The following is a 57,671-nucleotide window of genomic DNA, read 5'->3' as shown; positions in this document are numbered from 1 at the left end:
ATCAATCGCTTCAAATGCTTTTCCAGCCGTCATAAATGATTGACCTAATAGATTAAAATTGGGGTTATGTAAATATGGGTGAATGTTATTAGGGTTATGACTCAACAGATTCAGAATGTTCTCTTCGATATCTTCTTTTAGAGGAAACACCATCTCTTTTTCACGTTCAGGATGATAAAAATAATGCTGAAAATATAAAGATATCGCTTCCGGTGACAACAGCTCTTCGACACCTTCATCTAAAAGCATCTGTGCCTTATCACGACCCACTTTAATATCATGCAAAAAATCTATTTTCTCTTCATTTGGATTAACAACATATACATTCGAAACTTCTCGCTTACCGTGGCGATTACAACGCCCTGCCGCTTGTGCAACAGAATCCAACCCCGCTAAAAAACGAATAACAGTGGCAAAATCAACATCCACTCCCGCCTCAATTAACTGTGTGCTGACGCACATAACAGGCAACCCTTTGTTCAGACGTATTTTCATTTCAGAAAAAATCTTTTTTCTATGCGCTGAGCAAAGATCAGTACTCAACATAAAAATAGATTTTGTATCAACCTTATTTTGTATTGCCTCAAAGAGTTTCTGTGCCCAATCTTTGGTATTTACAATAATCAAACAACTTCCGGTTTCCGTTAATTGTTCGATAGCCAAATCCTTAATCTCTTGCTCTGACCACCCCATAGGCTTACATAGATTTTTAACCTCAACGCGCTTTAAATCTTGGAATAATTGCGAGACATCACTAATCAATTCATTTTCAAGAGGAATATACAACTGCCCCTTTTCAGGACTTTTTAGCTTGTTAAGCAAGGGCTGAGTCGCCGTGCAAAGCAAAGCCGTTGTATTACAATAATCGGTTAAAAAATTCAGTGCATTGCAAAATAAATGGGTCGTTTTGACCGGTAAAGTTTGAATTTCATCAAAAATCAAAACCGAGTTTGCCAACTGGTGAAGCCTTCTAACTTTACTCGTCCCGCCTGAAAATAAAACCTCCAAAAACTGAACCATAGTTGTGAGCACAATTGGCGCATCCCAATTCTCACTTGCAAGCTTGTTATGCCAAGTCTCTTCGTCGGGTTCTAAATTTGAATGATGCTCCAATACCCAAGAGAACTGATCGACTTCATCTTCCAATACTTCTCTGATCGCATCAGCATTTTGTTCAATAATTGAGGTGTAGGGAATAATGTAAATAATTCTATCTAGGTTATGTTTTTTCGCATGATGCAAAGCATAACGCAGGCTTGCATAAGTTTTTCCTCCCCCGGTTGGAACTGTAAGTGTATAAAGCCCCTGTTCATCCTCTGCGCGATTTAAGCAATCATCGGATATACGTTCCCGAATTATTGAAATCGGAGGCTTATCCTTATTTGATTTAAACTCACCCAACTTCTGCTCTAATCGTGAAATCGCTGTTTGCCAATCTGCTTTATTAAAACGATGCTCTGGATTTTCTTGCACTTCAAAATCTGCACTGTTGATTCTGTCGGCATCGATTAGGCAACTAAAAAGCATACGAGTTAAAAAACCAGCATTAAAAGCTTGAATTCTTTTGACACCAGAATTGCTCTGTACATGACTTTTCTTAGCTGAAAACTCATCAATCAAGCAACTATCAATGCTTAATTCAAGTTTCTTCTTATAAGCTTCAGAAGCATTCACAATGCACTCTTTTAAATGCGTTTTATCATCCTCTTTTTCCATTCTTTCTAAGAAAGTAAAAGAACCATCAGGTTTAAAGCAATCAATCATGCCACTGTGATGCGAAGCAATACAAAGAGACAAGGCTTGCCCAACAATTTGTCCTTCTGTTCCTAACTTACTGAGTTCTTGCCAAATATGTTGGGCTCCAGCTGTTGAATGGTCTATATGACCTTTATGAGAAATAGGGTCGATATAATCCTCTGAGTCTGGATTTATTCTTCCAACGGCGGAATATAAATAGTTTTGAAACGACAGGCTGTATTTACCAAAATCATGAAGCAAACCGATAATAAATCCTGATCTTTTTAGGCCTATCTTTGAAGCTAAAAATGCCGTCAACTCCGCGACTTCAAAAGTGTGGCAATCTAGAAGCTGGTCTGAGCCGTTCTGCGATGGGTGTGCAATAAACTTAGGTATCTCTTTTAACATTATTCAAACCTTGTTTTGCTATATTTAACTTTGTAAGTAAACGGCAACTTCAATTCTCTTCCAAAAATCATCACTATTATTAAGTTGTGAAACTTCTGCCAGTAAAGGCCTTTGTGTTTGCAAAATCTGGCTGACTGCATAATTTTGTTTGCGAGGTAAATAGCCGAGTTTGTAGTTTTGTCCATCCCCTGCCTGCCAATAGATTTCAACGGCGTCTTTGTCGTATTTATTGCTCGGTTCGGCTTTAAGTTGTAAGACCGCATCTTGTTGTAATTGTGACCAAACTTTATCGCCATCGTAATATTGAAAACCGGCAACAGGTGAGGTTTGCAACACAACAAAACCACCAGGCCTGGTAATTTCTTGTGTTTTGACAGTATTGGCTTTAATTTGATTACTCACCAAACCTAACGATGCAAACCCGACCAACGACTTCAATAAATTCCGCCTTTTCATTTTTTATAACCTCTTTTAAAGACGCATTTGTACCGGTAATTTATCAAGATTTAATCCAATATCGGGTCAATCAAACAAAGCACGAACAAAATAACCAAAAACATAGCTCCCATGATGGAGACATTCAATAAAAAGCCATTCCAAATACTGCCCTTCAAAACGCCTTCGATCAACATAAATCCTGGGATAAAACCACTGACCAAAATGGCAACCCGGCATGGAATCACTCCAAAACAATGACAAATCACTCATCCCCTCCGCAGTCCATTCCCAATAACAATAAGATGACTGTCAGCACTGGAAACTGCGTAATAAACCAAGCAACGCCTAAATAAACACCGATAATACTTAGAACTGGCCAAAACGCTTCCATATACCCTCCAGATATCCTCTGTACTGAAAAGCGTATCACTCATCAGGGACAAAACCTGACCCTGAGTAAACCTTCATCGCTTTTTTTAATGTTTGCTGAATTTTGTCTCTGAGTTCCGGCGGTTCCAAAACCTCAGCGTGTTGGCCGTATTTCAGAATGTCTTGTATGAGTTCTTCGTCTTTGTTGTAGGGAATTTGCAGTTGGTAACTTTGGTCGATGCTCCAGTGGCCAATTTGTTCCGGGTGCCAGTTTTCGTATTGCAACCAGCGGGAAATATAAGGTGAAAATTTAATGAGTGCTTGTTGATTGGCTTTTCCGGCGTAGATGCCGTAACTGCTTTGGAAGTGAGCTTGCATATCGTTTTCTGGAATATTTTTGGCGGCGTGATTGAGTAATTCCAAACTTTCAATCGCTTCCAGTGAAAAGCTGCGTATCGCTTTCCGATGATGACAGTAGGCGTCGATGATCCAGTTGTCTTTGTAACGAATAAGCCGTTGGGGTGAAATTGTTCTAAGGAGTGTTTCGTCTTTATAACGGTTCCAGAAGGCGATTTGCATTTGTCTGTTTTCAGCTAGGGCTTGGATCACGCCTTGAAAAATGTTTGGTTCCACCTGCCGGTCGGCTATTTCCAGCAGTTTAATTTTGGATCCTAAGTTTTGGCCGCTTTCCTCGCTGACAAGCAACCCTTGAATGCGCTGTTTAAAGGGTTCCAATTGGCTTTTTAGCGCACCCGGCGAGAGTTGTTCGATAATATGATTCAGCGCAAAGAGTGATTCCACTTCTTGGCGACTGAACCAGTGATCTTGTAACTCAATCAAGTCTTGACGAGCTTTATCCAAATAGATTTTATTATCGCTAATAAACCAAGGGGCATTGTAGTCATTGACGAAGGTTTCAAGGTCGCGTCGAATGGTTTTTTCGGACACCTGAAATTGCTGTGCAAGCGTGGAAAGCAGCACTGGAAAGTGTGCATCGGACAGACATTTTCGCAACCGATGCTGACGGAGAGCTTTATTCATCGTTCAGGGCAAGGTAATCAATATTACTTATTTTTACCCACGACTATATCATAATGCGGCTTTCCACCAAACCGGAATACAAAAAAACCGCCAGGCCTGGCGGTTTTTGGTTATGTCTTGGATGTTCTGGAATGTTTTGATTATGATGCCATCAAGGCAATGCTATCGTGATTTAATGCGCATAGGCTTTGTGTGACAGATACAGCGCTAGGGCGACAAGCATAATGGCCAGCGAGTAATAGAGTAATTCCAACGGGGCTGTTGGTTTTAGGAACAGGGCTTGTTCGAAGAACATAACAATCAGAATCAGCAAGATGACTTTAGCCAACTTGTCTTTTAGGTCGTCCAGTGACTTAATCATCAATATTTTGCTGGAGCCTGTTGCACCCTCGGCTTCGTCGATTTTGGAAATGAACAACTCATACAAGCCCAATGAGAAAATCAGCATAATCGCTCCCAGCAAGAAGCCGTCCACCGAACCGACCACATGGGCGACGGTTTGTGATTTCAGCTCGGCACGTTCCAAATCGGTCAATTCGTGATAATGCGTTAAATGCGCCAAGGTGTAATAGACGTCAATCGAGGTCATGTAAAAAATACCAAAGGCCATCAACAAACTGGCAATGACCGCAAACAACACCACAAACCGGCTGTTCCATAAAAAACGTTCAAAGTATTTTTCGCCTTGCCCCTGTTTCCCCGGCGGGCAGGCCTGGGCGTTTTCCGATGTTTCAGGCGTAACACTCATGGTTCAATCCTCTTTTTCCAAGGTTTCAATCGTGAGATTGTGGTTGGTATAAATGCATAAATCGGCGGCGATATTGAGGGATTTTTCCACCACATCACGCGCTGACAATTCGGTGTTCTGCATCAAGGCCTGCGCGGCGGAATGCGCGTAGTTACCGCCGGAGCCGATGGCGATGAAGTCGTGCGCCGGTTCAATGACGTCGCCGGTACCGGAAATCAACAGCATGTTATCGGCATCTGCCACCAGCATCATGGCTTCCAGTTTGCGCAAGGCGCGGTCGGTGCGCCAGTCTTTGGCCATTTCCACTGCGGCGCGCATCAGTTGCCCGTTATGGGTCTGCAACTTGCCTTCAAAACGTTCGAACAAGGTGAACGCATCGGCGGTGGCACCGGCAAAACCGGAGAGGATTTTACCATTGTACAGGCGGCGCACCTTGCGGGCATTGCCCTTCATCACAACGTGCCCCAACGTCACTTGGCCGTCGCCGCCGATGACCATCTGACCATCGCGTTTGGCGCATAAAATCGTGGTTCCGTGAAAAGTCTGTTCACTCATCGTCTTCTTTCCATTTGCTTGGCTGGATTGGCTTTTATCCGCATTCAAAGTGCGTTTACGATTTCTTTTTCGCTCTCGGATGCGCTTGGTCGTAAACCGTGGCGAGATGCTGCAAATCCAGTTTGGTGTAAATCTGCGTGGTGGATAAATTGGCGTGACCGAGCATTTCTTGCACCGCCCGTAAATCCCCGCTAGATTCTAACACATGCGTTGCGCAGGCGTGCCGCAATCTATGCGGCGACATCTTGGTCGGCAAGCCCGCTTTTAAGGTGCGTTCATCCAGTTGTTTTTGGATGGAACGCACCCCTAACCGTTTGCCGAAACGGTTCACGAAAACCGCTTTTTCGTCGGGCTTGGCGTAATCGGCGCGAATCGATAGCCAGTGTTGAATAGCTTTTTGAGCCTGCGCGCCCACCGGGGCATCCCGTTCTTTTTGGCCTTTGCCAAGCACGCGCACCCATCCATCCTGCAAATTGTCTAGACCTGGCGACAAATTCATATCCACCAGTTCGGATACCCGTAACCCGCCGGAATACAACAGTTCAAAAATGGCTTGATCCCGCACATCCTGCCAGGTTTCCAGCGGCTGCTCCAATAACTGGCGGGTCAGGTCTACATCCAGGCTTTTCGGCAATGGTTTGGGTTGTTTCGGCGCCTTGACGCCCTTGGCCGGATTATGACCGACACGCCCTTCTTCCAGCAAGAAATCGTAAAACGAACGCACCGCCGATAACTGACGCGCCAGCGTTCGGGCGGCAATGCCTTGCTCCATGCGAAACGCCACAAACGCCTGAATCGCTTCGGTCGAAATATCGCGCCAATCGTTAAAGGCTTCCAAAAACGCCCAGGCCTGGCCATTTGTGAAGGTGTGTTCATCCAACGGTTCTTGCAAAAAATCGCCGCGATAAAACACCAGCAACCCCAATAGGTCGCGCTGATAATTGCTCACGGTATGAGCCGATTTATTCAACCGCTGCAGTTGCTTGATAAACTGACTGAAATCACTCAAAATAATGCCCTTCAACAAACTTAAAGCTCAATTTTAAATAAAATTCAGCACCATCATACGAGAAAATAATGACATCATCAGTATCCAACGCCATAAAAACCCGGCATGCCGCCCGTGCCTTTCTAGACAAACCCGTTGATGACGGGCAAATTTATCAAATTTTGGACTTAGCGCGTTACGCACCGTCTGGTGTTAACACACAGCCTTGGCAGGTTTCAGTCGTTTCCGGTGAAACCAAACAACGCTTGGAAAGCCGCATGCTCAAAGAATTTGAAGCCGGTATCCGCGGTGAAATGCAATACCAATATTACCCAAAAACCTGGACAATTCCATACAAGCAGCGCCGAGTCGCGACAGGAAAACAGCTCTACGGCGCCCTTAACATTGCCCGTGAAGACAAGGAAAAACAACGCCAACAGTGGGCGGCCAATTATCGTGCCTTTGACGCGCCCGTTGCACTCTTTTTCTGGATGGACGATGTCCTGGAAACCGGTTCCTATCTGGACTACGGGATGTTTTTACAAAACATTATGCTGCTGGCAACAGAACAAGGCTTAGCGACCTGCCCGCAAGGTGCCTTGGGCGAATATCCCGACATTGTTCGGCAAACACTCAATATGCCGGATGATAAAATTTTAATCGGCGGCATGGCCATCGGCTATGAAGACACGAACCACCCGGTCAATCAGTATCGAACGGAAAGAGAACCGGTTGCAAACTTTACTCAATTCTACGACTAAAATTCAGTAGAATACAGAAAAGCATTCACCTGAGGAACGGCGTTAATGGAACACTTAATCACCTTTGCCATCACCATGCTCACCGTGACGAACCCGGCCGGCAACCTGGCCATTTTCGCCGGACTGACCGCCAACCGCACCGAAGCTGAAAAACAAGCTTTAGCACGGCAAACCGCGATTGCCATCACCGTCATTATGCTGGTTGTCACCTGGGTCGGCAGTTTGCTGTTAAAGGCCTTCGGCGTCACTCCGCCGGGGCTGGAAGTGGCGGGTGGTGTTATTATCGCTCTGCTGGGGTTGTCGATGCTGCGCAGCAAAACCGACGCCATGACCCACTCGCCGGAAGAGCATGAAGAAGCGCAAACAAAAGATTCCATTGCCGTGGTGCCAATGGCCATTCCCATTATCGCCGGCCCCGGGGCCATTACCACCCTGATTCTGGCGACGCAAAAATTTCCGTCCTTCGAAGACCGCTTCATCATTTCCTTGGTTGCCGTGGGCATCGGCTTGCTGTTCTGGCTAGTGCTTTATTTTGCGGGCCCTATCAGCCGGAAGTTAGGCGTAACGGGGATGAACATCGTGTCCAAAATCATGGGGATGGTGTTAACGGCGATTGCATTTCAAATGCTTGCGAATGGGTTGAAGGAATTACTGCCAGGCCTGGCATAAAATAAAAAAGTGACGTTTAAATCGGGGGATTGTCCCATTCAGCTTCATACACCACTGTGCGATTGCGCCCGGTGTTTTTGGCATGATACAAAGCTTTGTCGGCGCGACACAAAGCTTGTTTATAGGGCACACACTCGCCATCCACTTGGCTGATGCCGAATGAGCAGGTCTGGCGACAATTCCCGAAATCCAACCTTTGAACCCCTTCCCGAATGCGCTCAATTTTATCTTGGGCGCAATCCGGCGCCATGGACGGGAAATAAAAAATAAACTCCTCGCCACCATAACGCGCAATGACCTCACCCGGCTTCAATTCATTCAGAAAAAACCGACTGACCTGCCCCAGAACCTGGTCCCCCATGTCATGGCCGTGCTGGTCGTTGACACGTTTGAAGTGGTCCACATCCGCCATCACCAGGGCACCTTTCATCTTTTCTTTTTCCACCATCAAGTCGAACAACTTACGGCTTGGCAAATGCGTCAGATAGTCGTACATATTGAATACCATATGGAAATTCTGACAAAATTCGGTGAGCAGCTCGAAAAAATGCTGGTGAAGCAAAAAGAAACGTTGGCGCCACTGCCCGTCCTGAGTGGTGCTTTCCAGTTCGGCATGCTGCCGCAACATACGTTGGCGCAATTCACCCAGTTTGCGATACTCTTGCGTTCCCGCCAACCCCAGCTCGGCTAACGATTCGTACCATTCGTCAAACGGCACGTGCGTCGAATAGGTTCGTAGTTCATCGACATTCAAACACACCGAGCGAGACGCCAACCAATTAACATGCGACGCCACAATATGGCGTGCTGCTTCCACTTGTCCGGCCAAGTTATCGTAGTGCAACCGGCTGATATGGTGAATCATAGCTTGCCCTTTTTTGAGACACGCACACACCTCCAGAAAACTGGTTCAAAAACAAAAACCTACGTTCATTAGGGTTAAGAAGCTTTATTTACTAAAGCTTCATGGTAAAATTCCTATACGGTGTTGTGTTATTTTAAAGCCTTGTTCGTAATTATTCTTATTCCAAAATGTATATTACGCGTAAAAAAACGGATATGCAACTCAAAAAAACGCATTTGTTCTTTAAAACTGTACGCGGCGCCGAAAAACTCTTTTCGATTCGATAGGTTACGCGACTAATGGATGGCCACGTGCAAACCAAAGGCCATTATTCAGGCCTGAAAAACATAGCTCAGGATTTTGCTTTGCGTTTAAAAGAGTTGATAGCCTTCCAAAGTGTGCGTTCATTTGCGCGCAGTTGCCAATTATCCGAAACCGCCTTGCGAAAATACCTCAATGGCGAATCCACTCCGAACCTAGAGCGATTGATTGCCATCGCCAATCAATCCGGCGTAACGGTCGAATGGCTCGCCACCGGCAAAGGCGAAAAATACCCGCCGCCAAATGTCGCTGAACCGGAGGGGCGCTATAAAACCTCCCTACAGCTGCACGAAATCGAACGTATTGTCCTAAACAAACTCATTTCCAACACTGAAAAGCGCCTCAATAATATTCAAGAACTCGCTTCCCACAGCCAAAGCCCGGCCATTTGGGAAGCCAGCATCGAAATGGAACAAAACACCCTATCCGATCTCAAGGCCGAACTCGGGCAATTGTAGGTCTTTTCAACAAACACCTTGCGAAGTACGCTTTCCACCGCATCATTGAAACCTTTGCATACTAAGCTCTCAATATAAAAACTGTATTTTTTTCAAAAACACTTGCAAACGCTATACATAACAACAATAATTATCATTTGCAATATAAATACTTAAATCATTTATAAACATAAATGGAAAATTAAGCAGTTTAATGAGTCCTTAAAAAAACAGAAAGGAGTTCACGACAAATGAAATTATCTAACCTCACCCAAACAGGCCCTGCCTCCATGCCGTTAAAAGCATTGCAAAGCGCACTGTTCCTGTCAGCCACGTTAACACTAACGGCTTGTGGTGGTAGCAGCAGTAGTAGTGATGACTCACCATCACCAATTACAGCCGAAACTAACCAGTTTTATATACAATCCGACACATCAACGACTTATGGCCTAAACGTTTCAAATCCAGACAATGCCGCGCTGACTTACAAAATCACAACCCCACCAAAACATGGAACGGCCACCATTGACGGAAGTGGCACCATTACCTACACCGCAGGAGATTACATTGGAGCGGATTCCATGGTGGTTAATATTAGCAATGGAACCGATTCCATTTCCGCAACCGTCGATATTACCGTGCAAACCGATGCCGTTTTCGATTATCAATTCTACAAAGTCACCAACCCTGAAACGGCCAACGACCAAATCGTCCGCTATGATCCAAACAACGACAACCCTGAGAGCAATCAGGACGTTATCAAAGAAAATGTTATTCTGGACAGCAAAGTTTTTGTTATGAGTGGCACCAAAGAAAACACTCAAATAACATACAAACGCCGCGAATTTGCTGTATTTTTGGATCCAAATGCATCCAGTGAAACCCGCAACTATGATGATGGTTCCGGTTCCATTTCCGAATACACTTTTTTTACCGACAACATTTTGAAGCGGTTTGATGCCCGAAACACCAATAATGAATCCGTGATTTATCAAAGCTCAATGATGCCAGCCTTCTTTACAGACCAAGGCGTCAGCGTCATTGGCTCGAACTATCAGTTGCACACAGTCGAAACGGATATTGACAACTCTTACGTTCAATTAAAAGCTTTCAATGATCTGCCTGATCCGTTAAAAAGCGAAACAGAATCCGATAAAAAACAACTCCCGCTGGTCGTCAGAATCGGCGACAGCGCAGCCGTGACAGGGCGCATTATTTCACCAATCACCAATGAATACGGGCGTGTCACCAATGTACTCATCAGTGATTCAGCCGCTTATACTGGCGATACGTTTGATTCCGTTGAAAAAAGCCTAAAAGTCTGCGATGCGGCACTGACCTCCTGTAATAACCTCTCCAATACCAACGGTTCTTATTATTTTCTAACCCATAATGACGGCACCGTCTACATGGCGAAAGCGGGCGACGATTCCATTTATGCTTATACACCAGGCACGTCGACGGTTGCTGAAGTTTCCGGTGTCACCTACCCCGCCAACTATGACCCAGAACACCACCAAATTGCTTTCAATGGCGGTCATGGCGGTTCCGGTATCTTCTCTAACTTCTATAACTTGGGCGGTGTGGTCAACCAACTAGCGGATGGCGATACCAGCTATTTACTAATCAACTACAACCTAGACACTCAAGACCCTATCGGAACAGGAGCCTACAGCAATTATGGAATGGACCCTTATGTTGCCAAAAATGCAATGATTTTAAAATTGACAGGCACAACAGGAACCAAAGTCTATGACAACGGAAACGGTGTCGACTTAATGAACGATTCCGATGAAGTTGCAATCTCTTACAACCTTTCTCTTACGGCCGTAAAAGACGGGAACCTGTTTGTCGAAGCCGCTAAGTTTAACGGCCCAGAAGAAACCACCTTCAACTATCGAGAAGGCTGGATTGACACTAATACAGGTACCAATAAAACCAAACTGGATAACGCCATTGTGAATCAAGACCTGCCTTACTTCACTTCGGTTCGCGTTCCGCCTGTTGCCGTTGGTGACTATATTTACGTGAACGAAACAAACCCAGTCGCCAGTAGCGAGCGTGTTTACAACATTTACAAAATGCCGATTGATAACACCGCCCTTTCAAAAGACGATGCGTCGATTGAAAAGGTTTACGGGCGTATGTATTTCGAACGAAGTGCTTACCGCTTATCCGGTGTTTATGAAGGAAATGTTCTGCTCTGGGATAAAAACAATAACGGCACCATCACCAATGTCACAACAGGCAACATTATGGGCGTGGCTACGGACATTGATGAAGGCATTACCAATGTTACCGCTTCCAGTACCGGCAACGGTACTTTATCTGGCATCGGTGGCCTGTTTGGTCTCCACATGACCACCGGTCATGGTAGCACGCCATACCTAACCAGTGGTGAATCATCAAACACCAACTCTTTAAAAGCCGTCAATCAAATCGATGGTGAATGGATCATTGACTAACACTCGCTGCATTCAACCACTCCGGCACCAGCCCGGAGTGGGTTTTAAAACATCATTGCAGATAGGCAATCTTCCCTCTCTTATGCGCAATGCTGTTTTTATATTTAGAAAGAGAGCACACAGCTTATATGAAATTACAACTATCAACCACTATCACCTTTATCGGTTTTAGCATTTTATCTCATACGGTTTTTGCAGAAACCACCAATGAAGGCGAACCAACAGAACGTCTCGGAACAGTACAGGTAACCGTACCCAAAGAACCCACTGACCAAGACCGAACCACTCGGGAAGAGCAGTTTTACAAACCCTATAGCCGTGAAACCGTTGGCGAGGAAAAAATACAACAAGACGGCGCAAGTGATATTACCGATGCCATCTCGGACATTCCTGGTGTCACCATCAATTCCCAAGGGGCTTTTAACAAAACCATTACCATTCGTGGCCTAGACGGCCCCAGAGTCACAACTCGAGTAGACGGAATTAAAATTGGCAACCAAGGCATGAGCCACAGTGGCGCCGGAGAAATCAATATGACCGACCTTGACGCCGTCACCTCCATTGATGTCATTAAAGGCAGCCCTTCCGTTGTGTATGACCCAGGTGCCTCCGGCGGAATTGTCGAAGTACAGACTGTTCGCGCACCGACCGAAAAAGGCATCGGCTTTAAACAGAAGCTAGGGTATGACGAAGGTTACAACCAACAACAATCCACCACCATGGTAAAAGGCGGAACCGGCCGTTTTGGCGCGCTGTTTATGTACAGCATCGATAATGCCAAAGACTATAAAATCGGGGGGCAGGATGAAGACACTGAGTTAATTCTAAACAAATACGATTTGGAACAACAATTTCAGTCCAATCCGCAAACCATCAAAAACCTAGGATACGACTCCGAAGCCATTACCGCACGCGGCAGTGCATTACTGGGAGACGATGGCCGACTGGATATTGACTGGGATCGCTGGATGGGAAAAAACATGACCATGATTCATGGCGACACCGTCGATAGCAGTGCAGGTATTATCCAATACAAACGCATGGATCGCGACCGAACATCCGCCAGTTTAACCAAGGAAAAATTGGGGATTCTGGAAGATTTGGAATTCAAGGCTGCAAAACAGTCGCTCTATCAACTCGGGTCCAGCGCCACCAAGCTTGACAGTACCAGTTTCACCGGGAGCTTCAATATCCCGATACAACGCTTGGATTTAACATTCGGTGCCGAAGCCATTCTGGATGAAGCCGAAACACTGGTGTACTCCGAACAGGATTACTACGCCGCCTATGCCAGCTTTGAATACAACCTCTCTAAATGGATTTTTAGCGGCGGCCTTCGGGCTAATCAATGGACAACCCGACAAAAGCTATTGAACGGTACAAATAAAGCCGTCGCAGAACAGTTATTGGGCATATCAGGCATCACACCCGAAAAAACCGTTTCCAATCCAACCTGGGCTCTAGGGGCCGTCTATCAGCTCACGCCAAGTCAAAACGTCAGTTTGAATATTAACACGACGTATCGCAACCCAGACTTATACGAACGCTACGCTTTCGGCAGTGGCTTCATCGGTGGTGGCCTCGATATGAAACCTGAATCCGGGCAACATGCCGAACTGGCCTGGAAATACCTCGACAACCATTTATCCAGCAGCTTAGCGGTTTTCTATAGTGAATACGAAAATTTCATCAATACGAAAACCATACGACAAATCACGGATTACCAAGGCCTACAGGAATGCATTCAAATCGGGAAATGCGATCCGGAAAACGGTGAATACAATGGCCGAGAAAATGATTTCTTTAGCCAATACGTAAAATATTATAATTCAGATCACGTCACGAATTGGGGAGCTGAATTCAATGCCCGTTATGACAAAAATCAATACACCGCTACCATGGGGGTCGGGTTCAATGAAATTCGCTCCGAAGACATTTACGTTTACGCTCATGCGCAACCCATTCGTATTGATGCCTCTTACAAATACCGTTTTCAAGTTCCTTGGAACCCATGGGTAAAAGTCAAAGGCGAATATGTATTCGATTTTCCGGAAGTGCGACAAACAGGAGGCTTCACTCCATACTTTACAGGCGACTTATTGGCCGGATTCCAAGCTTACGGCTTCACGATGAACGCCGGCATTCGCAACATCACCAATAATGTCTACCGTCCGCCTTATAACGGTATCAACGCTCTGGCACGCTCTTACTTCGCCAGTTTGACCTATCAATGGGATTCAAAATAACCGTTGCAAACGTGCCGTCACCATCTGCCCCATCACTTTCAGAAAATAGGTGCCTAATTCGGGGCTGAAACGATCGGTGGTAGCGCCCAATGCCAGCGCGCCCCAAACGCGATGTTGCCCCAGTGGAATCACACACACCGATTGCATTGGCTGGTCGGTATGAAACAAACCGCGTTGCCAGGAATCCTCCAATAAACCACACACCGGCTTATTAGGCTGTAACGTTTCTTTCAAGGAATTCGACCAGGCCTGGGAGAAACCGAGTTGATGCAGGCCATTGACGATTTGCTTCGGCACATCCCAAGAAATCATCGTCACCTCTTCCACCTCAAACAATTCGTGCATGACGCGATACACTTCGTCGACCGCCGCCTGTTCGGTTTCCGTGGCCATCAAGGCATACGAAAAATCGTACACCTTGTGCAGCAACACACCGTTTTCACCGGCGATGTCTTTGAGGGTATCCACCTCCACCTGCAACGAATCACGCTGTTCGCGTAATTGAAACACCTGCCGTTCCAACAGCGACACTTCCTGTCCGCTCTTGGGATGTGGAATGCTCAGCTCGCTCAACAAATTAGGAAAAACATGGAAGAAGCTACGGTTTTGATTGAGATACTCCGCCACATCTTCCGCATGAATATCATTGATCAGGCTGGACACTAAGCAGGCACTCCTCTTTTAATTTCACCTTCAAACACAAATACCGCCGGGCCGGTCATCCACACCGGGCTTTCCGGGTTGCCATCCCACTCCACCAGCAAGTCGCCGCCGGGCAATGAAATCGTCACCGCATCGCCGACTTCTTCCAAGCGACGCAACACCACCATGGCCGCACAGGCACCGGTTCCGCAAGCCAACGTTTCCGCCGCGCCGCGTTCATATACCCGCAGTTTGATGTGCGAATCGTCCACCCGCTCGGCAAAACCGACATTGACTCGCTCCGGAAACAAAGGGTGCGATTCGATTTTCTCACCCAACACCGCCACCGGCGCGGACACCACATCGGTGACACGCAACACCGCATGCGGATTACCCATCGACACCGCACCGATTTCAAAGCGGTCGCCATCCACTTCCAACTCATACTGTTCCGATTCCACCGGAATATCGAACGGCAAGGTTTCCGGCAAAAAATTCGGCGCGCCCATATTAACGCGCACCCAGCCATCGTCGGTAATGTACAACACAATCAGACCGGACGCGGTTTCCACTTGAATTTCGGTTTTGTCCGTCAAACCTTTGTCGTACACAAAACGCGCAAAGCAGCGCGCGCCATTACCGCACTGTTGTACTTCCGAACCGTCGGCATTGAAAATGCGGTAACGGAAATCCACGCCCGGCGTGCTGGCCGGTTCCACCATCAACAGTTGGTCAAACCCCACACCGAAATGCCGATTGGCCCAAAAACGAATTTCGTCGGCTGTCAGTTCGATGGTGTCGCGCGTTGCATCAATGACCATAAAGTCATTGCCCAAACCGTGCATTTTTGAGAATCGTAAGGAATTAGTCATGGTATTTGGTCGTGTCCAGCCTCATTCGTTTATCAATCATGGCATCAATTCCTTTATAATAAACGAATTCCATGAACATCAGCAATTCGGAATCGCCTCCGAATGCCAAACAAACCGAAGGAAACCCGCTTAAGATGATGACACCCAAGGAAATTGTCCACGCACTCGATCACCATATTGTCGGTCAGTCCGAAGCCAAAAAATCGGTGGCCATCGCCCTACGAAACCGCTGGCGCCGCGCGCAATTACCGGAAGAACTTCGTCAGGAAGTCACACCTAAAAACATTTTAATGATCGGGCCGACCGGGGTAGGGAAAACCGAAATCGCCCGCCGTCTGGCCAAGCTCGCCAACGCCCCCTTCATCAAAGTCGAAGCCACCAAGTACACCGAAGTCGGCTACGTAGGACGCGAAGTCGATTCCATCATCAAGGATCTGGCGGAAAACGCCATCAAACTGCACCGTGAACAAGCCGTGAAAGACGTGCAGCGCAAAGCCGAAGACCTGGCCGAAGAACGCATTCTCGACATTTTGCTGCCACCGGCGCGCGGCCATGAAGATGAAAGCTACGACAATATGTCCGAGACCCGCCAGAAGTTCCGCAAACGCCTGCGCGAAGGCGATTTGGACGACAAGGAAATTGAAATCGACCTGAACGCCGCCCCGGCGCATGTGGAAATCATGGGCGCGCCCGGCATGGAAGAAATGACCAATCAGCTCCAGGAAATGTTCCAGGGGCTGAACCAGGGCAAAAAACAAAAACGCAAACTGCCGATCAAACAGGCGATGAAACATCTGACCGAAGAAGAAGCCCAGCGCCTGATCGACCAGGAAGATATGAAAGCCAAAGCCATCGAAAACGTCGAACAAAACGGTATCGTGTTTATCGATGAAATCGACAAGGTCGCCAAACGCCAGGAAGCTTCCGGCGGCGACGTGTCTCGTGAAGGCGTTCAGCGCGACCTGCTTCCGTTGATTGAAGGCTCCACCGTTTCCACCAAATACGGCATGATTAAAACCGACCACATTCTGTTCATCGCTTCCGGTGCCTTCCACTTGTCGAAACCGTCGGATTTGATTCCCGAACTGCAAGGCCGCTTGCCGATTCGTGTGGAACTGAAATCCCTCAAAGTGGAAGATTTCATCCGCATTCTGACCGAACCGAAAGCCGCCCTGACCACGCAGGCCATCGCCCTGCTGCAAACCGAAGGGGTCAATATCGAGTTCACCGACGACGGCATTCAACGCCTGGCGGAAATTGCTTACCATGTTAACGAAAGCACCGAAAACATTGGCGCGCGCCGTTTGCATACCGTTATGGAGCATCTGCTGGAAGAGGTCTCTTTCAGCGCGCCGGACAATGACGGACAAAAAATCGTCATTGACCAGGCGTTCGTCAACGAACGGCTTGGCGATCTGTCAGAAGACCAGGACTTGTCGCAATACATTCTGTAACGCGATTGACCGGCAGGGAAACAGACGATGGCAACTCCAACAGACATTAAACTGCAACAGAAATCACGGCAACTGGTGGTGACGTTCGACACCGGCGAGGTGTTTGAACTGCCCTGCGAATACCTGCGGGTGTATTCGCAGTCGGCCGAAGTCACCGGCCACGCGCCGGGCCAAGAGGTTTTGCAAGTCGGCAAGCGTAACGTCAACATCGAAGGCATTACCCCGGTGGGGAATTATGGTGTTAAACTGCACTTCGACGACGGCCACGACACCGGTATTTATACTTGGGAACGCTTGTACGAACTCGGCCAGCATTACGACGACTACTGGCAGGATTATCTGCAACGTTTGCAGAAAGCCGGCCACAAACACCCGGATAGGCCGCCGACCGATTTAAGCGAACTGCTGTAACCCAACAACCCGGCCGCAACGTAAACCGATTAAACAGCACTAGGACAAGATGATGAGCGCACACACCGAGAAAAAAACCATCGATTTCGGCTTCACCGAAGTGCCATTGGACGAGAAAGTCAAAAAGGTCAAAGGGGTGTTTGACTCCGTCGCCGGTAATTATGACATTATGAACGACGTCATGTCGCTCGGCATCCACCGCCTGTGGAAGCGCCACACCATCGAACTCAGCGGCATTCGCCCGGGACAAGCCGTTTTGGACTTGGCCGGCGGCACCGGCGACCTGACCAAAGCCTTCGCCAAACGCGTCGGAAAAACCGGCCGTGTGGTACTGGCGGACATCAACGAAAGCATGGTGCGCGTCGGTCGCGACCGTCTGACCAATGACGGCATCATCGGCAATGTCGATTACACCATCACCAACGCCGAGGCTTTGACCTACCCGGACAATACGTTCGATTTGGTCACCATCTCTTTTGGCTTGCGCAACGTCACCAACAAAGACAAAGCCCTGGCGGAAATCTGCCGCGTGCTGAAACCGGGCGGCCAGTTAATGGTGTTGGAGTTCTCCAAAGTCACCCAACCGATGCTGGCGAAGGCCTATGATTTCTATTCCTTCAACATCCTGCCGAAAATGGGCAAATTCATCGCCGACGACGAAGCCAGTTATCAATATCTGGCCGAATCCATCCGCATGCACCCGGATCAGGAAACCCTCAAACAAATGATGCTGGACGCCGGATTCGACAAGGTGGAATACCTCAATATGTCGAACGGCATTGTCGCTCTGCACCGCGGCTGGAAATACTGAACGCGCCCGAAAAAGAAAGGCATCGAAATGGACAACCGACACGACGAATCACTCACTGAAAAATCACCAGGCCTGGTCAAAACCGCGCTTTCCAAACTGTTTGAAACATTGTTGAATCAAGCGGTTCAGCTTGATGACATGCAAGGCCAAGCCCTTGCGCCGTGTGACGAAAAGGTCGTTCAACTCACCTTCACCGACCTAGGCCAGACCTTTTTCCTGATTTACCAAATCGATGCCGATAACAAAGGCGCCTTCTCGGTACAAAACCACCTGATGGGCGCGCCGGACACACACATTCAACTCACCGTCCTCGACTGGATTGCCCGCCAACCGAACTACGACGCAAGCGGTGACGAAACCCTGGCCGCCGACTTCATTCAAGGCGTGTACACCCTGAATATCGATTGGGAAGAACAACTTTCGAAAATCACCGGTGACATGGTGGCATTCAAAGTCGGCAGCACCGTTCGAGAAGGCCGAAAAACCGTTGAAAGCGCCAAGCGTAAAGCCGGCCATACGCTGCGGGAATATCTGCAATTCGAACTTGAACTCCTACCGACAGGCCCACAGGTTCAACGCTTCAAACGCGATGTACAACAAACAACCCAGGCTGTTGACGCCCTCGAAAAACGACTTCAAGCTTTAAGTGACGCCATTTCATGAATTTCATCCAACGCCCTTGGCGTCAATTGACGCGCATTATTAAAATCAACCGAGTCCTGACCCATTACCAAATCGACAAAATGGTGCTCAGCCACAGCAAATATGCCTGGTTATTGCTGCTGAACAAACTGCTACCGTGGAACTGGCGCCCTGCCTCGAAGGGCTCGCGCGGCGAACGCATCCGTTTGGCGCTAGAAGAACTCGGCCCGATTTTCATCAAATTGGGCCAGGCGCTTTCCACCCGCAAGGATTTGCTGCCGGAAGACATCGGGGCCGAACTGCGCAAATTACAGGACGACTGCCCGCCTTTCGACGAACAGCACTCCATTGCCATCATTGAACGCGGCTTGAAACGATCCATTGAAGAGGCTTACGCCAGTTTCGATCCCAAACCGATGGCCTCGGCTTCCATCGCGCAGGTGCATGCGGCCAGCCTATACGACGGTACCGAAGTGGTCGTCAAAGTGGTGCGTCCGGACATTAAACCGGTGATTGAGCAGGATGTGGCCATTATGAAATCCTTAGCCGGTTTACTGGAAGCGGCGGTCAAGGAAACCAAACGCCTTCACCCGGTGGAAGTGGTCGAAGAATTCGAGAAAACCATTCTCGACGAACTGGACATGATGCGCGAAGCCTCCAATGCCTCGCAACTGCGCCGTAACTTCGAAAACTCCGACCTCCTCTATGTGCCGGAAATCTACTGGTCACACACCAACGACAATGTCATGACCATGGAACGCATCCGCGGCATCCGCATTTCCGAAGTCGACCAATTGATCGAAGCCGGAATCGACCTGACCGACTTGTCCGCCAAGGGCGTCACCATCTTTTTCACCCAGGTGTTCAAGCACAACTTCTTCCACGCCGACATGCACCCCGGCAATATTTTCGTCTTGCCGGACGGCCGGTATGCCGCCATTGATTTCGGCATTATGGGCACATTGAATCCGGAAGACCAGCGTTATCTAGCCGAAAACTTCCTGGCCTTTTTCAACCGTGATTATCTGCGCGTGTCCGAGTTGCACATAGAATCGGAATGGGTGCCGGCGGATACCCGCGTCAACGAACTGGAATCGGCGATTCGTTCGGTCTGCGAACCGATTTGGGATCGCCCCTTGAAGGAGATTTCCTTCGGTTTGTTCCTGATGCGCCTGTTCCAGACCGCGCGCCGTTTCGGCATGGAAGTGCAGCCGCAATTGGTGCTGTTACAGAAGACCCTGTTGAACATTGAGGGCTTAGGGCGTCAATTGGACGACGAACTCGACCTGTGGGACACCGCCAAACCGTTTCTGGAAGACTGGATGCAAGAACGCGTCGGCTTGAAAAGCCTGGTCAAAAACACCAAAGCCAATCTGCCCTACTGGATTGAGCAAGCCCCACATTTGCCAGGCCTGCTGCATAACGGCCTGCAAAAACTGTCGCAAGCCGATTTCAACCAGTCGTCTAAACAGATTGAACAACTGGAACAGCAACTGGCCAAACAAAGCAAAGCACAGCGCAACCGCTTTATCGGCGCCCTCTTGTTGATTCCTGCGGTTTTCCCGGCCGTCTTGGCGCAATTCGGATGGTTGAACGCGGCTTGGCTGCCCTGGTTACAAACCTTATTCGGTTTGACAGGGCTCTATCTGATTTTGAAAAAGATCTAAACAAACACGCCAGCGCCATCAGCATGACTCTCTAATGGAGGACACTTGATGTTTCACCTGCAACAGCACAACACCACTGTCCGCACCGAGTTCATCGCCGGGCTCACCACCTTTCTGACCATGCTTTACATCGTGCCGGTGAATGGTTACATCCTCAGCGCCGCCGGTTTGCCGATGGAAGCCGTCATCACCGCTACCGCGCTCATCACCATTCTCGCCACCTTAATGAACGGCCTTTGGTCCAACACACCAATTGCCATGAGTGTGGGCATGGGGCTGAATGCCTATTTCGCCTATGGCCTGGTACTGGGAATGCAAATTCCCTGGCAAACCGCGTTGGGTGTGGTGTTTTTGTCCGGTGTTCTGTTCATCATCCTGTCATTCACGCCCTTTCGCGCTTGGATCATGTATTCGATTCCGATTGATTTGCGGCGCGCCATCAGCGCGGGCATCGGTGGATTCATCGCCTTTATCGGTTTGGAACAAATGGGCGTCATCGCCAACAGTGACGCCACCTTAGTCACACTGGGCGACTTTTCCTCCCCGACGGTGCTGCTGGGCATTTTCGGTTTTTTCGTGGCTTTGGCTCTGTATGCCTATAAAGTCACCGGCGCTTTTGTGTTTTCCATTGTCATCACCTCGCTGACCGGCTGGGCTTTCGGCTTGGCGGAAGTGCCGAAAACCTTATTCAGCTGGCCGACGTCGATTGAACCCATTGCATTTGAGCTGGACATCGTTTCGGCGTTTTCGTTGTCGTTATTGCCGGTGATACTGATTTTTCTCATCACCACCATGTTCGACACGCTTGGCAGCTTGACCGGCATCGGCACCCGCGCCCACCTGTTTCAGGAACAAACCAAAAACGACGCCTCATTGGAAAAAACCTTGAAAACCGATGCGATGGCCACCGCAGGCAGCAGCTTGCTCGGCGTCACGCCGATTGCCGCTTTTATCGAATCCGCCGCCGGGGTGGAACAAGGCGGGCGTACCGGGTTGACCGCCGTCGTCACCGCCGGACTGTTTATTTTGACGCTCTTTATGTTGCCGTTGTTTCAGGCCTTGCCGGAAAACGCCATCTATCCGATTCTGGTGATTGTAGGGATTCTCATGTTCGGCGAATTACGCAAAGTCGCCTTCCAGGAACAGGATCTGGCGACCAATGCCGCCATCTTTCTGATTGTTCTGCTGATGCCCTTGACCTACTCCATCACCACCGGAATTGCCGCCGGTTTTCTGGTGTATGTGGCACTGAAATTGGTGAAACGGGAGTTCGCCGATTTGAATCTCGGCATTTTCATTATCGCCTTGATCAGCGGCTTGACGTTCGTTCTGTAACCGAAACCTCTTACATCAAAAACGCCCAGGCCTGGGCGTTTCTCAAGCTTTGAGCCACTGAAAAAAACCGTGTAGAAAGCGCGTGGTGGCGGGCATGAAATGACTGCCGTGATGAAAGAACGGGTCCAGAGAGGTCACCAACACGCGTCCGCCCTGAAAATGATCGTCCACCCAAAGCACCGCTTGCCCGGTCTCTTTATGCACCAGCAACGGCGTGGCGGTTTCCGGCGGGTTCAACAGGCCGTGGTAATGCCATGTCATATCCGCCAAAGACAAATATTGCCAAATCGAATGGTCGGGGGTTGCCACTTCCAAATCGAACTCGCCGTCCGGCTCGAGCCACCACCAGTAATTCAGCGGCACGGGTTCCTGCTCGACGCCCGGCATCCAAGTCTGCGGTTCGGTTTCACCCATAATCATCAAGGTCTTGCCTTGTGCCAGGAACACTTGTAGTTTGTCGGCATTGCGGCGTAATTGTTCCGGATGACTGCGGCAGGTCACGATCAGCACATCCAAATCGTCCAGGTCGGTCTCGGCCAATTCGGGTAGGTATATGGTTCGATCAATATATTGATTGAACGGCGGTTGGTGCAAGGCCACATAGTGGTATGAAGTGCCGCCGTCGAGCGCGCCGATTTTCATTGTTCAACCTCCTGAATCCAATCCAATAATTGACGGAACAATTGGGTGTTTTCCGCCATCGATTCACGATTGGTCCACAAATCGTTTCCGCCATGCATAAAGAGCTTTCCATCCCCGTAAGACCATTCCCAATCTACCGGATAAGCGCCTTGCCCCATGGTGTTCAGGATTCGACTGCCGGATGGGGCCGGATTGGCCCCCCGCCCCCAAAAACCGGCGACGCCTTTACGGCAATTGAACGTGCTGACATCAAACCCGGCGAACACCGGATGGGGTTCACGCAGTTGTACCGCAAAATCCGCCAGCGTCGGAGACGGCATCGGGGTAAAGCGTTGCAGTTCGGGCAAAAACGGATAGGCAATATGGCCTTGAAACACAAAGCAGCCGCCTTGATTCATAAAATCGGCGATGCGGTTCGACAAGGTCTGCAACCAGCGCTGGTCGCTGTGCATGGAAACAATGATGCCACTGTAATTGTGCCACTCGATGTCCGGCAAGCCATACTGATCGACCATTACCACGCGTTCTTTGAATTCGGGTTGACCCCAAAATGCCTGTCCCTGATTGGGCAAACTCATGACATATAAAATCGGTTTCATGCAGGTTTCTCCGCACCGAACACTGGCACCACGGTTTCGACACGGCCTTCTCCGTAGTCGAGCGTGGTACGGTGAATCGGCATGTTATACAGTTCCGACAAGACTTGGTCTTGCATCAAGTCACTGACCGGACCGAAGCGATACGCTTCGGTGTCGAACATCAACAGCACCTTATCCGCCAGATACAACGCATGCTGAGGATAATGGGTCGTGAATAAAATGGTTAAACGGCGCTCTTTGGCCATCCGTTTCAAGGTTTGCAACACCTTGTCCTGATTGTGAAAATCCAAGGCCGAAGCCGGTTCATCCAACGCAATGATGTCGCATTCCGAGACAATGGCTCGCGCAATCAAGACCAACTGACGCTCACCGCCCGATAATTGGCTGAACGATCGCTCGGCGAAGTCGTCGATTTCCAGCTCCTGCAACACTTGATGCGCCATTTGGTAATCTTCCCGGTTGGGCGAGGCGAAAAACCCGATATGACGGGCCCGGCCCATTACGACCACATCCAAGACCCGGTATTCAAACATCATGTCGGTGCTTTGCGGCACGTAACCAATTTCACCGGACACAGCCACCTGCCCTTCCGACAAGGACTGCAAACCGATAATGGATTTCAGAAGACTGGTTTTTCCCCGCCCGTTCGGCCCGAGAATCGCCACGATCTCACCCGATTCGATTTCGAAACTGTGGCGCCGGAACACCCAGTTTTTCTGACCGTAGTAAAAACCGGCATTGTCCAACTTAAGCATTGCGCCAACCTCCCGCCTGCGTTTTTCGCAGCAGCCAAACGAAGAGCGGCGCCCCCACCAGCGCAGTCAATACGCCGAGCGGAATTTCGGACGTGGTCGCACTGCGCGCCAGGGTATCGATAATCACCAAATAGCCCGCACCAATGATGGCGGATGCCGGAATCAACAAACGATGATCCGCCCCCACCAGCATCCGAGCGAAATGCGGCACCACCAGCCCGACCCAGCCGATGACACCCGCCACCGCCACCGTCGCCGAGGCAATCAAGGCCACCATAATCAAAATCAGCCAACGGGCTTTTTCCACTTTCACGCCCAACGCCTGCGCTTCTTCATTTCCGAGCGACAGGATATTGATGCGATAGCGCATGCCGAAAATCACCAGAGAACCGATTAAGGTCGGCACCAATACAATCCACACCCGGTCATAGTTGGCCGAAGCAAAACTGCCCAACAGCCAATAGACGATGGCCGGCAATCGGTCCTCTGGATCGGCCAGGTAGGTGATCAGCGACACTAAGGCGCTGAAAAACGCGCCCGTGACCACACCGGACAGCACCAGCAAGAGCATCGGGCTTTGCCCGCCGACCCGACTGATGAACGACACAATCATCATCGCCGCCAAACCGAACACGAAAGCCAACAAAACCGTCATCACACTGCTGTCGAACAGCCAAATCGCCAAAGCGCCTCCAAACGCGGCCCCGGAAGATACCCCGATGATGTCCGGGCCAACCAACGGGTTTCGGAAAACGCCTTGTAAACTGGCCCCGGCCACCGCCAGGCCAGCACCGACCACCACCGCCATCAAAATACGCGGGCCGCGTACCAGCTCCACGACACGCTCTTGAACCGCGCTCCAGGAACCGTCCATCGGCCAAAGGTTATCCAGTAAAATCGCCGGTATCTGATGAAATGGCACCGACAACCGTCCCACGCCCAGGGAAACCATCATCAACACGAGGCAGGCGAACAACAACAGCCACATCAGCAGGGTTTGACGACGGTGTTTTTCCACCCAACTCATGGTGCCGATCCTTCATATCCCAAACTGCCCGCATTGGCGTCGGCATGCAAGATGTAGGCAATGTCGGCATCCGTCAATTCGTAACCGTACAACCGTCGATAGGCCTGTTTCATTTCCGCTTTCAAGTCATAACGGGCCAGATCCGGCTGCAATATATTCGCCAACCACATCCACATTAAGGGCGATTCCTGGCCCGGTGGATCCCAGCGTGCGCCGCCCATCGGCATTTTATATACCCGTTTATGAATGGCCGCCGAAGTGGCCGATAAAATTGGGTGTTGGTAAATATCCCGTGGCGTTAAATCGGTTTCAAAATTGTTGAGCAGAATCACTTCCGGGTTCCAAACCAAAACCTGTTCGACATTCACTTCTTTGAAATTGCCGCCGGTCACGACATTCTGCCCACCGGCCAAGCCAATCGAAAAATCGTTATAACTGGCCGGACCCGCCACCCGCTTTTGCGACTGGAACCGCAAAAAGTACAAGGTTCTCGGTTTGGATTTCGACGGTACGGACGCCATTTTGGCCGCCACATCCTGACGCACATCCTCCCGCCATTTCAATAAAGACGTCACCCGCTCCTGTTGTCCGAAGGCCTCTCCCATCATCTCAAACCAGCGAATGACATCGTCTTCTTTGCCGTAATTCATCAGGGCCACATTCAAACCGGCATTTTCAAGCGGTGCCACCACGTCTTCACCCATGGTGCCCCACTGAAACACCAGGTCCGGCTGCTGCTGCAAAATCGTTTCCACATTTGGCATAAAGCCTTGCCCGACCGCATCGGTCGGAAGCGCTAAACTCTTCGGGAACATTTTCCCCATCAGGCTTTCTTCAATCGCCGCTTTGGCCGACGGGTGAATCGCGGTCAACCGCTGTGCATTCCGGTCAACTGAAATCGCCATCCCCGCACCGGGGATCGGAATCATCACCACTTTTTGCGCCGGGTGATCCAAGGCAATTTTGCGTTGTTGCTGGTCGGTAAACACAACCGGTTCCGCCTGTACCGACAAAACCGACATGCCCAACCAAGCTCCCCAAATCGCTCGCCAAACACGAGACGTGACTGGCGCCCAAAAATGAACCATGCTTAATTTCCTTACAAAAAATATAATTGATATTGGTTATCAATTGCAATACCATTATCAATTCTTTCGATAATATAACAAGGTTTTTCTATCATGGCAAAACAAAAATGGACAGCGGCCAGTGCGATTTTGACGACTTCTGCCCTATTTTCACCAGGCCTGCTGGCCGCTGAGGACACAAAACAGACAACGGAAAAATCATCTACCGTGATTCCAAGCGTCAAGGTTTCCGCCAACCGGAGCGAGCAAACGCTGGAAAGTGTGACGAAATCGGTTTCGGTGATCGATAATGAAGCCATCCAAACACGCCAGGCTACCAACCTGACCACCCTGATGAATGAGTTGCCAGGCGTTTCCATGGCACCGGACGGCATGTTGTCCGGCCAGATTGTAATCCGCGGCTTCAGCACCCAGAATTTCCGCGCGCCGTTGTTTATCAACGGCGACCGTTTCCGTGGCCGAAACACCTTAGAATATTTATTATTGGACCCGAATCAGGTTGAACGTGTCGAAGTCATCCGCGGCCCAGCCTCTTCCCTTTACGGAACCGACTCCTTCGGCGGCGTCATCAATGTGACCACCAAACGCGCGGAAGGCGATGTAATGGCACCATTTAAATTGACCAACTCCCTGGTCGACATGGAGTACCAAAGCGCCAACAACGGTTACGCCGGACGTTTGCAACTGGCCGGGGCCGGCGATGGTTTCGATGTGTTACTGGGATTAAATGCGCGTAACGCCGAGGATTACGAGTCGCCGGAAGGCACCATTCCGAATTCCGATTACAACGTGCAAAACTACGATGCCCGTATCGGTTACACCTTCAAGAAAGGCCAACGTGTCGAGGTGATTGCCAAATCAGCGGACGTCACCCGTGGCCGTGCCGGCGGACAATTCGCCGCACCGGGTGCCGGCAATGAACCTGGGCAACTACAACGTGAAATGCGCGAAGACCCGATGCGCGAAGAATATGTCTCTTTGGGCTATAAAGGCGAATTTGATAACGCCTGGGTGGAATCGGTGGAAGCCTCCTTGTACCGCCGTGAACTGAATACGCACGTACACGTTGTTCCCAATACCAATAACCCATCCACTTATGTGGACAGTTACGTTAACGGGCCAGTTACCTACGGTGGGCGTTTAATCGCTGTCGCACCCTGGTCATCGGCTCCCGTGGTCTCCACCTACGGTCTGGATTGGTACGATGAACGCCGTGATTCTTCCGAAAAAAGCACCAAAGGCGGTCCAAAAGTAAAAAGCAGTCCAAAATCCTACCAGCAGAATGTTGGGATTTTCATGTTGCAGGAATGGGATACCACCGACCGTTTAACCTTGTCCGGCAGTTTGCGTTATGACTATGTGAAAACCGGCTTGGACACCGACTACATCACCGACCCGACAACCAAAGCCTTGTTCGACGATGCCGGTGATACCGAGAATAGCCAGCCAACCGGCGGCATCGGTGCCATTTATATGCTGAATTCAAACTTCGATCTGGTCGGGAACATCAATACCTCTTTCCGTGCCCCATCGACGACCGAGGTGTCCGCCGTGGGCACCGGCGTGTATTCCGATTTTCGTATTCCAAACCCGGACATCAAACCGGAAACCGGCATCACCTATGAAATCGGGACTCGCTTCCACAGCCGAACCGTCCGCGCCAACCTGACCGCGTTCCGCAGTGACTTCGACAACCTGATTACCACGGTCAACACCACCTATAACGGTAACCCGGCCAAGCAAATTCAGAACGTCGGCAAAGCCACCATCAATGGGGTGGAATTCGACATCACCTGGAAACCGACTCGTGAAGTCACCGCCATGACCAATATCAGCTGGATTGAAGGGCGAGACACCGTCAGTAACGAACCGTTACCGCAAATCATGCCGCTAAACGGTTTCGCCAGCTTACGCTACGACGCGACCAACCAGTACCAATACTACTTTGAAGGCACCACCGAATGGGCGACCGACAACGACGTGGTCGACAAATCCATCGAACGTGAACGCGCCGGTTACATGGTGTTCAACTTCTACACCGGTGTAAATCCGGGGATTTTCTTCGGACGTTACTTCAAAGATACGGACTTGCGATTCGGCATCGAGAACATCTTCGATGTCAGCTATTCCATGCCAACCGTGCCGGAAAACATCAACTATCCGAAAAGCAAAACCAACCCACTGCTTCAGCCGGGGCGTAACTTCAAGGTCGGCTTGACCATCGGATTCTAATAGCCCCTTTCAGTGCCGGTTATCCGGCACTTTTCACTTTAAGAGAGACAACTATGTTAGACACGGTCATAATTCAAGATCGAAACGATGTGTTCCACATCACTTTTGACGACATTCGAAAATACCACGGACTGGCCAATATCGCCGGCGCCGCCATCGGTTTCAAGGCGATTCAAGCGGCCGCATCGGTCCTCACACCTGACGCGCCACTACCGAGAGAACCGCTTTCCATCCTCACCGGCCATCCCGGTCCAGGCGTCAAAGACGCCATTGAATTTCTCACCCGAGCCCCGACACAAAGCGCTTACTTCGTCGACCGCACAATTCCCGATGCGCGCTGGAACCCTTACGCCAACCTGTCGTTCAGTTTTTTCATTACTCTGGAAGACCAAACGGCGGCAGTTTATTTGAAGGACAAGGTCTTGCCCGACCGTTTTTTCGAATTGATGAAAGAAGCCTCACAGACAACCGCGTCGGAAGTCCATGCAGCGCTGGATGCCCTGAAACAAGAATTATCAGAAGAGTTGGTCGGCCAAACCAGCAAACAATTGTTTGATATCCAACTTCGGTAAAAACGCCCAGGCCTGGCCAGATTGGATATTGTCCGTTTAACGCGGTCGGTAATGCGGCTCGCTCAACAACGGTACCGCAAATTCCACATCCCGGTCACGGTCTAGGGTTTCAATCAATTTGTCATAAGACACCTGCGGTTTCACATCAAACACCGCCGTAAAACGATTGGGTAAAGAGGAAACCATCTTAAAACCGTAACGTTCGGCGATTTGATCAATATGCTCTTCACGGTAGGTTTTAATCAAAAACACACCGTTCACCACCGCATTCGAGCCAGTGCGCCGATTCAACAGCACCGGCACAAACTCATAAGTCGTCGAGCCCTCCGTTTGCGCTTTAGGCCCGCAATGGTCAACATCAAACCAATCTTTTGAGGCTTGATAAATAAACCAACCGCCATTGCGCTCGATGAAAGACGCCTCAACCGACTTCGGCAGATCCTCCGGTGCCGTCAGCGAACCGAAACGCTTCGGCTTGGCCTGATAATCCGGCCCCGCCATTTGTGCCACTAACTGGCACGCTTCTGTAAAGGCTTGCGCCGAAAAACTCACCATCAACAGAAGGAGTCCGGACCCGATTTTCTTCATAATGACCTCTAGATTCATTTAAGTGTTATGTCCGTAAAACGTCAGCTGAAAAGCATCCAACTGTCCAATACCGCCGTTATTGATACGCGTCGTCGCCCCATCATCCACATCGGTTATTTCCAATGTCCAAGTGCCTGTTGCGCTTTCGCCATAAAATGCATGCGTCGCCAAAACCAGTCCCACCATATTATTACCGGATTGATACGCATTGAACGGCGTCAACAAAATCGAGCGGGTACCAGCCGGCGAAATCAGTTCGATTAGATAATCACTCGGATCAATATTTGGATTTGCAGTACTGGTGGTTGCGGAGATATCCAATGTCACCATCACGGTTTCGAGAGTCAGGCTCGAGGCAACCGTTTGCGTCTTTGTCAACCCGGAAGCACGTCCACTTGCAATGACATTATCGGAGCTGAAGGTTTGCTCCGGCAGTACGTCCTTGCCTTCAACAACTAAATCCGGTAAATGGGTGCCGGAAGCCTTCCAGTCCAAAGCCATTTGCACCGCATTCTGAACATGAACCGCACCAAAGCCATAGGCATTACTAAAATGATAACCGGCGGCATTTTCCACCCACCCCTGTTGAATCGTGATATTCGATCCACTCAACGAAAGCGTTTTCGCGGCCAAACCGGTATCCAATTGACGCGCCGTGGTCGCCAGAATATGTTTCACATCGCGCCAGGTCAAATCCGGATTGGCTTCAAGCAACAATGCGATGGCGCCACTGACGATTGGAGTTGCCGATGAGCTGCCATTAAAACGGGAAAAATAACTGCAGGATTCATTACCACTCCCGGAATCCCCCCGGTCAAAACCAACCAAGGCGTTCAACGGGCTATACCCTTTATCACACCCGCTTTGATCCGCTGTCAGCAGGCCAGGGGAATTTACACCATACTCGCCCCCCGGTGCCGCCAGCCACAAAGATGAGCCGGTATTACTGTACGACGATCGCTTTCCATCCGCATTAAAGGCCCCCACCATAATTTGGTAAGGCGAATTGTTTTCGGTTTCCTGATTTAGGTTATAACAGGTAATGCCGTGATCAATGGCCTGTTTACACCAACTACTGGTAAACACCGACCCACCACCGTATTCATTACCAGCCGCTTTCACATATAAAGCACCTTTACCATTGCGTAGGTTTTCCGCGCCCCATTGCATCACGTCCATGACTTGTGCAATCACCGCTCCGGAAGGCACATCCAAATCGTAAATAAGATATGGGTTGGAACCGTAACTTTTATTAAAGATACTGACCGTTTCATTATTCAACCCACTGATGCCCGCCACCGTCGGTTGATACCCTAACGCCGCTAACTGATTCTGAAGTGTTTGATTTTTCAAGTAATTAAACCCACGCAGAGAAGCATGTGGCGCTACGCCCCATATCCCTATCGCATTACCGCCGCGTCCGGCCGCCAAACCGGCCACACTGGTACCATGATCACCATCCGTCACCGTAGACGTTGGATCATTCGTGCCATCTAAAAAATTATAAGAGCCATCCTCCACCACATTCGCAGCCAAATCTTCATGCCGGATTTCCAAGCCGGTATCGACAATCGCAATTTCAACACCATTTCCTTTGTAACCTTTGGCGTAATTTTCAGGGCTCAAAAAGGTGCTGCTAAACGCTTGGATATCTTCACCGGCTACGCCGCCGAGCCCCGTGGAGGTCAAGGCGGATTGCCCGACATTATTCAAATACCATTGCTCATTGATGAACGCATCGTTAATGACGGCGTCTTCCGGTTGAACCACCTCACTGCTGGAGCCGCTCCCTCCGCCACCCCCGCAGCCCGTCAAAAATCCGACCAGACCTGCCACGACCACTAACCGAAACCCTACGCGATTCTTCATTACCAACGCCCCGTTTGATCCGACTCCGCCAGTACCGGACTTTTCACCGGTAACACCATACTCACCCAATCCGGCATACGCTCTGCCGACTCCGCTTCTATTTTCAATTGCGAGCGATAGGTGTGGTTCGGGTTCACTTCCGTTTGCCCGGAAAGCTGCCAGCCATCACCATCGCCTGTTAAATCAAAGCGTAGCTGTTTTTGCGCCATGGAAGGATGAACCTTTAATGACGGCACCTTGGCCCCCAACAATTGCAAATTTCGGATGACAACATCCCCGTTGATCGCTTTTGGCCAGGCCTGGCGGTTTAGAGTGATTTCCGCCGCCACGTTATTCAAAACAATCTCACCGCCGGCATCCATCAATAACGGACCCACTTTCGGTACCACGCCGGAAAAATCCGCAACGCCTAGACGGCCCGATAAAGCCTCCAAAGCCAATTGCTTACCATCCCAAAAAACCGTGGCGGAAACCGACTGTTTCACCGGTGTCCAAACCACATCCAAACCGACCTGGCCGGAAAATAAAGCCGACGGTCGCCAGGCCCACCGCCAGTTTCCAAGTGCCAAAGCCTCATTGCCCTGCCGCCAACCCACTCGCGCAGAGCCTTGCCACCAAACGCCGTCCAGGTCCGTCACCTTAAGATTTGGCGGCAAAACCCGTGAGGCGTGAATTTGCTGCCACACCCAACCGGCGGGCAAATGCCAGAAAAAAGACAGTAGCAATATCACACTAAAAACGCTGATTGGCAAAATACGTTTCACGGCCCCACCTCAAACCCGGCCTTGGCTTGAATCAACCCCGGTTTCAAAGGCTTCACGTCGAGTGTATTAACCAACACGCCTTCTTGTTCCATCTCCGACAACCAGGTGAAAAAATGCGGCGCTTTGACCGAATTGAACCGCACCTCGATACCGGCGCGATTGCGTTTATTGACCGGCGCGATTTCCGATAGCTGTGAAAAGATCTGATGGGCGCGTAATTTCTGTTGCACATAAGCCGTCAAACGCGACTGCGAATCCAGCAATACCATCGCCGGAGAAGCCGGCTGATTTTCCAGTTTCGGCAATTGGGCATTCAGCCACTGCCACTCCGATTGCGCACGGTCCAAACGATTTTGCGCTTTGTCCAATGCCCCCGATACCGGCGACCAAACCAAAAAATAAATGAAAGCCAAACCGACAACCACGCCCAACCATTGAATGGATTTTCGGTCCCGTTCCGACAAATTTCGCCAGGCCTGCAACCAACCCGCGGGTAGATGATCCAACCACCACTGATTAACGCGCGCGAACATAAATGACTCCTTCGGTTTGATTCGGAGCGGCGTGCGACAGTTTAAACTCGGCCTCAAAGCGTTGATTCAAAGCGTCCGCTAATTGCTGCAAAGTGCCCGATTGCTTGGCCGACACGGTTAATCTCAATTGACGATTTTGCCAGCGCAATTCTTGCAAACGCATGGCTTGTTTATCGAGTAGCGGTTTCACCTTGGATTCGACCGTGCGTAACATCACCGTAAAGTCCGAAGTATCCGCTTCATCGGCCGCACGATTCAAGCGCACCTTGGTTTGCGCCCGAATATTCACCACACGCTTAACATCGGGAAAAAGCTGTTTGAACAGCGCCAGCGTTTGATGCTCATAGGCTGTCGCTTGCGAATTCAAACGCTGCGTTTTCAGCACAGTGTCGATCATCAAAACGGCGAAAATCGCCACCAGCAATATCATCGGCCATTTCCAGGTTTGCCAGACACGCCCGTTGTCGCTCGCCGCGCGAAATTCGCCCTGACGCAGGTTAAAAGATTTAAGGTTTGTCCAATCCGATTCTGGAAGACTTGGCAGAATCTCCTGTTGCAAACCGGGTTGCTGCTCGCAGGCCAATTCCCAGACTTGCTCCAACCAGACCGCATCGCCCGCCAGACCTGAAGAAACGCCGTTTCGGATCAAACGACGTTGTTGGTCTTCATCTTGCCAAACCAACCAGGCCTGGCTGTTTTGGGTTAAATCCAGCGTTTCGCCACGGATGGGCAAGCGAAAACAATCCGGCACCAACTCCGCATTAGGGATGCCCTGAGCTTCCAGCTCATCCAGCCAGCGACGCATACGATCTTTTTCAACCACCGCCACCTGCGTCCAACCGGCCCGTTCGCCGCTATTTTCGCGGTGTAAAACGGCAAAATGCAAGGTTTCCACCGATTGCGCCAAACGTTCTTCCAACACATACGGTAGCGCCTGCATCCAATCCGCCGTTCGTTTGCCAGGCACGAAAGCATCCAGAAAAAGCACCTGCTCGGTCGGCACCCACACCCATGGCACCGAAGACGCCTCTTGCGGCATTTCCAGCTGGCCATCCAGATTCATCGTGGCTTGACGTGCGTCAGTCATCGGCGACATCCACCCAACGTTGTACTAAATTCACGTACGAAGTTCCTTTGCGATAAAACAAGGCCGCCGTATGCCATTGCGAAGCACCGTAATCGGCCAAACCCTTCAGTAAAAAATAATCCGTTTGCACGGTAATCAAGTCATCGGGTAAATCTTCGTTTACCCGCTCTTGCGAAACGCCCTGCGCCACACAAAATTCCCGAAAAACCGCGGTATCATCCGCTGGCAATGTCTTTCGTTGCTCGCTCCAAGCCGTCGCCATTTCTGCCGTCATCCAATCCGCCAATGCTCGTAAAACCGTTGCCGGTGCCGTATTGATATTGATCGGCGTTGCTGACGGCAAAGCCGCCAACTCCGGTTTCACCCGCTCGATCACCTCTGCGGTGACACCTTTTAACAAACCCAGCTCCTCCACCAACACCATTTTTTGATTGGCGGTTCGATACGGCGGCTGTTTCAACAGATAAAAATCGGACTCCGCCCCGTTTTGTGTCAAGTTATTATCCACATCCACCCAATCGATAATCACCGCCGCCAAGCTCGGGTCCAGTTCTTTGAGCTGGAAGTAGCGTTCGAAAATGGCCTGCCACTTCTTACGCAATGTTTCGTCGGTCTCCTGCAAATTATTCAAGTTCAGCAACCCTTGCTGATCGAATAATTGCCCGGACACGTCACCGCCCTCAAAAGGCACCGGCATCAACGGCTGCGCCCATTCTTCCTGAAGATGGTCGGTTTGATTCGCGCGCGCATCCAACAACAGGCCCTTTTTTATCCAAGACTCCAACCCCCAGGTCACCGCTGCGGCTTGGGTTTGATGCAACATATTCATACTGCGTTGAATTGCCAGCCCTTGCCGGTAAATCAGCTCGGATGCGACTATCGCAATCAACGCTACCACAATCATCACCGTCAACAGCGCAAACCCTTTTTGCGGCCTTGTCTGTTCGATACCACGGGTCATTCAGAAGCGCCCTCAGAAACCCCTGGCAAGCCATCCACACCGGGAAACAGACGGCGTATTTGCCCCATATCTTCCAACGTTAACGTCACTTCGATCAATTTCGGTAAATCGGTCAACGGCTGGTCCGCTTCCGGCCAGATTTCCTGCCACTGATTATCGGCATTCAAAGCGCGAACGTCAAAACGAGCCACATCCGACAGCACCGGCAAGCGTTCCACTTCCGAATCCGGTGCCCGATCGATCACCGGCCAGACCTGACGGTATAAAACCCCGTCTTCCAGCACATAACCGATTCTAACCAGGCCTGCCACCCCGTAAGGCGATGGATAAACGGCAATACGCGTCATTTCCGCACCGTAATCATAACTCAATTGAAACGCCGGTAAGGCCGACCCTAATACATCTTGAACCGTACGCGGTGCCATTTGAGTGAAATCCTGTTCCATCCACCAAAGCGTTCTTTGTACGGCTTCAAAACGCTCGACCGATTCATCGGTATTTTCTTTAATCAGCACGCCTTGGTGGATGGCTTGATAGGATAACACGGCAATCACCGACGCAATGGCCACCGCAATCAACAGTTCGATTAACGTAAAACCGGCTTGTTTATTGGCGACCGAGGGCAAATTAACCGCCTCCCAAAATCGAATACAGCCTCACCGTCGGCTGCTTTTCGGCCGGTGCGGTCACCGCCACTTCCACCTTTTGAATACCTTCAATCAAAGTATCGGAAGTGGTGAACTCGGTTTGCCATTCTTGGCTCAGTGCCGTTTCCTGTGCCCGGGTTTCCATTTGGGCACCCGGCAAACGTTGCAATTCCAATAAACGATTTTCCGCCACCCAAGTGGCAATTACCCGTTCCTGCAATTGGCCTTGTTGAAACACATACTGCCCCAACCCGCGCGTTAAAGCCGTTAAGGCCAAGGCCGCAATCACCAGCGCAACCATGACTTCAATCAAGGTAAAACCCCGTTCTGCCCGGCGAACTGAAGAGGTGTTTTTATCACTCATGACGGCCCGATTCCTCAAACTGTCCAATGGCGTTCCAGCGCAGTATCCGCTGGGTCTTTCCCAGTGTAAACTGCAATTCACCGCCAAGCATTTCACCACTGGGCCAGCACAACCAGCCCGGTTTAGGCAGACTTTGTTGTAATGGCGAAGTCTCATTAATCTGCCAATCCACCGTCAAACCATCCAGCCAAGTCAACTCCCGCGCCTTGGGTGGTGTTAACCATTCCTGTTTCACTTGCCTGGCAAACGTCATGCCCGTCTGCGTCGGCATCATGACATAAATGCGCTGATCGAAAGCGGCGCGGTCACATACCGATTGCATCCAACCTTTCACGGCCCCGATTTGCTGCCGCACTTTGGATGACTCGCTCGGCTGGATGGAAATCACCACCGCCGTCAACAAAATGGCCACAATGACCACCACCACCATCAATTCAATCAAGGTAAAGCCCTGTTGGCGCTTTCTGTATTTCTGGCGAGCTTCAGAGAGGCCTTTTGGCAGAAACCACCAGGCCTGGTCATTATCGACGAAAGAGTGAGGCCGAAACCGCAACACGCTTACTGAATATTCCAGTTACCAATCGTGGCGTCAATACCTTCTCCGCCGTCTTCGCCATCCGCACCCAAGGTGTAAAGGTCAAAATCACCGTGTTCACCCGGGCTCAGATAAATGTAGTCATTGCCCCAAGGATCTTTCGGCACCTGTTGAAGATATTGTTTCCAGTTTTTCGGCTCTGGATCGCTGGTTGGCTTGACCACCAGTGCTTCGATGCCCTGGTCTGTATTTGGGTACCGGTAGTTGTCCAGCTTATACAACTGCAACGCCGACGAAATGGCCCCGATGTCCTGCTTGGCTTTCACCAGGCGCGCTTCATCAGGACGATCCATCAGCTTCGGAACGGCAATCGCCGCCAAAATCGCCAGAATCACCACGACCACCATCAATTCAATCAAGGTAAACCCTTGTTGTTTACGGCGTTTCATCGTCATATTTTGTGCTTTCATTTCAGCCTCTTCATCTATTCAATTTAACATTTTGTGAGGTTTAAAACTTACCCCACCATTTGGTTCATTTCGAAAATCGGTAACATAATGGCCAATACGATGGTCAACACCACGCCGCCCATAATCAAGATCATCAAAGGCTCAACCAAACTCACCAAGGTGGCGGCAGCGTTTTCGACTTCCGATTCATAATGGTCGGCACCTTCCAACAGCATGGTATCGAGCTGACCACTGCCTTCCCCCGTCTGCACCAGGTTCAGCAACAAGGGCGGGAAAAAAGCCGCTTCCGTCATGGCATCCTGCAAGGTTTTCCCTTCACGGACTTGCTCCACCATCTTCAATACCTTCTCTTTCAGCGGCAACAACGTCATGACCTCGGACGAAATACGCAACGCATCCGTCGCAGTGACACCACTGGCCAGCAATACGCCAAGCGTTCGCGCCCAACGTGCGCTGGAAGCGTAAATCAAGAACTTACGCAGCATCGGCAACCGTAACCAGAACCGATCTCGTCGCCGCCGCCAAGTCAGCTGTTTCATCAAAAAACGATATCCCACGAACAGCAGAATCACTGCAAACAACAACGCCAGCCAATGCAATTGCAAAAACTCGCTGACCGTCAGCATCCCTTGGGTCAAGGGCGGTAAAGCCTGTTCCATATTGTCAAAAACCGTCACCACTTTCGGTACCACGTAAATCATCAGGAACAACACAATCAGCACCGACATCACCACCATAATGGCGGGATAAATCATCGCGGTTTGGATTTTCTTGCGAATCTTTTCCTGCTGCCGAATCGATTCAGCCAACCGAGCCAACACCTGTTCCAAATGCCCGCTTTCTTCCCCGGCCCGCACCGTGGCAATGTACTCTTCATTCACCCGGTAATGGCTCAATGCCAGGGCTTGAGCAAACGAATGCCCTTCAATAACTTTGGCATGCAAGGCGGATAAAAAACGGCGCACCGTTCGGGTTTCTGCCTGCATGGATACCGCTTTAATTGCTTGTGCCAACGGCATCCCGGCTTTCAATAAGGTATGCAACTGACTGGTCAGCAACGCCAAATCGCCGGTGCGAATCACCGGTGTAAACAGCCCTGATGTGGCACCGCCCGTCGTTTTCCGCTTTTGGTCGACGGACTTCACATCCAACGGCGTCAAACTTTGATCACGCAGCAACTGCCGAACATGACGCGGTGAATCGCCGTCCAAACTGCCTTTGCGCGTTTTTCCGTCTGCCGTCAGCGCTTTATATTCAAACGTTGCCATAAATTATTGCTGCGTAACCCGTAACACTTCTTCCAAACTGGTCTCGCCATTCAACACCAGTTGAATGCCGCTTTGATGAATGGACGGCATTTTTTGGTGCGCATAGCGATCCATTTCAATCTCGGACGCGTCGCTGTGAATCATTTGCCGCAAAGCGTCGTCAATCGCAATCAGCTCATAAATCCCGATACGACCTTGATAGCCGGTTTGTCGGCAGTGTTCACAGCCTTCGGCCTGAAACAACGTGGCCTCGGAAACGCCAAGCAACTCACATTCGGCTTCGTCCGCCGGATGTTCGGTTTTACAATGCGGACACAAACGGCGCACCAGGCGTTGCGCCATCACGCCCAACAGGCTGGAAGCCAGCAAAAAGGGTTCGACGCCCATATCGCGTAAACGGGTAATCGCACCGATGGCGGTATTGGTGTGCAAGGTGGAAAGCACTAAGTGCCCCGTTAAAGAAGATTGCACTGCAATCTGCGCGGTTTCGATGTCGCGGATTTCCCCAATCATCACCACATCCGGGTCTTGTCGCAGGATGGCGCGCAGACCTTTTGCAAAGGTCATATCGGCTTTTGTATTCACCTGCGTTTGGTTAATGCCTTCAATGTTATATTCCACCGGGTCTTCAATCGTCATGATGTTCCGTTGGTTGTCATTCAAGCGACTCAGGCTGGCATACAGCGTGGTGGTTTTCCCTGAACCCGTCGGCCCGGTTACCAATAAAATACCGTGCGGTTTATTTAAAAGCTGCTTGAGTGTTTGCAGCTGAGTATCCGGTAAGCCCAAATCCACCAAATTAAGGCGCCCAGCACTTTTGTCCAACAAACGCATGACCACTCGTTCACCAAAACTGGATGGGATGGTCGACACCCGCAAATCCACGGCGCGACCACCAAGTTTCGTGGCGATGCGCCCATCCTGCGGCAAGCGCTTTTCAGCGATATCCAAACGCGCCATGACCTTGATCCGCGACGCCAACATTTCCGACAAGGCTTTTTTCGGGGTCAGCACGGTTTTCAACTGGCCGTCGATGCGAAAGCGGATACGAAGTTGGTTTTCAAACGGTTCAATGTGGATATCGGAAGCGTTGGAACGAATCGCCTCGGCCAGAATGGCGTTCAACAAGCGGATAATCGGCGCATCGTCGGAACTGTCCAATAAATCTTCGGCCTCGCTGGCTTGGGCCGCCACCAGTTCCAAATCGTCTAGCTCAAAATCATCAACATTATCGATTGACGTGCTTTCCGAACCGGTATAACGCCGTTGCAGTTCTTTTTCCAACTCGGTTTCGGAAACCGATTTTAGACGGCAACCCTCGGCTCCGAGCAGACGTTTGACTTCCAGCAGGGCATCTAATGGCGTTGTGTCTATATGAAACAGCACATACTGTTCATCCGGCTGACGCACCAACACCAAACCATTTTTTCGGGCAAAGGCAAACGGCAGTTCCATCTTAGAATCCTAATAGTTCGTCATGGAACGGCTCGGTATCAATCATCTCTGAGGCTTCTTCGGACTCGAAGGCTTCAGACGATTCCGCGGGGGGCTTTTTAGTTGGTTTTCCAGAGGCTTTTGGCGTCGGTTCATCATGACCATAAGGCGTCGCCGGATCCATATTTTCCCACTGTTTCAGAGTCGGCATGCGCGGCTTCAAGCCTTCCAGCATTTCCGAGTCTTTTTCGAGAATACGGTTTTGTGACTCACGTAAGATATTGTATTTTTTATTACTGTAATAGTCGCCCATCCGGTTATTTTTGACGATAACCGTCCGTAAGAAAATCATCAGGTTCACTTTTTCACGCTTATTTTGCTTGGAACGAAACAGACCACCCAAAAGCGGAATATCGCCCAGGCCTGGTATTTTTGACGTAACTTCGGTTTCACGTTCGTCCAGCAAGCCTCCTAATACAATCATCTTGCCGTCACCGACAATAATATTGGTTTTAATCTGGCGCTTGGATGTCTGCAAATCCACGGCCCCATCGGCCGGCAAGACGCTGGACAATTCCTGATCCACTTCCAGGAACACTTCATCCCCTTCATTGATTTGCGGTTTGATTTTCAGCTTCAAACCAACTTCCTGACGCTCCACCGTGGTAAAAGGGTTGCTGGAACCACTGCTGTTGGTGGTATAGCTACCGGTTTGAAACGGCACTTCCTTACCGACAATAATTTCAGCTTCTTCATTGTCCAAAGTCAACAGAGTCGGTGTCGCCAAGACATTAGCCTGATTGTCGCTGTTTAAAGCTCGAATCAGCGCGCCCCACCCCTGGTTATTGGCGCTGATTTCCCCCATCGCTGCGGTAGCCCCGATGCCAATGGCACTGGCTTGCGCTGCCGGATTCCCCGCATTGGCTACCAGAGTTGGAATGGTGCCGGAAAAGTTAATTAAGCCGACACCGTTTGGCCCATTCGCAACCCAGTCAACTCCGAGTTCGGCCTGCTTAGATTCCGTTACTTCTACCAAGATCGCTTCGATTAAAACCTGGGCACGACGAATATCCAGCTCTTTCACCACCCCTTTCAAGGCCGTCACAATCGGTGGTGGCGCACTAATAATAACGGAGTTGGTTCGTTCATCGGCTTCAATACTGATGCGCTCTTCCAAGGCGCTTTTGTCCAAATTAGAGACTTGCATCGGCGTGGCTTTTTGCGCCCCGCCCGCTGGCTGACCTTCCAGCCCGGCAACGCTGTTCAACAAAGATTCATTGGTTGCCAACTTCTTTAACACCGGTACCAAATCTTCCGCTTTGGCATATCGCAAATACACCACCTGAACCCGCCCAGACGATTCAACCGGCACATCCAATTCCGCAATCAAGGCTCGCATTGCTAAACGTTGCTCGGCATCACCCGCCAGAATAATTCGATTGGAACGCTCATCAAAATTCATTTTCAAATTTCGACCATTAGCGCTTTCCGGCAATAAATTCTTCAAGCTACGCACCATCTCTTCCGCCGACCCGTTTTTGATGGAAACCACTTCATAACTGGCCGTTGGCGAGACATCGACACGCGCTAAAATACTTTTAATACGTTTCAGGTTGGCACGGCTGTCAGTCACAATCAAACGGTTACTGTCTTGAAGCGCGACCAAATGACCTTCACGCGCGACTAAAGGGCGCAACACCGCCACCAGCTTCGTGGCCGAAACATGCTTCACTTTCAGAACTTCCGTTACCCAGTCATCGGTCTCGAATTGTTTACGTTTTTCATAAGGCACCTGATCCCGCGCCAAATTGGCCGGAATAATCCGAATCGCGGTTTCACCCGGCACCGCTACATAATCGTGCACGCGTAAAATCGACAACAGGGTTTCGTAGAGGGCTTCCGGCGGCATCGGTTCCGGCGCAATCAGTGTCACCTTGCCTTTGACCCGCGGATCGATAATAAAATTTTTGCCGGTCAATTTCGCAACGGCTTCAATCACCGTTTTAATATCGACGTTTTGAAAGTTTTGCTTTAAGGTTGCGGCTTTGTTCGGCGTCTCGTCTGCTGCCATCAACTTTGGCATCCAAAGGAGGTTTAAGGCCAAAGCGACCATCAGGGCTGTGCTGAACTTCAGCGTATGTTTCGTATCATTCATAAATCGTATTTGTACCTTAACTGCCGAACTGAACCGCCACGGTTTCCGGCACACCATTGCGTTCAACCGTCAAATCCATTTTGCTTTCATTCAAAAATTCTCGCCACAGGGCTGGATTTTTGGCCATTTCGTTGATCGTTTTACCATTAATTAATGTCACCCGATCCCCCTCCTCAAACCCAAGCGAACGGAATAAGGCTTGATCCGATTTCGACCAGATTTTAACCGCCACCCATTTGCCGCCCTGGTTGATCGGTTCAAACCGTAAATATTGGGAAATCGACATGGGTGAGCGTTTGAGTTGCCGGCCAATTTCGGTCAAACGCATCGTTGGGGTTGAGGCCCTGTTGTCATGAGGAGTTTGGGGCTTGTTTGAAGATTGAAGCAATTGGTTATTCAAGCCCTCCAAAACCAGCCTTTCTTGCGCGCCGCGATTTAAAATCACGACTTGATCACCCAATACATTTAATAAGGTGACTCCTGATTGAATCTCGTCACCCACACCATAAACTTCACTTTTGCCGCCTCGCTGAATCAAAGCCAAGCCACGATTCGGATAATCGATCACCCCTACCAATTTGAGGTTAAGCCTCGTTTCCTTTAACGCGTCTAAATTCGCCGCCGCTTCGCCTTCTTGATCCAAGACCGCTTTAAAATCACCAAATAAAAACGACGGTTGACCGTTCACCTTAGTGGCCTGAGCCCCGTTTTTAAGCAACGGCAATGATGGCGGTTCTACGCGGCTAAACTGGTTTGCGATCAATGCACCTAACAGCCAGGCCAGCACAATAAACAGAAACCACTGCAACACAGAACGGATTTTTGGAACGGAAAACGCCGAGTTAAAACGAGGTATCAATACGATTGTCCAACTCCATCAAATGAGAATAATAACCATTAATAAAAAATTAATTATACTCTATTAAAAACGCAAACAAAAGGAACTTAAGCCCTTCTTTCAAAAGCAAACTACTATAGCAACTTATCCATAAAACAAAATGACGTTTTCATGACCCTGCCTTCCAATAAAGGATTAAGTAGATTAAGTATAAATACTTGTAAGAGTATTTCAAATAGGGCAGAAATAAAAAAGCCCGCAAGAAAGCGGGCTTTTGGAAATAAGTGGTGGCTACACCGGGATTTGAACCTGGGACCCCATCATTATGAGTGATGTGCTCTAACCAGCTGAGCTATGTAGCCAAAAAAGATTGGCGTATTATAGAATTTTTAGACGCCATGTCAACTGCCTGTTGACACTTTTATGAAGCTTTTGCCAAAATCGCCAGGCCTGGCGATTTTAGACATTGAATCGGAAGTGCATGACATCGCCATCTTTGACGATGTATTCCTTGCCTTCAAGACGTTGTTTGCCCGCCGCCTTGGCACCGGAATCGCCTTTGTGCTCGATAAAATCGGTGTAGGCGGTGACTTCGGCGCGAATGAAACCTTTTTCAAAATCCGTGTGGATCACGCCCGCGGCTTGCGGGGCGGTCGCGCCTTTTTTCACGGTCCAGGCACGTACTTCTTTCACACCGGCGGTGAAATAGGTTTGCAAGCCCAACAGTTCATAGGCGGCACGAATCACGCGGTTCAAACCCGGTTCTTCCAACCCCATTTCTTGTAGGAAGTCGGCTTTTTCATCGTCATCCAACTCAGCGATTTCGGCCTCGATTTCGGCACAAACCGGCACGACAATCGCACCTTGCTCAGCGGCCAAAGCACGCACCTCGTCCAACATGGTATTATTTTCAAAACCGTCTTCATTGACGTTGGCGATATACATCATTGGCTTGATGGTCAATAAATGCAAATCGCGCAACATCGCTTTTTCGTCATCGGTTGTATCCACCAAACGCACTAACTTACCGTCTTCAATTTCCGCCAAAACGCGTTCGAAGAGCGCTTGCTTGGTTTGCGCTTCTTTATTACCGCTTTTACCCAGTTTTTTCTGTTTTTCGGCGGCTTTTTCCAACGACTCCATGTCGGCCAACGTCAATTCCATATTGATAATTTCAATATCAGCCAATGGATTAACCTTACCGGCCACATGCACAATGTCGTCGTTTTCAAAACAACGCACCACTTGAACGATAGCATCGGTTTCACGGATATTGGCCAGGAACTTGTTCCCCAAGCCTTCCCCTTTGGAAGCCCCTTCCACTAGACCGGCGATGTCCATAAAATCGACCGTGGCAGACAACACGCGCTCCGGGTTGACGATTTCGGCCAACGCCTGTTCGCGCTCATCCGGTACCGGCACCACACCGACATTGGGTTCAATCGTACAGAACGGATAATTGGCCGATTCGATGCCGGCGTTGGTCAGCGCATTAAATAAGGTTGATTTCCCGACATTCGGTAACCCCACAATTCCGCACTTAATTCCCATGTTTGTCTCCTGAACCCAAAGTTAACTTTATTAATATGATTTGAATGTTTTTGCGCGCTGAATCAGGTGGCCGTGTGCAACCGATTCATGGCTTTTTCCATGTTGCCGTCCAGAATGTCCGGCAAAACCCGCCCGGCTTCATCCACGGCGTTTTCAATGGCGGCCAATTCGGTTTTCGACGGTGCCTTGAGCACATAATCGACAACCTGTTTACTGCTGCCGGGATGGCCGATTCCCAACCGCAAACGTTGAAACTCTTTTGTACCGAGCGCGGCAATGGTATCGCGCAGGCCGTTATGCCCGCCGTGACCGCCGCCTTTTTTCAAGCGCGCCACGCCCGGTTCCAAATCCAACTCGTCATGTACCACCAGAATTTCTTCCGGGGCGATTTTATAAAACTTGGCCATGGCCTGAATGGATTGGCCGCTGCGATTCATGAAAGTCATCGGCTTCAATAACCAGACATCCAATCCGGACGACTGCACACGAGCCGCTTCGCCTAAAAATTTGGTTTCTGGACGAAATTGCACACCGTATTGACGGGCAACGTCCTCCACAAACCAAAAACCCGCATTATGCCGAGTCTGTACGTACTGTTGCCCCGGATTACCAAGACCAACAATGAGCTTTACAGATGACATATGCGGGCTTTCAAACAAATAACGTTAAAAATTAACGCTTGATTTTACCGATACCAACAACCGCTTGGTCATAGTCCGTATTACCGTGTGCCAAAGCAGTCAATTCTACGCCTTCAGGCAAGGATAGCTGAGACAAACGTAGGTTTGTGCCGGCTTCCAAACCGGAAACGTCAACTTCAATTGCGGTTGGAAGGTTTTTAGTCAAACAAGACACTTCCACGCTGGATTGCATGAATGACATCAAACCACCCATTTTCACACCCGGTGAAGACGCTTGACCGACAAAATTCAGCGGTACACGCTTAATGATACGTGAAGAATCCGACGCGCGCTGGAAGTCGATGTGAGAGACAAACCCAGTGGCTGGATGACGCTGAAGATCTTTGATAACGCAGGTTTCAGCGTCACCGGCACCTTCAATAGTCAAAACCGTGTTATACAAATCAACGTCAGACAACGCCTGTTCAATGACGCGACTTTCCAATGCGATTGATTTTGCTTCCTGCTCGCCACCGTAGATGATGGCAGGCACTTTCCCCGCATGACGAAGGCGGCGGCTCGCACCTTTCCCTTCTTCAGTACGAAGTTCTGCAGTCCATACTTGACTCATTTTCATTACTCCATTCAACCGGGCAATAAACCCGTTATTAAGAGGATGACATCCTCAAACACTCCATGCTCGCGACCAAGCACAGAAACAAAGAGCGGTATTATACTGAATTTTGTTGAAACTTAAAGCGGAAAGTCAGAAAAAACAAAGTATTAGATAGAAAAACCACCAGGCCTGGTGGTTTTAACGAATCGGCATCAATTCGGAAACCGATTCTTCTTGGTGAACGCGACGAATGGTCTCACCCAGCACCGGGGCAATACTGACACGACGGATTTTTTCAGACGCCATGCCGTCAGCGGAAAGCGGAATGGTATCCGTCACCACCAATTCGGTCAGGCAAGAGTTATTAATGTTTTCGACCGCCGGGCCCGATAAAACGGCATGCACCACATAAGCGGTCACGCTCTTCGCACCGTGCTCTTTTAAAGCCTGAGCCGCTTTACACAAAGTTCCAGCGGTATCGACCATGTCGTCCACCAGAATACAGTCACGCCCTTCGACATCACCGATGATGTTCATGATTTGTGCGACATTGGCTTTCGGACGTCGTTTGTCGATAATCGCCATGTCACAGCCAAGCGCTTTCGCTACGGCGCGAGCCCGTACCACACCGCCCATGTCCGGAGACACCACCATCATTTTATCGGCGGCAATGTGTCCGGAAGCACGCATATCATCAACCAGTGTCGGTGAACCGTAAATGTTATCCACCGGAATATCGAAAAAGCCTTGAATTTGGTCGGCATGCAAGTCCACCGTAATCAAACGGTCGGCCCCGGCCACGGTAATCATGTCCGCCGCCAAGCGCGCTGTAATCGGCACACGAGCCGAATGCGGGCGGCGATCCTGGCGCGCAAAGCCATAATACGGTACCACGGCGGTGATGCGTTTCGCCGAAGCGCGCTTCAAGGCATCGATCATCACCAGAAGTTCCATCAAATTAACGGCGGGTTCCGGCGTACAAGTGGGTTGCAGGACATAGACGTCTTTACCACGCACGGATTCGTTGATCTGAACCATGATTTCACCGTCACTGAAACGGCCAACGTCTGCTTTTCCAAGGGGGATGTCGATAGAGGAGGAGATATTCTCAGCCAGGCTAACATTTGCGTTTCCGGCAAATAATCGGACATTTTTGTAAGCCATTGAAAGGCAACTCCTATGGCGAAAGGCCAGGAAAAAAATGATTTGAAGAATTCGGGATAGGATAATGGCTGGGCTAGCAGGATTCGAACCTGCGCATGACGGGATCAAAACCCGTTGCCTTACCGCTTGGCGATAGCCCAACTGTTTATCGCTGTCATAAAAGACAGGTGCGTATTATCCATGTTCCCTCCCGCAAATCAAGCTCTTTTTCAGAAAAAGTTTCACAAAACAGTAAAACCTCTTTTCGAATCAAAGCGCGATTCACGCCGCATTACTCGGAGGACAATTTCTGCAAAATCTGTTGCAGCGCTTCATTCTCCGGAAATTTCTCATGGTGCTCGTTCCAAAGCTCGGCCGCCACGTCTTTTTTGCCAAGCTTCCATTCGGTTTGAATCAGGTGCAATAACACCTCGCCATCCATCTGAATGGCCAAAGCTTGTTTTAAATAAGACTCAGCTTCTTCATAGTTTCCTTGCTGATAGGCTAGCCAACCCCGGCTGTCGAGCACATAAAAACGATTTGGGGCCAGCGCCAGTGCTTTATCCAGTAACTTCTGAGCACGGTCCAGGTCGCCGCCCTGCTCGACATAAAAATACCCCAACGCGTTCAGAGCATCGACATCATTCGGATTGATGGCCAAAGCTTTTTCCAAATTCTCTTCATAAGCATCAAACTGTTTCAGGTCGTAATACAGCATTGACTGCATCAAATAAAGGTCTGCTCTCTGGTCGTCAATATCAATCGCTTGCTGATACTCATTAATCGCTTTTTGCTTTTCACCCGCAATATTGTAGAAGATCGCCTTACCACGCAGAATCTTCACCTGTTCTTCCGGCTGATCAGATTGAATCGCTTCCAAATTTTCAATGGTACGGTCCAAACCGATTTTGGAAAACTCGATTTCCGCGATGTGCAATTTAGCGTCCACCAGGTAATCGGAGGTATTGATACGCTTATAATAAGAAATGGCGTCTTCAAGGTGACCTTGCTCCTGTGCCGACAGCCCGAGGTAATAATTGGCTGTCGAACGGTACTGCGGCACCTTCTGCAAATCTTTCAGCAAACTGTCCGCCCCGTCGTAATCATTTCTTTCCAATCGCAACAGCGCCGCCGATAACTTCGACGTATAGGCTTTCGGCTCATTTTTAACGATGCGCAAATAGCGTTTTTCCGCTTCGTCAAAATACCCCGCCTTCACCTCCAAACGTGCAAAACGTTCCTGCATCAGCCAATCATCGGTGTTTTCGTCAATATACGGAGACAAACGCTTCAATCCCAGCAAAGCCTGGTTCGATTTCAAATAAGCATTCGCCAGCAGGTGATTGGATTCGCGATACAGCTTTTCCGCGGTAAAGTCGTCTTCGTTCTGTTTCCAGCGCTTTTTGTATCGCTTACTGGCCTCTTCCAGATTGGGAATCGCCACCTCATACTGCTGATACCCTTCCGCTGCGGTTCCCAAGCCAAATACAGCGGCGGCCTCATTTGGATACAAATCTTTTAAACCGGTGAGAAATTCCAAGCCATATTCCGGCTTTGCCGCCTGCGTGACGCGAATGGACGTCGCAATCAAATCCTGTTCCAGTGTCACGTCGGATAAGGTCTGGTAATGCTTCCAATATTCCAGTGCCTCGCCGACCTTGCCTTCCCGAACCGAAATAAGATAAGACGCCTTCCAGGCCATGGATTTTTCCGGCGAGACATCCCGCCAGAGCTGAGCCGCCTCCTGAATGGCATTCAAATCATAAGTCGCCATCGACAACTGAAAGACTCTTTCCGCCAGGCCTGGGTCGCGGGTTTTCATCGCCACCGGGTACAAGACACCAAAGGCACTCGCTCGTTGCCCTTTCTGAACCAACATTTCCCCCACCATGATTTTATACATGGTGTCCGGTTCCATTTCGGCGGACGGCACTTCGGCCGGTACGGCTTCCGTCTCAACGTCAGATTGATAAACCCCTTCTTCCGTCGGTTGTTCAACCGAGGTACTCTCAGGCGTCGTCGCCTCTTCTTTCGGGAACTGACTGCAAGCCGTCAACTGGAAAACGCCAGCCAAACACACACCCCACACCCAGCTTTTTCGTATTGTTTTATGAATCAAACCTGGCACCTGTTCTCCGTTTGAAAAAGAATATATTGAACCGCGTTTAAACGCATTAAGGACTCTATTTATAACACAATCTCGTCATTTTAACGACGAAACGCCCCAGGCTTTTCAGCTTAATCGCGGAAAACACTTTCAAAACTTGCAATTAGACCCATAATTTAGCAAAATTACGCCTCTTTGATTGCATTATTTTCCCTGTTGGCAAAATCGACCCCCTATGAAACTATTAGTCTTAGGCGTGAACCACGAAACAGCGCCTGTTGATATACGTGAAAAAGTCTCTTTTTCACCTGATGAAGTGCAGGACGCACTGGCTGAGTTGAGAGCCCAGGGTCTTGCCAATGAAAGTGTGATTCTTTCGACATGCAATCGTACCGAAATTTACACCACGTTAAAAGCGGACTCCCCCCGGTGCTTACGCGACTGGTTGCATACCTACTTTCAGCTCGACCCGCAAAGCATCGATGACTTTCTTTACGAATACGCCGACTTAGACGCCATCAAACACATGATGCGGGTTTCCAGCGGGCTCAACTCACTGGTGTTGGGAGAACCGCAGATTCTCGGGCAAATCAAAGATGCCTACAATCTGGCGCATAAATCCGAAACCATACACCAAACGCTCGACAGCCTTTTCCAGTACGTGTTCAAAACCGCCAAACAAGTGCGCACCGACACGGCCATCGGCTCAAGTCCGGTATCGGTCGCGTTTTCCGCCGTCGCGCTGTCAAAACAATTCTTCGGCGATTTGTCACAGCAAACGGCGTTATTAATCGGGGCCGGCGAAACCACCGAACTGGTCGCTCGCCACCTTAAGGAAAGCCGTATCGGCAAGCTGATTATCGCCAATCGCACCCTGAGTAAAGCGCACCAATTGACCGAAAGCTTGGGCGGTTACGCCATCAGCCTGTCGGAAATCACCGACCACTTGCACGAAGCGGATATGATTATCAGCTCCACCGCCAGTCCGGAACCGATTCTAAAAAAAGACATGGTTGGCGCCGCGCTTAAGCAACGTCGAAACAAACCGGTTTTCATGGTCGACATTGCCGTACCGCGCGACATCGAACCCTCCATCGGTGACTTTAGCGATACCTATTTATATACCGTCGACGATTTGCAGGAAATTATTGAAGAGAATAAGCGTTCTCGCAAAGACGCCGCACTGGAAGCCGAGGAAATCGTCGAACTGCAAGCCGAAAGCTTCCTGATGCAATACCAGGCCACCCAACAGGTCAGCCCGATTATTCAATCTTACCGTAATCACGCCCACAGCCTGAAAGAACAAGCGTTATCGGAAGCCTTACACCACCTGGAACACGGTGGCGACCCGAAAGAACTGATAACCAAACTCGCCAATCAGTTGACCAACAAAATTCTGCATACGCCGACCAGTAACTTACATCAGGCCGGTCTCCGCGGCGAAAAAGAAGTCGTCGACGCCGCCGCACAGATTCTATTATCCGGACATTCCGACGACGCCAAATCCGACACCCGCGCTTAGCCACGCGCGCGCATTTGACCATCATCCCAAATTTCAAACGAGACACTCGAACACATGAAAGACTCCATACGCAGCAAACTCGAAAACCTGGTAGAACGCCTCGACGAAGTCAACCACTTGCTATCCGACCCGGAAATCATTAGCAACCAGGACAAGTTCCGCCAGTTAACCAAAGAGCATGCGCAACTCACGCCAGTGGTCGATGCCTTTAACCAGTTCATCGAAAACGACGCCGACTTGCAGGAAGCCAAAGACATGATCAAGTCCGGCGACCCTGACCTGAAAGAAATGGGACAGGAAGAACTGCCAGGCCTGGAAAAAACCCAGGAAACGTTAGAAGCCGATCTGCAAAAAATGCTACTGCCAAAAGACCCGAACGACGACGCCAATATCTTTTTGGAAATCCGTGCCGGTACTGGCGGCGACGAAGCCGCGATTTTCGCCGGCGACCTCTTTCGCATGTACAGCCGTTATGCAGAAACCATGCGCTGGCAGGTGGAAATCATCAATGCTCAAGAAGGCGAACATGGCGGCTATAAAGAAATCATCGCCCGCATCATCGGCGACGGCGCCTACTCACGCCTGAAGTTTGAATCCGGTGCGCACCGCGTGCAACGCGTGCCTGCCACTGAAACACAAGGCCGCGTCCACACCTCCGCCGCCACCGTGGTCATCATGGCCGAAGCGCCGGATGTGGAACAAATCGACCTGAACCCGGCCGATTTAAAAGTGGACACCTTCCGCGCCTCCGGCGCCGGTGGTCAGCACGTCAACAAAACCGACTCCGCCATCCGCATCACCCACTTACCGACGGGCACAGTTGTGGAATGTCAGGACGAACGTTCACAACACAAAAACCGCGCCCGCGCCATGTCACTGCTGGCCGCGCGCATTATGGACGAACGCCAGCGCGCCCACGATAAGGAAATTGCCCAAGAGCGTAAAAGCCTGGTCGGCAGCGGTGACCGCTCAGAGCGTATTCGCACCTACAACTACCCACAGGGCCGAGTGACCGACCACCGCGTCAATCTCACGCTGTATAAACTGGACGAGGTCATGCAAGGTGGTTTGGAACAGGTCATCGACCCGCTCATTAATGAATACCAGGCCGAACAACTGGCCGCGCTCAGCGACGACGCCTAACGCGCAAAGGACTCGGAATGACGGCCCTGACCATCGCGCAAGCCCTGTCAAACGCCAAACAGATGCTCCGCACCGGCGGTTCCGATTCCATTGACCTGGATGCGGAACTGCTGCTGGCCCATGCCATCGACCGCAACCGAACCTACCTTTACACCTGGCCGGAAGCGCTTCTGACCGAAGAGCAAACCCAGCAATTTTTCGAAAACATCACCAAACGTCAGGCCGGCACGCCAGTGGCGCATATTTTGCAAACCCGCGAATTCTGGGGGTTATCCTTCAAAGTCACCGAAGCCACCTTAATTCCCCGTCCCGACACCGAAATATTGGTCGAAACCGCCTTGGAAACATTAGCGGAAGCCAATCTTGAAACCGACCAGGCCTGGTCGATTTTGGATTTGGGCACCGGTTCCGGTGCCATTGCCTGCGCCCTGGCCTCCAGCTGCCCAAGTTGTCACGTCACCGCCGTTGATTTCAGTTCTCAGGCGTTGGCCGTCGCCAAAGAAAATGCTCAACGTCTCGACCTCGACATTCGTTTTTGCTCAGGCAATTGGTTCGAGCCTCTGGCCGGGGAACGCTTCGACTTGATCGTGTCGAACCCGCCCTACGTTTGTGAGGACGACCCGCACCTCACCCAAGGCGATGTCCGTTTCGAACCTTTGACTGCACTCACCTCCGGCGAGACGGGGCTAGACGACATCGCCCAGATTCTGCAACAAGCGAATAAACACCTCGTACCGGGAGGGTGGCTTATGTTTGAACACGGTTACGACCAGGCCGGGGCGGTACAGACCTTATTTCATCAATACGGCTTCGAGTCCATCGAAACCCGCCGCGATTACGGCGACCAACCGCGCATTACCATTGGTCGGTGGCCAAAAACAGCCGCGAGTGAAACTGGTGTAAAATAACCGAAATTCGAAACAGGAAACCCCTATGACCTCTGATAAAACCGAACTCAATGATGCGGAATTGTCTCGATACAGTCGCCAGATATTGTTATCGGACGTCGATTACGATGGCCAGCTCACCTTGACGCAATCGCATGCGGTTATTTTCGGGCTCGGAGGATTAGGGTCTCCGGCCGCGCTTTACCTTGCTTCGGCCGGTGTTGGAAAACTGACACTCGTGGATTTCGATCAGGTGGACGATTCCAACCTACAACGCCAGGTAATTCATCGCGAAGCCAATATCGGCCAGGATAAAGTGGCATCGGCCAAAGCCAACCTACAAGCGTTAAATCGCCACATTGAAATTTCAACGGTTGCGACCAAGCTGACAGAAAGCCAATTGGCGGACTTAGTGGCGACCGCCGACGTCGTGCTCGATTGCACCGACAACTTTGAAAGCCGTTTTGCTTTGAATCGTCAATGCCGAAACCACGGCGTTCCGTTGGTCTCCGGCGCGGCCATCCGCTGGGAAGGCCAGCTGACCACCTACGACTTCCGCCAGTCGGACACGCCTTGTTATCAGTGCTTGTATAAGGAAGAACAGGGCCAAGAATTGACCTGTAGTCAAAACGGCGTTTTAGCGCCGGTGGTAGGCATGGTCGGTTCCATGCAAGCGATTGAAGCCATTAAAGTATTGCTGAACTTACCCAATCTGATGGGGAAGCTGATGATTATGGATGCGCACACCATGCAATTCCGAACCCTCAACTTACCAAAAGACCCGGACTGCAAGACCTGCCGCCACTAATGGCTTAGTTATGGACGGTTTTGTAAATCGAATGCGGGTTTATTGGTGGTCGACGTCTTCTTTTTCTCGGCCGTTTTATCCACCAGAATAATCACGCGACGATTCAAAGAACGGCCATAAGGCGTTGAATTCGGTGCCACCGGCTCGTTTTCAGCCTTACCTTCAATGGTAATCAACGACGGATCCACCCCCATATAAATAAACGTCCTGGCAACCGTCGCCGCACGGGCGGCAGAAAGCTCCCAATTGGACGGGAATTGCAGGTTTGAAATGGGAATGCTGTCGGTGTAACCGGTAATACTGAGTCTCTGGCCGCGCCCCGCCAAGGTTTCGCCTAGCTTTTCCAACTGTTCACGGGTTTTATCGTTAATGGTGGCCCGCCCACTCTCAAAGAAGCTGTCCGAGCGCAGGGTAATTTTGGTGTATTCCGGCGTATCTTCAATATCAATGTCTTTCGGGTCCACTTTAGACATGGCCTCTTCGACTTCCTGAGTAGTGATTGGCGGCTTCAAGCTTTCGATTGGCGTCACACTTTGTAAATTGGTTTCTTCAGCGGAAATATTTTCCCCGCCGGCCCCTTCGCCAATCAATGCATCCACAAATGCTTTCCGTTTGCTCGGGTCAACAATCGACGTCAGCCACATCACCAAAAAGAAAACCATCAAGGTCGTCATCAAATCGGCCAAGGCGATTTCCCAAGCCCCGCCCTCTTCGGAACATTCTTCGTGATGCTTGCGTCTAGACATAATGTTTATCCTTCACGCGGAACTTCAAATTCCGGCGGAACACGCTGACGACCAATTTCCATTGCCATACTCGGTGAAACACCATGCGCAAAGGCCGTCAAATACGACGCCACAACGATGAAAATGGCTTTATCCTGACGAATCATGACCTCAACCGAATGCGTAAATGGCGCAATGGCGGCGAACGCCACGAAAATACCGGTCAAAGTACCCACTAAAGCCGCGCCAATGGAGTTACCGATAGCGGCCACATCCATGTCTCCGCCCAGCAAATTCATCGTCAAAATCACCCCCATAACAGCGGCGATAATACCAAACCCAGGCATCAGATTAGCAATTTTACCTGTCGCCTTAGGCACTTCATTCATCGACTGCATAATGTCTTCAATCTGGTCGTGCAGATAGTTCTCAAAATTCAGAGATTGCGGTGGGTTCAGAAGTAGATAGCTGAAGTTATCGACCACAAATTTTTTCAGTTCCTTGTGCTTCAGCACCAACGGATATTTGGCGAAAATGGAGCTGTTTTCCGGGGACACAACATGGTTTTCCAAGGCCAGCAGCCCCTGAGACCGCGCCAAACGCGAAAGCTCATCCAGCAACCCGAGCACCTCAATATAGATTTTTTTATTGACGCGACCGCCCGCAAAATAGCGACCGATATAGGTAAAGGTCTTCAACCACACGTACACGGGCGTCGACCCCAAAAAGACTCCCAGCCCCAAACCGAGAATAATCACCAATTCTGCAGGGTGCCACAACGAAATAAGCGAGCCGCCCGCCATCAGGAAGCCCCCGATCATGCTCCCCAGGACGACAAGTATTGAAAAAGGTTTTGAAATCATAATGGCTACTTTTTTGACAGTCTTAAATTTACCTAATCTCGTTTAAGCAACAAGGATACCAAAAACTGTCAAATCTATTCCGCCAACCGAATATCCGTTACCTTTTTCAAGGTTCGAGGTAGCGTCACACCGCGTTTCGCCCGGTTTGAAAAGGCCTCTTCAATGGCCGTCGGCCCAAACTCTTTCGCATACTTACCGGCAACAATTTCAATTTTCTGCCCGGCCTGGAAGGCAAAAACCGCCTGGACCGACGTTTCTTTCGGCATCTGAATCAATTTATTGCCTTTTCCTTTTGCCAACACCGGCAGCTCAGACATTTCAAACACCAGCATCCGCGGTTCATCGGTCACAACCACCACCCAATCGGCTGACGACACTTTCGCCGGCTTCAAAAGCTGACTGCCCTTCGGCAAACTGATGGCCGCCTTACCGGCTTTGTTTTTCGAGTAAAGGTTTTCCAACTCGGTAATAAAACCGTAACCGGACGAACTGGCCAAAATATACTGTTCCTTCGGTTGACCGAGCAATACCTGTTTGAAACTGGCACCGGCGGAAGGGTTCAAACGGCCAGTCAAAGGTTCACCATGACTTCTGGCCGACGGCAAGCTGTGGGCCGGCAGACTGTAAGAACGACCGGTGTTATCCATAAAGACAGCCATTTGGCGGCTTTGGCCACTGGCTTGACCACAAAAAGCATCTCCGGATTTATACCCCAGCGAATCACCTTCCACGTCATGCCCTTTCGCGGCACGCACCCAGCCGTTTTCAGACAACACCACCGTAATGGCTTCCGACGGCAACAAATCCTGTTCGCTCATGGCCTGCGCCTGAGACGCTTCTTTCAACGGTGAACGGCGATCGTCACCATAGGTTTCGGCATCGGCCAATAATTCTTTTTTCACTAAGGTTTTCATACGCGCCGCGCTGCCGAGGATTTTTTCAATCTTTTGTCTTTCGGCTTCCAGTTCTTCCTGTTCGCCTCGGATTTTCATTTCTTCCAACCGAGCCAGGTGACGTAATTTAAGCTCCAACACCGCTTCTGCTTGAATATCCGTCAAACCGAACCGCTCCATTAACACGGGTTTAGGCTTATCCTCTTCCCGAATAATGGCGATGACTTCATCAATATTCAAAAACGCAACCAGCAAACCATCCAGAATGTGTAACCGAGCCAGCACCTTATCCAAGCGGTATTGCAAACGTCGACGAACCGTTTCCGTGCGGAACACCAACCATTCCGACAAAATTCCTTTCAAACTTTTCACTTGCGGACGGCCATTTAAGCCGATGACATTCAAGTTCACCCGATAACTTCTTTCCAGATCGGTGGTTGCGAACAAATGCAACATGGCCGCTTCGACATCAATGCGCTTGGAACGCAATTCAATCACCAAACGAATCGGGTTTTCGTGATCCGACTCATCTCGTAAATCCACGACCATCGGCAGTTTTTTAGCGCGCATCTGCGAAGCGATCTGCTCCAGCACCTTGGCGCCGGAAACTTGGAATGGCAAGGCATCGACCACTACATTCACGCCATCTTCAACCTCATAATGCGCACGTTGGCGAATCGAACCGCTGCCAGTTTCATACAAACGCTGACGTTCGGCCTTTGGCGTAATAACCAACGCCCGGTTCGGGTAATCCGGCCCCGGCAAAATCTCGCACAAATCTTCGTGAGAAATGTTTTTATCGTCCAGTAAAGCAATACACGCATTCACGACTTCGCGCAAATTATGTGGCGGAATATCAGTTGCCATCCCCACAGCAATCCCCGAAGTGCCGTTTAGCAGAACATGCGGCACACGGGATGGCAACACGCTGGGTTCATCCAGACTGCCGTCAAAATTAGGGACCCAATCAACGGTGCCCTGCCCGGCTTCTTCCAACAAGAGCTGACTGAATTTCGACAATTTGGCTTCGGTATAACGCATGGCAGCGAAGGATTTCGGGTCATCCACCGAGCCCCAGTTTCCTTGCCCATCCACTAATGGGTAACGGAAAGAAAAATCCTGCGCCATTAACACCATGGCTTCATAGCAGGCTGAATCCCCATGCGGGTGGAACTTACCCAACACATCCCCGACCGTTCTGGCGGATTTCTTATATTTGGCAGACGCTTTCAAGCCGAGCTCCGACATGGCATAGATGATTCGTCTTTGCACGGGTTTCAAACCATCACCAATGTGCGGTAAAGCTCTGTCCAGAATGACGTACATGGCGTAATCCAGATACGCTTTTTCCGTAAATTGAGCAACCGACTGTTGCTCGATGCCTTCATAGTTAATCATCTGCTGGCTCATCCATGCCTCTTATTATTGGTTTTGTTTATGTTGTTTGCGGGCTAATGTTCGCTCGCTCGATCAGAAATGATCGGTCAATCTTGAGTCATTTTGCCGACGGCGCAGGAAACAAAGGATTTGGCCTTCGCGCCAACCGCTTCCATGCCTTCCAGGGAACCCTTTTCTGGGTATCCCATGCTCGTGAGTTTGGTTTTAACCATTTCGACGGGCGTGTCGTCCTCGGACTCAAAAGTAACCAGGCCTGCCTCGATTTCCACAGACACTTGGGAAATACCATCCAACGCCGCCAATTTCGATTCGATAGAATTGGCGCAGCCACCGCATTTAATGTTTTCGACTTCTACGGAAAAAAGCATCTTCGTCCCACATTTTGGTTTTCCATTCAATACAAGTTAATTTATCATAGTTAATATACTGAATAAAACTAAAAGCCAACCCTGAACCTAGATGGAAGACTATGCTGTATACTGCTGAACAACGAAGAGCCGAACGCATTTCAACGGAAAGACCGGTAAAACTGACCACCGAAAGCGGTTCCACCGATGCGAAAATGTTGGATTTATCCATATTGGGCATTGGCATTCTAGCCGGCGAACAATTGAAGGAAGGCGATAAGGTTTCCGTTCAGTTTCAACTGCCGAGCATTGGTCGTTCGGAAATCAAACTGGAAGGCGTCACCGCTCACAGCACACACATTCGTGGTCAGCAATATTTAATCGGTGTTGAATTCACCGGCATTTCCAATTACATGCAATCGGTGATTACCGAGTACATCAATTACCACCACCGTTTGGATTAGGGAGTCGCAAACCAAATGTTATTTAATTCGGTGTCCACCTCAACGGATCGCAATGCCACCATCAAAGGGCATACCGTTACGGTACAAGGGCGCTTAAAAGAAGTTTCCATCAAAGGCGTCGCCGTAGAGTCCCCTAAAAATGCGGCCATCGGCACGCGCCTGGAGGTCAACTTTGAATTACCGGCGCTGGGCGAGTTCAATAACATATCGCTTTTCGGACACGTTCGTAACAGTCACAATACCGCAAACGGTTATTTCCTATCCATTGAATTCGAAGATCTCAGTCGTAAAAACG

Annotated in this window: 56 protein-coding genes and 2 tRNA genes (2 of these 58 only partly in view); 19 read left to right on the top strand and 39 right to left on the bottom strand. The window is 50.1% G+C overall.

Going from position 1 to position 57,671, the window contains the following annotated elements:
• From cas3 to AC0KH7_RS01950, 6 genes are all read right to left on the bottom strand, one after another.
• On the bottom strand, positions 1–2,145 hold the 5' portion of the coding sequence (gene cas3 / locus AC0KH7_RS01975; RefSeq protein WP_472370204.1) for a CRISPR-associated helicase Cas3'. Its footprint begins 291 nt before the window's first position; the window shows 2,145 of its 2,436 coding nt (coding positions 1–2,145); the start codon lies at positions 2,143–2,145; the stop codon falls past the left edge of the window.
• A gap of 24 nt (positions 2,146–2,169) precedes the next feature.
• Complete coding sequence (locus tag AC0KH7_RS01970; RefSeq protein ID WP_472370203.1) at positions 2,170–2,583, bottom strand: HIRAN domain-containing protein; 414 nt, start codon at positions 2,581–2,583, stop codon at positions 2,170–2,172.
• A gap of 426 nt (positions 2,584–3,009) precedes the next feature.
• On the bottom strand, positions 3,010–3,993 hold the full coding sequence (locus AC0KH7_RS01965) for a helix-turn-helix transcriptional regulator (RefSeq protein ID WP_472370201.1): 984 nt from the start codon (positions 3,991–3,993) through the stop codon (positions 3,010–3,012).
• A 172-nt stretch (positions 3,994–4,165) separates the two neighbouring features.
• Entirely contained in the window at positions 4,166–4,741 is a 576-nt protein-coding gene (locus AC0KH7_RS01960; protein WP_472370199.1) for a YqhA family protein, read from the bottom strand.
• Between the two features lie 3 nt (positions 4,742–4,744).
• Positions 4,745–5,296: an ATP-dependent protease subunit HslV gene (gene hslV / locus AC0KH7_RS01955; protein ID WP_029939691.1), complete on the bottom strand. Its 552-nt coding sequence runs from the start codon at positions 5,294–5,296 to the stop codon at positions 4,745–4,747.
• 55 nt (positions 5,297–5,351) lie between these two features.
• A complete protein-coding gene (locus tag AC0KH7_RS01950; protein WP_472370197.1) occupies positions 5,352–6,305 on the bottom strand; it encodes a tyrosine recombinase XerC in 954 nt (317 codons plus the stop codon).
• 68 nt (positions 6,306–6,373) lie between these two features.
• Here AC0KH7_RS01950 and AC0KH7_RS01945 point away from each other — a divergent pair, with 68 nt between their 5' ends.
• Both AC0KH7_RS01945 and AC0KH7_RS01940 read left to right on the top strand, forming a co-directional pair.
• Positions 6,374–7,045, top strand: a complete 672-nt coding sequence (locus AC0KH7_RS01945) for a nitroreductase (RefSeq protein WP_472370195.1) — start codon at positions 6,374–6,376, stop codon at positions 7,043–7,045.
• Between the two features lie 45 nt (positions 7,046–7,090).
• Positions 7,091–7,714, top strand: coding sequence for a MarC family protein (locus tag AC0KH7_RS01940; RefSeq protein WP_472370194.1), 624 nt, complete (start codon positions 7,091–7,093; stop codon positions 7,712–7,714).
• Positions 7,715–7,730: 16 nt separating this feature from the next.
• On the opposite strand, the gene AC0KH7_RS01935 is transcribed toward AC0KH7_RS01940, so the two are convergent.
• Positions 7,731–8,579: a GGDEF domain-containing protein gene (locus AC0KH7_RS01935; protein ID WP_472370192.1), complete on the bottom strand. Its 849-nt coding sequence runs from the start codon at positions 8,577–8,579 to the stop codon at positions 7,731–7,733.
• A 278-nt stretch (positions 8,580–8,857) separates the two neighbouring features.
• On the opposite strand from AC0KH7_RS01935, the gene AC0KH7_RS01930 reads away from it, so the two are divergent.
• From AC0KH7_RS01930 to AC0KH7_RS01920, 3 genes are all read left to right on the top strand, one after another.
• Positions 8,858–9,337, top strand: a complete 480-nt coding sequence (locus AC0KH7_RS01930) for a helix-turn-helix domain-containing protein (protein ID WP_472370190.1) — start codon at positions 8,858–8,860, stop codon at positions 9,335–9,337.
• A gap of 230 nt (positions 9,338–9,567) precedes the next feature.
• Positions 9,568–11,781 (top strand): Ig-like domain-containing protein, encoded by a 2,214-nt coding sequence (locus AC0KH7_RS01925; RefSeq protein ID WP_472370188.1) that lies wholly within the window; start codon positions 9,568–9,570, stop codon positions 11,779–11,781.
• Between the two features lie 128 nt (positions 11,782–11,909).
• Positions 11,910–14,027 (top strand): TonB-dependent receptor, encoded by a 2,118-nt coding sequence (locus tag AC0KH7_RS01920; RefSeq protein WP_472370186.1) that lies wholly within the window; start codon positions 11,910–11,912, stop codon positions 14,025–14,027.
• Here the strand turns inward: AC0KH7_RS01920 and AC0KH7_RS01915 are convergent.
• Together AC0KH7_RS01915 and dapF are read right to left on the bottom strand one after the other, a co-directional pair.
• Positions 14,019–14,690, bottom strand: a complete 672-nt coding sequence (locus AC0KH7_RS01915; protein ID WP_472370184.1) for a DUF484 family protein — start codon at positions 14,688–14,690, stop codon at positions 14,019–14,021. The two genes, AC0KH7_RS01920 and AC0KH7_RS01915, sit on opposite strands and share 9 nt — an antisense overlap.
• Positions 14,690–15,541, bottom strand: a complete 852-nt coding sequence (dapF, locus tag AC0KH7_RS01910) for a diaminopimelate epimerase (RefSeq protein ID WP_472370182.1) — start codon at positions 15,539–15,541, stop codon at positions 14,690–14,692. Before dapF ends, AC0KH7_RS01915 begins: the two co-directional genes overlap by 1 nt.
• 134 nt (positions 15,542–15,675) lie before the next feature.
• Between dapF and hslU the strand changes: the two genes are divergently transcribed.
• The 6 genes from hslU to AC0KH7_RS01880 are packed head-to-tail and all read left to right on the top strand — an operon-like array spanning position 15,676 to position 21,861.
• Positions 15,676–16,995: an ATP-dependent protease ATPase subunit HslU gene (gene hslU, locus AC0KH7_RS01905; RefSeq protein WP_472373777.1), complete on the top strand. Its 1,320-nt coding sequence runs from the start codon at positions 15,676–15,678 to the stop codon at positions 16,993–16,995.
• A gap of 27 nt (positions 16,996–17,022) precedes the next feature.
• The gene (locus AC0KH7_RS01900; RefSeq protein ID WP_472370180.1) at positions 17,023–17,406 is read left to right on the top strand and encodes a gamma-butyrobetaine hydroxylase family protein; all 384 of its coding nucleotides are present in this window, start codon (positions 17,023–17,025) and stop codon (positions 17,404–17,406) included.
• Positions 17,407–17,458: 52 nt separating this feature from the next.
• Positions 17,459–18,217, top strand: a complete 759-nt coding sequence (ubiE, locus tag AC0KH7_RS01895; protein WP_472367258.1) for a bifunctional demethylmenaquinone methyltransferase/2-methoxy-6-polyprenyl-1,4-benzoquinol methylase UbiE — start codon at positions 17,459–17,461, stop codon at positions 18,215–18,217.
• Between the two features lie 27 nt (positions 18,218–18,244).
• Positions 18,245–18,880: a ubiquinone biosynthesis accessory factor UbiJ gene (locus AC0KH7_RS01890; RefSeq protein WP_472370178.1), complete on the top strand. Its 636-nt coding sequence runs from the start codon at positions 18,245–18,247 to the stop codon at positions 18,878–18,880.
• Entirely contained in the window at positions 18,877–20,526 is a 1,650-nt protein-coding gene (gene ubiB, locus AC0KH7_RS01885) for a ubiquinone biosynthesis regulatory protein kinase UbiB (protein WP_472370176.1), read from the top strand. Before AC0KH7_RS01890 ends, ubiB begins: the two co-directional genes overlap by 4 nt.
• Positions 20,527–20,574: 48 nt before the next feature.
• Positions 20,575–21,861, top strand: coding sequence for an NCS2 family permease (locus AC0KH7_RS01880; protein WP_472370174.1), 1,287 nt, complete (start codon positions 20,575–20,577; stop codon positions 21,859–21,861).
• A gap of 42 nt (positions 21,862–21,903) precedes the next feature.
• Here AC0KH7_RS01880 and AC0KH7_RS01875 read toward each other — a convergent pair whose 3' ends face one another.
• Genes AC0KH7_RS01875 through AC0KH7_RS01855 form a run of 5 tightly spaced genes read right to left on the bottom strand, consistent with a single transcriptional unit; the run spans position 21,904 to position 25,972 of the window.
• Entirely contained in the window at positions 21,904–22,503 is a 600-nt protein-coding gene (locus AC0KH7_RS01875) for a hypothetical protein (RefSeq protein ID WP_472370173.1), read from the bottom strand.
• Positions 22,500–23,102 (bottom strand): hypothetical protein, encoded by a 603-nt coding sequence (locus AC0KH7_RS01870; RefSeq protein WP_472370171.1) that lies wholly within the window; start codon positions 23,100–23,102, stop codon positions 22,500–22,502. Before AC0KH7_RS01870 ends, AC0KH7_RS01875 begins: the two co-directional genes overlap by 4 nt.
• Positions 23,099–23,857, bottom strand: coding sequence for an ABC transporter ATP-binding protein (locus AC0KH7_RS01865; RefSeq protein ID WP_472370169.1), 759 nt, complete (start codon positions 23,855–23,857; stop codon positions 23,099–23,101). The genes AC0KH7_RS01870 and AC0KH7_RS01865 overlap by 4 nt, the downstream gene beginning before the upstream one ends.
• The gene (locus tag AC0KH7_RS01860; RefSeq protein ID WP_472370167.1) at positions 23,850–24,884 is read right to left on the bottom strand and encodes a FecCD family ABC transporter permease; all 1,035 of its coding nucleotides are present in this window, start codon (positions 24,882–24,884) and stop codon (positions 23,850–23,852) included. Before AC0KH7_RS01860 ends, AC0KH7_RS01865 begins: the two co-directional genes overlap by 8 nt.
• Positions 24,881–25,972, bottom strand: coding sequence for an ABC transporter substrate-binding protein (locus AC0KH7_RS01855; protein ID WP_472370165.1), 1,092 nt, complete (start codon positions 25,970–25,972; stop codon positions 24,881–24,883). Before AC0KH7_RS01855 ends, AC0KH7_RS01860 begins: the two co-directional genes overlap by 4 nt.
• Positions 25,973–26,065: 93 nt before the next feature.
• Here AC0KH7_RS01855 and AC0KH7_RS01850 point away from each other — a divergent pair, with 93 nt between their 5' ends.
• Both AC0KH7_RS01850 and AC0KH7_RS01845 read left to right on the top strand, forming a co-directional pair.
• The gene (locus AC0KH7_RS01850; RefSeq protein ID WP_472370163.1) at positions 26,066–28,204 is read left to right on the top strand and encodes a TonB-dependent receptor plug domain-containing protein; all 2,139 of its coding nucleotides are present in this window, start codon (positions 26,066–26,068) and stop codon (positions 28,202–28,204) included.
• Positions 28,205–28,257: 53 nt separating this feature from the next.
• Positions 28,258–28,776 carry a hypothetical protein gene (locus tag AC0KH7_RS01845; protein ID WP_472370162.1) on the top strand — a complete coding sequence of 173 codons (519 nt, stop codon included), beginning with the start codon at positions 28,258–28,260 and terminating at the stop codon, positions 28,774–28,776.
• A 36-nt stretch (positions 28,777–28,812) separates the two neighbouring features.
• Here the strand turns inward: AC0KH7_RS01845 and AC0KH7_RS01840 are convergent, their stop codons facing one another.
• From AC0KH7_RS01840 to AC0KH7_RS01740, 21 genes are all read right to left on the bottom strand, one after another.
• Positions 28,813–29,364 (bottom strand): hypothetical protein, encoded by a 552-nt coding sequence (locus AC0KH7_RS01840; protein WP_472370160.1) that lies wholly within the window; start codon positions 29,362–29,364, stop codon positions 28,813–28,815.
• 18 nt (positions 29,365–29,382) lie between these two features.
• Entirely contained in the window at positions 29,383–31,233 is a 1,851-nt protein-coding gene (locus tag AC0KH7_RS01835) for a S8 family serine peptidase (RefSeq protein ID WP_472370158.1), read from the bottom strand.
• Positions 31,233–31,997: a type II secretion system protein N gene (gene gspN, locus AC0KH7_RS01830; RefSeq protein WP_472370156.1), complete on the bottom strand. Its 765-nt coding sequence runs from the start codon at positions 31,995–31,997 to the stop codon at positions 31,233–31,235. Before gspN ends, AC0KH7_RS01835 begins: the two co-directional genes overlap by 1 nt.
• On the bottom strand, positions 31,994–32,530 hold the full coding sequence (gene gspM / locus AC0KH7_RS01825; RefSeq protein ID WP_472370154.1) for a type II secretion system protein GspM: 537 nt from the start codon (positions 32,528–32,530) through the stop codon (positions 31,994–31,996). The genes gspN and gspM overlap by 4 nt, the downstream gene beginning before the upstream one ends.
• On the bottom strand, positions 32,514–33,617 hold the full coding sequence (gene gspL / locus AC0KH7_RS01820) for a type II secretion system protein GspL (protein WP_472370152.1): 1,104 nt from the start codon (positions 33,615–33,617) through the stop codon (positions 32,514–32,516). Before gspL ends, gspM begins: the two co-directional genes overlap by 17 nt.
• Positions 33,610–34,578, bottom strand: a complete 969-nt coding sequence (gene gspK, locus AC0KH7_RS01815) for a type II secretion system minor pseudopilin GspK (RefSeq protein ID WP_472370150.1) — start codon at positions 34,576–34,578, stop codon at positions 33,610–33,612. Before gspK ends, gspL begins: the two co-directional genes overlap by 8 nt.
• Positions 34,575–35,204, bottom strand: coding sequence for a type II secretion system minor pseudopilin GspJ (gspJ, locus tag AC0KH7_RS01810; protein WP_472370148.1), 630 nt, complete (start codon positions 35,202–35,204; stop codon positions 34,575–34,577). The genes gspK and gspJ overlap by 4 nt, the downstream gene beginning before the upstream one ends.
• Before the next feature lies 1 nt (position 35,205).
• On the bottom strand, positions 35,206–35,589 hold the full coding sequence (gene gspI / locus AC0KH7_RS01805) for a type II secretion system minor pseudopilin GspI (RefSeq protein WP_472370146.1): 384 nt from the start codon (positions 35,587–35,589) through the stop codon (positions 35,206–35,208).
• Positions 35,582–36,145 carry a prepilin-type N-terminal cleavage/methylation domain-containing protein gene (locus tag AC0KH7_RS01800; RefSeq protein ID WP_472370145.1) on the bottom strand — a complete coding sequence of 188 codons (564 nt, stop codon included), beginning with the start codon at positions 36,143–36,145 and terminating at the stop codon, positions 35,582–35,584. Before AC0KH7_RS01800 ends, gspI begins: the two co-directional genes overlap by 8 nt.
• Before the next feature lie 2 nt (positions 36,146–36,147).
• Complete coding sequence (gspG, locus tag AC0KH7_RS01795) at positions 36,148–36,594, bottom strand: type II secretion system major pseudopilin GspG (RefSeq protein WP_472370143.1); 447 nt, start codon at positions 36,592–36,594, stop codon at positions 36,148–36,150.
• A gap of 47 nt (positions 36,595–36,641) precedes the next feature.
• Positions 36,642–37,862, bottom strand: coding sequence for a type II secretion system inner membrane protein GspF (gspF, locus tag AC0KH7_RS01790; protein ID WP_472370141.1), 1,221 nt, complete (start codon positions 37,860–37,862; stop codon positions 36,642–36,644).
• Positions 37,863–37,865: 3 nt separating this feature from the next.
• Complete coding sequence (gene gspE / locus AC0KH7_RS01785) at positions 37,866–39,317, bottom strand: type II secretion system ATPase GspE (RefSeq protein ID WP_472370139.1); 1,452 nt, start codon at positions 39,315–39,317, stop codon at positions 37,866–37,868.
• Between the two features lies 1 nt (position 39,318).
• On the bottom strand, positions 39,319–41,451 hold the full coding sequence (gene gspD / locus AC0KH7_RS01780) for a type II secretion system secretin GspD (RefSeq protein ID WP_472370138.1): 2,133 nt from the start codon (positions 41,449–41,451) through the stop codon (positions 39,319–39,321).
• Positions 41,452–41,467: 16 nt separating this feature from the next.
• The gene (gene gspC / locus AC0KH7_RS01775; protein WP_472370136.1) at positions 41,468–42,310 is read right to left on the bottom strand and encodes a type II secretion system protein GspC; all 843 of its coding nucleotides are present in this window, start codon (positions 42,308–42,310) and stop codon (positions 41,468–41,470) included.
• 264 nt (positions 42,311–42,574) lie between these two features.
• Positions 42,575–42,651: transfer RNA gene (locus AC0KH7_RS01770), tRNA-Met, on the bottom strand.
• Positions 42,652–42,748: 97 nt separating this feature from the next.
• Entirely contained in the window at positions 42,749–43,840 is a 1,092-nt protein-coding gene (gene ychF, locus AC0KH7_RS01765; RefSeq protein ID WP_472370135.1) for a redox-regulated ATPase YchF, read from the bottom strand.
• Between the two features lie 62 nt (positions 43,841–43,902).
• Positions 43,903–44,481 carry an aminoacyl-tRNA hydrolase gene (pth, locus tag AC0KH7_RS01760; protein ID WP_472370134.1) on the bottom strand — a complete coding sequence of 193 codons (579 nt, stop codon included), beginning with the start codon at positions 44,479–44,481 and terminating at the stop codon, positions 43,903–43,905.
• Between the two features lie 31 nt (positions 44,482–44,512).
• Positions 44,513–45,091, bottom strand: coding sequence for a 50S ribosomal protein L25/general stress protein Ctc (locus AC0KH7_RS01755; RefSeq protein ID WP_472370132.1), 579 nt, complete (start codon positions 45,089–45,091; stop codon positions 44,513–44,515).
• Positions 45,092–45,274: 183 nt separating this feature from the next.
• Positions 45,275–46,240, bottom strand: coding sequence for a ribose-phosphate pyrophosphokinase (locus tag AC0KH7_RS01750; protein ID WP_472370130.1), 966 nt, complete (start codon positions 46,238–46,240; stop codon positions 45,275–45,277).
• Positions 46,241–46,305: 65 nt separating this feature from the next.
• Positions 46,306–46,380, bottom strand: a tRNA-Gln gene (locus AC0KH7_RS01745).
• A 131-nt stretch (positions 46,381–46,511) separates the two neighbouring features.
• Positions 46,512–48,338, bottom strand: coding sequence for a tetratricopeptide repeat protein (locus AC0KH7_RS01740; protein WP_472370128.1), 1,827 nt, complete (start codon positions 48,336–48,338; stop codon positions 46,512–46,514).
• Positions 48,339–48,561: 223 nt separating this feature from the next.
• On the opposite strand from AC0KH7_RS01740, the gene hemA reads away from it, so the two are divergent.
• The 4 genes from hemA to AC0KH7_RS01720 are packed head-to-tail and all read left to right on the top strand — an operon-like array spanning position 48,562 to position 52,686.
• On the top strand, positions 48,562–49,848 hold the full coding sequence (gene hemA, locus AC0KH7_RS01735; protein ID WP_472370127.1) for a glutamyl-tRNA reductase: 1,287 nt from the start codon (positions 48,562–48,564) through the stop codon (positions 49,846–49,848).
• 54 nt (positions 49,849–49,902) lie between these two features.
• Positions 49,903–50,991 carry a peptide chain release factor 1 gene (prfA, locus tag AC0KH7_RS01730; RefSeq protein ID WP_472370126.1) on the top strand — a complete coding sequence of 363 codons (1,089 nt, stop codon included), beginning with the start codon at positions 49,903–49,905 and terminating at the stop codon, positions 50,989–50,991.
• Positions 50,992–51,008: 17 nt separating this feature from the next.
• Positions 51,009–51,899, top strand: a complete 891-nt coding sequence (gene prmC / locus AC0KH7_RS01725; protein WP_472370124.1) for a peptide chain release factor N(5)-glutamine methyltransferase — start codon at positions 51,009–51,011, stop codon at positions 51,897–51,899.
• A gap of 25 nt (positions 51,900–51,924) precedes the next feature.
• Positions 51,925–52,686 carry a HesA/MoeB/ThiF family protein gene (locus tag AC0KH7_RS01720; protein ID WP_472370122.1) on the top strand — a complete coding sequence of 254 codons (762 nt, stop codon included), beginning with the start codon at positions 51,925–51,927 and terminating at the stop codon, positions 52,684–52,686.
• A gap of 8 nt (positions 52,687–52,694) precedes the next feature.
• Here the strand turns inward: AC0KH7_RS01720 and AC0KH7_RS01715 are convergent, their stop codons facing one another.
• The 4 genes from AC0KH7_RS01715 to AC0KH7_RS01700 all read right to left on the bottom strand — a co-directional run bounded on the left by AC0KH7_RS01715 (position 52,695) and on the right by AC0KH7_RS01700 (position 56,933).
• Positions 52,695–53,432: an OmpA/MotB family protein gene (locus AC0KH7_RS01715; RefSeq protein WP_472370120.1), complete on the bottom strand. Its 738-nt coding sequence runs from the start codon at positions 53,430–53,432 to the stop codon at positions 52,695–52,697.
• Between the two features lie 5 nt (positions 53,433–53,437).
• On the bottom strand, positions 53,438–54,274 hold the full coding sequence (locus tag AC0KH7_RS01710) for a motility-associated protein (protein ID WP_472370118.1): 837 nt from the start codon (positions 54,272–54,274) through the stop codon (positions 53,438–53,440).
• A 74-nt stretch (positions 54,275–54,348) separates the two neighbouring features.
• On the bottom strand, positions 54,349–56,577 hold the full coding sequence (gene parC, locus AC0KH7_RS01705) for a DNA topoisomerase IV subunit A (RefSeq protein WP_472370116.1): 2,229 nt from the start codon (positions 56,575–56,577) through the stop codon (positions 54,349–54,351).
• Between the two features lie 74 nt (positions 56,578–56,651).
• On the bottom strand, positions 56,652–56,933 hold the full coding sequence (locus tag AC0KH7_RS01700) for a heavy-metal-associated domain-containing protein (protein ID WP_472370114.1): 282 nt from the start codon (positions 56,931–56,933) through the stop codon (positions 56,652–56,654).
• 101 nt (positions 56,934–57,034) lie between these two features.
• On the opposite strand from AC0KH7_RS01700, the gene AC0KH7_RS01695 reads away from it, so the two are divergent.
• Positions 57,035–57,376, top strand: a complete 342-nt coding sequence (locus AC0KH7_RS01695) for a PilZ domain-containing protein (protein WP_472370112.1) — start codon at positions 57,035–57,037, stop codon at positions 57,374–57,376.
• Positions 57,377–57,391: 15 nt separating this feature from the next.
• A protein-coding gene (locus AC0KH7_RS01690) for a PilZ domain-containing protein (protein ID WP_472370110.1) crosses the window boundary here: on the top strand, positions 57,392–57,671 show its 5' portion. It continues 83 nt past the right edge of the window; 280 of the gene's 363 nt are visible here — the first part of the coding sequence; it begins with the start codon at positions 57,392–57,394; its stop codon lies beyond the right edge, outside the window.

Source organism: Hydrogenovibrio sp. (assembly GCF_965140365.1).
Taxonomy (GTDB): Bacteria; Pseudomonadota; Gammaproteobacteria; order Thiomicrospirales; family Thiomicrospiraceae; genus Hydrogenovibrio.
The sequence above is the reverse complement of the archived record's forward strand: the minus strand, read 5'-3'. Positions and strand labels throughout refer to the sequence as shown.

What these genes read in the sequence shown, in the direction of transcription:
- AC0KH7_RS01965 (WP_472370201.1), bottom strand. Translation starts at nt 3,993, where the DNA reads ATGAATAAAGCTCTCCGTCAGCATCGGTTGCGAAAATGTCTGTCCGAT.
- AC0KH7_RS01960 (WP_472370199.1), bottom strand. Translation starts at nt 4,741, where the DNA reads ATGAGTGTTACGCCTGAAACATCGGAAAACGCCCAGGCCTGCCCGCCG.
- hslV (WP_029939691.1), bottom strand. Translation starts at nt 5,296, where the DNA reads ATGAGTGAACAGACTTTTCACGGAACCACGATTTTATGCGCCAAACGC.
- AC0KH7_RS01945 (WP_472370195.1), top strand. Translation starts at nt 6,374, where the DNA reads ATGACATCATCAGTATCCAACGCCATAAAAACCCGGCATGCCGCCCGT.
- AC0KH7_RS01940 (WP_472370194.1), top strand. Translation starts at nt 7,091, where the DNA reads ATGGAACACTTAATCACCTTTGCCATCACCATGCTCACCGTGACGAAC.
- AC0KH7_RS01935 (WP_472370192.1), bottom strand. Translation starts at nt 8,579, where the DNA reads ATGATTCACCATATCAGCCGGTTGCACTACGATAACTTGGCCGGACAA.
- AC0KH7_RS01930 (WP_472370190.1), top strand. Translation starts at nt 8,858, where the DNA reads ATGGATGGCCACGTGCAAACCAAAGGCCATTATTCAGGCCTGAAAAAC.
- AC0KH7_RS01925 (WP_472370188.1), top strand. Translation starts at nt 9,568, where the DNA reads ATGAAATTATCTAACCTCACCCAAACAGGCCCTGCCTCCATGCCGTTA.
- AC0KH7_RS01920 (WP_472370186.1), top strand. Translation starts at nt 11,910, where the DNA reads ATGAAATTACAACTATCAACCACTATCACCTTTATCGGTTTTAGCATT.
- dapF (WP_472370182.1), bottom strand. Translation starts at nt 15,541, where the DNA reads ATGACTAATTCCTTACGATTCTCAAAAATGCACGGTTTGGGCAATGAC.
- hslU (WP_472373777.1), top strand. Translation starts at nt 15,676, where the DNA reads ATGATGACACCCAAGGAAATTGTCCACGCACTCGATCACCATATTGTC.
- AC0KH7_RS01900 (WP_472370180.1), top strand. Translation starts at nt 17,023, where the DNA reads ATGGCAACTCCAACAGACATTAAACTGCAACAGAAATCACGGCAACTG.
- ubiE (WP_472367258.1), top strand. Translation starts at nt 17,459, where the DNA reads ATGAGCGCACACACCGAGAAAAAAACCATCGATTTCGGCTTCACCGAA.
- AC0KH7_RS01890 (WP_472370178.1), top strand. Translation starts at nt 18,245, where the DNA reads ATGGACAACCGACACGACGAATCACTCACTGAAAAATCACCAGGCCTG.
- ubiB (WP_472370176.1), top strand. Translation starts at nt 18,877, where the DNA reads ATGAATTTCATCCAACGCCCTTGGCGTCAATTGACGCGCATTATTAAA.
- AC0KH7_RS01880 (WP_472370174.1), top strand. Translation starts at nt 20,575, where the DNA reads ATGTTTCACCTGCAACAGCACAACACCACTGTCCGCACCGAGTTCATC.
- AC0KH7_RS01875 (WP_472370173.1), bottom strand. Translation starts at nt 22,503, where the DNA reads ATGAAAATCGGCGCGCTCGACGGCGGCACTTCATACCACTATGTGGCC.
- AC0KH7_RS01870 (WP_472370171.1), bottom strand. Translation starts at nt 23,102, where the DNA reads ATGAAACCGATTTTATATGTCATGAGTTTGCCCAATCAGGGACAGGCA.
- AC0KH7_RS01865 (WP_472370169.1), bottom strand. Translation starts at nt 23,857, where the DNA reads ATGCTTAAGTTGGACAATGCCGGTTTTTACTACGGTCAGAAAAACTGG.
- AC0KH7_RS01860 (WP_472370167.1), bottom strand. Translation starts at nt 24,884, where the DNA reads ATGAGTTGGGTGGAAAAACACCGTCGTCAAACCCTGCTGATGTGGCTG.
- AC0KH7_RS01855 (WP_472370165.1), bottom strand. Translation starts at nt 25,972, where the DNA reads ATGGTTCATTTTTGGGCGCCAGTCACGTCTCGTGTTTGGCGAGCGATT.
- AC0KH7_RS01850 (WP_472370163.1), top strand. Translation starts at nt 26,066, where the DNA reads ATGGCAAAACAAAAATGGACAGCGGCCAGTGCGATTTTGACGACTTCT.
- AC0KH7_RS01845 (WP_472370162.1), top strand. Translation starts at nt 28,258, where the DNA reads ATGTTAGACACGGTCATAATTCAAGATCGAAACGATGTGTTCCACATC.
- AC0KH7_RS01840 (WP_472370160.1), bottom strand. Translation starts at nt 29,364, where the DNA reads ATGAAGAAAATCGGGTCCGGACTCCTTCTGTTGATGGTGAGTTTTTCG.
- AC0KH7_RS01835 (WP_472370158.1), bottom strand. Translation starts at nt 31,233, where the DNA reads ATGAAGAATCGCGTAGGGTTTCGGTTAGTGGTCGTGGCAGGTCTGGTC.
- gspM (WP_472370154.1), bottom strand. Translation starts at nt 32,530, where the DNA reads ATGTTCGCGCGCGTTAATCAGTGGTGGTTGGATCATCTACCCGCGGGT.
- gspL (WP_472370152.1), bottom strand. Translation starts at nt 33,617, where the DNA reads ATGACTGACGCACGTCAAGCCACGATGAATCTGGATGGCCAGCTGGAA.
- gspK (WP_472370150.1), bottom strand. Translation starts at nt 34,578, where the DNA reads ATGACCCGTGGTATCGAACAGACAAGGCCGCAAAAAGGGTTTGCGCTG.
- gspI (WP_472370146.1), bottom strand. Translation starts at nt 35,589, where the DNA reads ATGAGTGATAAAAACACCTCTTCAGTTCGCCGGGCAGAACGGGGTTTT.
- gspG (WP_472370143.1), bottom strand. Translation starts at nt 36,594, where the DNA reads ATGAAAGCACAAAATATGACGATGAAACGCCGTAAACAACAAGGGTTT.
- gspF (WP_472370141.1), bottom strand. Translation starts at nt 37,862, where the DNA reads ATGGCAACGTTTGAATATAAAGCGCTGACGGCAGACGGAAAAACGCGC.
- gspE (WP_472370139.1), bottom strand. Translation starts at nt 39,317, where the DNA reads ATGGAACTGCCGTTTGCCTTTGCCCGAAAAAATGGTTTGGTGTTGGTG.
- gspD (WP_472370138.1), bottom strand. Translation starts at nt 41,451, where the DNA reads ATGAATGATACGAAACATACGCTGAAGTTCAGCACAGCCCTGATGGTC.
- ychF (WP_472370135.1), bottom strand. Translation starts at nt 43,840, where the DNA reads ATGGGAATTAAGTGCGGAATTGTGGGGTTACCGAATGTCGGGAAATCA.
- pth (WP_472370134.1), bottom strand. Translation starts at nt 44,481, where the DNA reads ATGTCATCTGTAAAGCTCATTGTTGGTCTTGGTAATCCGGGGCAACAG.
- AC0KH7_RS01755 (WP_472370132.1), bottom strand. Translation starts at nt 45,091, where the DNA reads ATGAGTCAAGTATGGACTGCAGAACTTCGTACTGAAGAAGGGAAAGGT.
- AC0KH7_RS01750 (WP_472370130.1), bottom strand. Translation starts at nt 46,240, where the DNA reads ATGGCTTACAAAAATGTCCGATTATTTGCCGGAAACGCAAATGTTAGC.
- hemA (WP_472370127.1), top strand. Translation starts at nt 48,562, where the DNA reads ATGAAACTATTAGTCTTAGGCGTGAACCACGAAACAGCGCCTGTTGAT.
- prfA (WP_472370126.1), top strand. Translation starts at nt 49,903, where the DNA reads ATGAAAGACTCCATACGCAGCAAACTCGAAAACCTGGTAGAACGCCTC.
- prmC (WP_472370124.1), top strand. Translation starts at nt 51,009, where the DNA reads ATGACGGCCCTGACCATCGCGCAAGCCCTGTCAAACGCCAAACAGATG.
- AC0KH7_RS01720 (WP_472370122.1), top strand. Translation starts at nt 51,925, where the DNA reads ATGACCTCTGATAAAACCGAACTCAATGATGCGGAATTGTCTCGATAC.
- AC0KH7_RS01715 (WP_472370120.1), bottom strand. Translation starts at nt 53,432, where the DNA reads ATGTCTAGACGCAAGCATCACGAAGAATGTTCCGAAGAGGGCGGGGCT.
- AC0KH7_RS01710 (WP_472370118.1), bottom strand. Translation starts at nt 54,274, where the DNA reads ATGATTTCAAAACCTTTTTCAATACTTGTCGTCCTGGGGAGCATGATC.
- parC (WP_472370116.1), bottom strand. Translation starts at nt 56,577, where the DNA reads ATGAGCCAGCAGATGATTAACTATGAAGGCATCGAGCAACAGTCGGTT.
- AC0KH7_RS01700 (WP_472370114.1), bottom strand. Translation starts at nt 56,933, where the DNA reads ATGCTTTTTTCCGTAGAAGTCGAAAACATTAAATGCGGTGGCTGCGCC.
- AC0KH7_RS01695 (WP_472370112.1), top strand. Translation starts at nt 57,035, where the DNA reads ATGCTGTATACTGCTGAACAACGAAGAGCCGAACGCATTTCAACGGAA.